Raw genomic sequence first — 55,320 nt, forward strand, 5'->3', positions numbered from 1 at the left:
TACCGATGAGTGCGAGCTTGGGAGACAGACGTCGGGTGCTAACGTCCGGCGTCAAGAGGGAAACAACCCAGACCGCCAGCTAAGGTCCCAAAGATTGGCTAAGTGGAAAACGAAGTGGGAAGGCTAAAACAGTCAGGATGTTGGCTTAGAAGCAGCCATCATTTAAAGAAAGCGTAATAGCTCACTGATCGAGTCGTCCTGCGCGGAAGATGTAACGGGGCTAAGCCAGTCACCGAAGCTGCGGATATATTTCTCGTGATTTATCACTTGATCTATATGGTAGGAGAGCGTTCCGTAAGCCTGCGAAGGTGTCTTGTAAAGGATGCTGGAGGTATCGGAAGTGCGAATGCTGACATGAGTAGCGATAATGGGGGTGAAAAGCCCCCACGCCGTAAGCCCAAGGTTTCCTGTTCAACGTTCATCGGAGCAGGGTGAGTCGGCCCCTAAGGCGAGGCAGAGATGCGTAGCTGATGGGAAGCAGGTTAATATTCCTGCACCGTCGTATGATGCGATGGGGGGACGGATCGCGGAAGGTTGTCTGACTGTTGGAATAGTCAGTTTCTGGTTCATAGAAGGCGCTTAGGCAAATCCGGGCGCGTAATTCAAGGGACTGGGACGAGCTGCCTTGTGCGGCGAAGCAATCGGAAGTGGTTCCAAGAAAAGCCTCTAAGCTTCAGTCATACGAGACCGTACCGCAAACCGACACAGGTGGGCGAGATGAGTATTCTAAGGCGCTTGAGAGAACTCGGGAGAAGGAACTCGGCAAATTGGTACCGTAACTTCGGGAAAAGGTACGCCCCTAGTAGCTTGGCTGATTTACTTCAGTAGGGCGAAAGGGTTGCAATAAACTGGTGGCTGCGACTGTTTAATAAAAACACAGCACTCTGCAAACACGAAAGTGGACGTATAGGGTGTGACGCCTGCCCGGTGCTGGAAGATTAAATGATGGGGTGCAAGCTCTTGATTGAAGTCCCAGTAAACGGCGGCCGTAACTATAACGGTCCTAAGGTAGCGAAATTCCTTGTCGGGTAAGTTCCGACCTGCACGAATGGCGTAACGATGGCCACACTGTCTCCTCCCGAGACTCAGCGAAGTTGAAGTGTTTGTGATGATGCAATCTACCCGCGGCTAGACGGAAAGACCCCATGAACCTTTACTGTAGCTTTGCATTGGACTTTGAACCAATCTGTGTAGGATAGGTGGGAGGCTTTGAAGCGGGGACGCCAGTTCTCGTGGAGCCATCCTTGAAATACCACCCTGGTTTGTTTGAGGTTCTAACCTTGGTCCGTTATCCGGATCGGGGACAGTGCATGGTAGGCAGTTTGACTGGGGCGGTCTCCTCCTAAAGTGTAACGGAGGAGTTCGAAGGTACGCTAGGTACGGTCGGACATCGTGCTAATAGTGCAATGGCATAAGCGTGCTTAACTGCGAGACTGACAAGTCGAGCAGGTACGAAAGTAGGACATAGTGATCCGGTGGTTCTGTATGGAAGGGCCATCGCTCAACGGATAAAAGGTACTCTGGGGATAACAGGCTGATTCCTCCCAAGAGTTCATATCGACGGGGGAGTTTGGCACCTCGATGTCGGCTCATCACATCCTGGGGCTGTAGCCGGTCCCAAGGGTATGGCTGTTCGCCATTTAAAGTGGTACGTGAGCTGGGTTTAAAACGTCGTGAGACAGTTTGGTCCCTATCTGCCGTGGGCGTTGGAAATTTGAAGGGGGCTGCTCCTAGTACGAGAGGACCGGAGTGGACGAACCTCTGGTGTACCGGTTGTCACGCCAGTGGCATTGCCGGGTAGCTAAGTTCGGAAGAGATAACCGCTGAAAGCATCTAAGCGGGAAACTTGCCTTGAGATGAGATTTCCCGGAGCTTTAAGCTCCTTGAAGGGTCGTTCGAGACCAGGACGTTGATAGGTCAGGTGTGGAAGTGCAGTAATGCATTAAGCTAACTGATACTAATTGCCCGTACGGCTTGTCCCTATAACCTTAGCAGGTATAGTCAGCAAGACTTCAACACTGATTTGATATAAAGCTTTCTTCTTCCAGATTCAGAGCGCTGTTGCCCCATTGGGAACAGAGCTCGTACAAGTTATGCCTGATGACCATAGCAAGTCGGTCCCACCCCTTCCCATCCCGAACAGGACCGTGAAACGACTTTGCGCCGATGATAGTGCTGCAACCAGTGTGAAAGTAGGTTATCGTCAGGCTAGTTATAAGAAAGAAACCCGTTGACTGATGTCAGCGGGTTTTTTTTCGTGTGCGCCCAGCATGGGCGCACTCTTGGAGGTGCAAGTCCTCCCGCGAGCTGGCCACAGCGAGCGAAGCGAAGCACAACTGCGGAAGGGCGACCGACTGTGGGGAGGAAGTGTGGAGCGAAACTGCGAGCCGATGAACAAGAATCGGATAGAAGGCGCTGCCGAGCGGGGCGAGCGGGCACGAAACCGCAAAGCTCTTGTGGCCAATGCGAAGTGGCGTAGATCCGGCGGTTGTGCAGGGAAGGAGTGCGTTCTTACCTGGGGAGATCTCGTCTTATGTCTGAAAGGGCGACGGTGAAAGCCGGAACGAGAAGTCAGCAGAGGTCGTAGTAGTCGGAGGCTGGGCCGGGAAGGCCGAATACCGCCGACGAAGGGCCGAAGGAGCGGGAGGGCGATTCTGCCTGACCATCTGAGATGGATATGCTTCAGATGCCCGGATACGGGGCTCGTCACGCAACGCGCATCAGGTGAAGCCTGGTGCACGGTGACAGCGAAGAACCAAATCGGCCGGGTCGGGGCCAGATGAACCTAGGCTGCATGTTCGGGTATAGGCATGCAGACCTCAACCGTTTCAACCGCCCGGTGCGGACCCGCATGCCGGGTGGTGTGGGAGGGGCGCGGTCATTGTGGCCGCCCCCTATCCCGATCTGTACCATTCCCACGAATCATTTTTCCGCCCCGCGCGTTCGGTGTTATTGTTCGCGTGACATGCGTCCAACCCGTTAAACGCCACGATGGAATACGAACAGCTCCTGCTTCAGCGACGAAATCATCCGGCCTGGCGCCTGCTTGCGGCCGACAATGCGCCGATGATCGCCAGCTTCCTGCACCGCAGCTTCATCGTATCGAACGTGCGAACGATCGCGCGCCAGCAGCTGTCGTCCCTGTTGGACGACCATCTCTACCATCTGCACGAAACCGCCGGCGAGATCATCTTTCCCAAGCCGGCCACCGCCTACCTCGACGACTGGGCTTCGGACGACAAGGGCTGGCTGCGCAAATATTACCCGCCCGGTCAGGACGAAGCGCACTTCGACCTGACTTCATCGACCGAAATGGCGATCGACTGGCTGAACGGCCTCGGCAAGCGGGCCTTCATCGGCACCGAATCGCGCCTGATGACGGTATTCGACCTGCTCCACCAGATCGTCGATGGCACTGAACTCAATCCGCGCGTGCGCATCGCTGAACTGCAGCGCCGCAAAGCCGACATCGACGCCGAAATCGCCCAGATCGCCGCCGGCCGGCTCGACCTGATGGAGCCCACCCAGGTCCGCGAACGTTTCCAGCAAATGTCCTCGACCGCGCGCGAGCTGCTTTCCGATTTCCGTGCCGTCGACCAGAACTTCCGCAGCCTCGACCGCTCGGTGCGCGAACAGATCGCCACCTGGGACGGCAGCAAGGGACAGCTGCTGGAAGAAATCTTCGGCCGCCGCGACCTGATCGCGGATACCGATGAAGGTAAAAGCTTCCGCGCCTTCTGGGACTTGCTGATGTCTCCCTCGCGCCAGGACGAATTGAGCGCCTTGCTGGCGAAAGTGCTCGCGCTCGAGCCGGTGCGGGCGATGGCGCCCGATGGCCGCATGCAGCGCATCCACTACGACTGGCTCGAAGCCGGTGAAGTAACGCAGCGCACCGTCGCGCGCCTGTCCGAGCAATTGCGGCGCTACCTCGACGACCAGGCCTGGCTGGAAAACCGCCGCATCATGGAGCTGATGCGCGGGATCGAGCAAAAGGCGCTGGCACTGCGCGGCGACATCGATGAACGCGCCTTCATGGAAATCGACGATCCGGCGCCGTCGGTCGCGCTGCCGATGGACCGTGTGCTGTACACGCCGCCGTTCAAGCCGAAGATCACGCAACAGGCAATCGAGGGTGAGAGCGCGCCGATTCCAGCCGATGCGTTGTTCGACCAGGTCTACGTCGACCAGCTCGAACTGATGTCCAACATCCGGCGGGTACTGCAGAACACCCGCCAGGCCTCGCTCGGAACAGTGGTCGCGGCACACCCGGTCAAGCAGGGACTGGCCGAACTCGCCACCTACCTGAAGCTTGCCACCCACGACATGCAGAGCGCCATCGACGACGAGCGCACCGAAACAATCGAATGGACCGACGATGCCGGCAAACTGCGCAAGGCAACGCTGCCCCTCATCATTTATACTTTGTAGATGAACGACTTACGCATGCACGACGATGACCGGCTCGGCCCGTTGCTGGTGGCACTGTTCCAGGGCGTGCTGTACCGCGACGACGGCCAGCTGTGGCAGCCGCTGCTCGACCTCCAGGCCCGCGTGCGCGACTACGGCGCCACGATCGGGCTCGAACTGATCCTCGACGAAGCCGAGGGTTACGCCTATCTGCGCCAGCGGCCGGCCACAGCCGGCGAGCCCGAGCTGCCGCGCCTGGTGCAGCGCCGCCAGCTCAGCTACCCCGTCAGCCTGATCCTCGTCCTGCTGCGCAAGAAGCTGGCCGAGTTCGACGCCACCGGCGGCGATACCCGGCTGGTCGTTGCGCGCGAGCAGATCGCGGACCAGGTCCGTCTGTTCCTGCCGGACACCGCCAATGAAGCGCGCCTGCTCGACCGCATCGACGCCCACATCAATAAAGTTGTCGAGCTCGGATTCCTGCACCGCTTGCGCGGGCAAGAGAACCAGTACGAGGTGCGGCGCATCCTGAAGGCGTTCGTCGACGCCCAGTGGCTCAGCGACTTCGACCAGCGCTTGGGCGACTACGCGCGGCACGGCGGATCGGAAGGCGAAGCGGCATGAGCGCACAGCCCTTGCACGACGCCGATACGCCGATGTTCGAGTTCGTCGATGCGGGCGAGCGCGCCGGCTTCCGGCTGCATCGCTTCGAAGTGTTCAACTGGGGCACTTTCCACGAACGCGTGTGGCGCCTGACTCCGGGCGGCGACAATATCCTGCTGACCGGCGACATTGGATCCGGCAAGTCGACGCTGGTCGATGCGGTGACCACCCTGCTGGTCCCCGCCAACAAGATTTCATACAACAAGGCAGCCGGCGCCGATGCGCGCGAACGCAGCCTGCGAACGTATGTCACCGGGCACTACAAATCCGAGCGCGGCGACAGCGGACTGGCGGCCAAGGCGGTTGCACTGCGCGACCACAACAGCTATTCGGTCATCCTGGGCGTCTTCCACAACGAAGGTTTCGACCAGACCATTACGCTCGCACAGGTATTCTGGCTGAAGGATGCGCGTGGCCAGCCGGAGCGCTTCTATGTCGTCGCTGACCGCGAGCTGTCGATCGCCGAACATTTCAGCGGTTTCGGCACCGACATCGCAACCTTGCGCAAGCGCCTGCGCGCCGTTCCCGGCGTCGCCCTGCACGATAGCTTCACTTCATACGGCGACGCGTTCCGGCGCCGGTTCGGGATCGCCAATGAACAGGCGATGGACTTGTTCCACCAGACCGTGTCGATGAAGTCGGTAGGCAACCTGACCGACTTCGTGCGCGACCACATGCTCGAAGCGTTTCCGGTGGAAGCGCGCATCAGCGCACTGATCGATCACTTCGACGACCTGAACCGCGCACATGAAGCGGTGCTCAAGGCCAAGGCGCAAATCAGCCAGCTGGAGCCGATGGTGGCGGACGGCGCGCGCTACCGCGACTTGCTGGGCCAGGCCGAGCAGTTGCGCGGCTGCCGCGAAGCGTTGCGCCCGTGGTTTGCCAAGCTTAAAGGCGAGCTGCTGGAAAAGCGCGGCGCGCTGCTGCAGGCCGACATCGACAAGCTGGATGGACGCCTGTTGCGGCTGCAATCCGACAAGCGTCGCGATGCATTGCGGCGCGACGAGATCACCCAGGCCATCGCCGCCAGCGGCGGGCACCGGATCGAGCAGATCAAGGCCGAGACCGCGCGCGTGCAGGAAGCGCGCGAGGCGCGCATGCGCCGCGCGGCGCAATACGACGCGCTGGCCGTGAAGGTCGGTTTGCACCGCGCGGCCGACAGCGAAACCTTCGAGGCCAACCGGCGCGGCATCGACAGCGGCCAGCAGGAGTGCCTGGCGCAGCGCGACGAGTTCCAGAACCGGCTGACCGAAGCAGGCGTGACGGTGCGCGAACTGGGGCGCCAGCACGGCGAGCTGACGGCCGAACTGGAATCGCTGCGCTCGCGCCGCTCGAACATCCCGATGCAGATGATGGCCTTGCGCGAGGCTTTATGCGAGGCCGTTGGCGCCGGCGCCGAAGCCTTGCCGTTTATCGGTGAGCTGATCCAGGTACGCGAGGAAGAACGCGATTGGGAGGGTGCGGCTGAACGCCTGCTGCACAACTTCGGCCTGTCCCTGCTGGTGCCGGAAGCCTACTATGCGAAGGTCGCCGCCTGGGCCGACCGCACCCACCTCGGCGCGCGCCTTGTGTATTACCGCGTGCGCAGCGGCGCCGCGGCCGTCCAGCAGTCCTTGCATCCGGATTCGCTGGTGCGCAAGTTGTCGATCAAGCCCGATTCGCCCTGCTACGCATGGCTCGAAGCCGAGTTGGCGCGGCGCTTCGACTACGCTTGCTGCGACACCATCGACCAGTTCCGCCGCGAGAAGCGCGCCATCAGCCGCAACGGCCAGGTCAAGGCCGGCGGCGAGCGGCACGAGAAGGATGACCGCCACCGCATCGACGACCGCTCGCGCTTCGTGCTCGGCTGGTCGAACGAAGCGAAGATCGCGGCGCTGGAAAAGCAGGAGCGCGACGTCACCACCCGCATCCTGGCGCAGAGCGCGCAGATCAAGCAGTTCAAGAAGAGCATGGATGCGCATGACGAGATCCTGGGGAACTGGCGGCAGCTGGCGACGTTCGACAGCTTCGACGACCTGAACTGGCAGCCGCTGGCCACCGCCATCGAGCAGCTGGATAAGGAACGCGCCGCGCTGGAATCGTCGTCCGATGTGCTGCGCACCCTGCAGCAGCAACTGGCGGAGCTGGCCGCGGCGCAGGACGCGAACGAGGCCGATCTGTACGAGGCCAACCGGCAGCACGCGACCGCGGCCGAGAAACTGGAGCAGGCGCGCCAGGCGCTGGCGGCGTGTACGGTTTTGTTGGACGCGACGCCGGAGTCCGCGAAGGACACGTATTTCCCGCTGCTGCAGCAAATGCGCGCCGAAGCGCTCGGCGAGCACACGCTGACGGTCGAATCGGCCGACAACCGCGAGAAGGACATGCGCGACTTCCTGCAGGCGCGCATCGATGCGGAACAGAAGAAGATTGACCGCCTGCGCGATGGACTGATCCGCGCCATGCAGAACTATGTCGAGGCCTGGCCGCTGGACACGCGCGAAGTGGACGTGAGCGTGGAATCCATCGGCGAATTCCATGGCATGCTGACGGCCTTGCAGGCCGACGACCTGCCGCGGTTTGCCGGGCGCTTCAAGGAGCTGCTCAACGAGAACACGATCCGGGAGATCGCCGGCTTCCAGTCCCAGCTCAAGCGCGAACGCGAAGACATTCGCGAGCGGATCGACGTCATCAACAAATCGCTGCAGGCCATCGACTACAACCCGAACCGTTACATCGCGCTGGAAGCCCAGCCAAGCATCGACGCCGAACTGCGCGACTTCCAGCAAGACCTGCGATCCTGCACCGAAGGCGCGTTGACCGGCTCTGCGGACGAAGAATACTCGGAAGCGAAATTCCTGCAGGTGAAGCGGATCATCGAACGCTTCCGCGGCCGCGAGGGCAGCGCCGAGATGGACAGGCGCTGGACCCGCAAGGTGACCGACGTACGCAACTGGTTTGTGTTTTCCGCATCCGAGCGGTGGCGCGAAGATGACCGCGAGCACGAGCATTACACCGATGCGGGTGGCAAGTCGGGCGGGCAGAAGGAAAAGCTGGCCTACACGGTGCTGGCCGCCAGCCTGGCGTATCAGTTCGGGCTGGAGTGGGGCGCGACGCGCTCGCGTTCTTTCCGCTTCGTGGTGATCGACGAGGCTTTCGGGCGCGGCTCCGACGAGTCGGCGCGCTATGGGCTGGAGCTGTTCAAGCGCATGAACCTGCAACTGCTGATCGTGACGCCGCTGCAGAAGATCCACATCATCGAGCCCTACGTCGCTGGCTTGGGCTTCGTGCACAGCGAGGAGGGACGCCAGTCCATGCTGCGTTACCTGAGCATCGAGGAATACCGCGCCGAGCGCAGCGCGCGTGCGGCATGAACCGCAAGGCGCCGGTCAAGGCGTGGAGCACGCCGGCCGATATCACGGCCCAGCTTTCCCGCATGTGGGACGATGGCAGGATGCTCGCTGCGCGTGTAAGCGGAGAAAGCCTGTTTCCGTTGCAGCTGCGCTTGCGCCAGCCCGGCATCGAGGATATCGGTGCGGACTTTGGCGAGGTTCAGCAGTGGATCCGCGCGCTTGAGGCATCCAGCAGCAGTTCAAAGGGCTGCGGTTATGAGCTTGTGTGGCGCGAGATTAATCACCGCCAGACTGGCCGCCAGCGCTTACCCGACGCCGCACTGGTGCCGACCGAGGCCGACGCGCTGCGCCTGATCGGGCGGCAGGGCGACATGCGGCGCTTCGAAGAACTGGCTGCACTGACCCTGGCGCAGTTTCCGCAACTGGCAGGCTGGCTTCGGCGCAGGGGACACGCGCTCCTCGAGCATGCGGCAGCATGGCCGCGGGTGCTGGCGATCCTTGCATGGTTTAGCACCCATCACCGCCCGCAGCTTTACCTTCGGCAGCTCGACATCCCCGGCGTGGACAGCAAGTTCATCGAATCGCGGAAGGCCTTGTTGATCGAGCTGCTCGATGAGGTGCTTCCTCCCGAAGCGTTCGATGCGACGGCGATCGGTGCGCGCCAGTTCGAAATGCGTTACGGCTTACTCGGGAAACCTGCGCTGGTCAGGTTCCGCATGCTCGACCCGCGGCATTATCTTGCAGGCCTGTCGGACGTGAGCGTCCCGGTGGCGCAGTTCGCCGGCGCGCAGTTCGACGTGAAGCGTGTCTTCGTCACCGAGAACGAAGTAAATGGCCTGGCATTCCCGGACAAGGAAAGCAGCATGGTGGTTTTCGGCGGCGGCTATGGGATCGACCGGCTCGCCGGTGTGCCGTGGCTGCGCGAGAAAGACGTGATCTACTGGGGCGACATCGATACCCACGGCTTCGCCATCCTGGATCGCTTCCGCGCCAGTGTCCCGCACGTGCGTTCCATCATGATGGACGTGGCCACGCTGGACTCGCACCGGCTGATGTGGGGGCAGGAGGGGGAGGCTACGCGATTCACCGGTGAATTAACCCGACTGAGCGAAGCGGAGCGCGAACTCTACGACGAGTTGCGGCATGATGTGCATGGTTCCCGGATCCGCCTGGAGCAGGAGCGGCTTGGGTTTGGCTGGGTAAGTGACGCTGTGGCAAAGGCCTGATTCAGTAATTTTAGCTGGTGAGAACGAAATACCCTTGCGGACGGCAAACCCTTTTGCTATAGTTCGCCTCCCCGCAGAAATGGTTAACGAAATCAAGTAGTTGCCGCAGCGTGGGAGCCGTCTGAAAAAGACGACGCAGTAAAAAAGAGTTTGACGAGCAACGCAAATTACCGCATAATCTCATCTCTCTGCTGCTGACAAACAAAACGATTTGTCGATGAGCAGCAAGCAGTACCGAACAAGTTCTTTAAAAATTAACAGTCGATAAGTGTGGGCGTTTGATGAAAGTGCCGGCCAAGCGTAAGCGAAGCTGATTACTTAAATTATCAAATGTTCACAAAAAAGAAATACGTTGCTCAGCAATGAGTAACGGTCAGTATTTTGAGTGAGCGACCCGTCGAAAGACGGTGACACGAAAGTGTCAACAAACAGAGATTAAACTGAAGAGTTTGATCCTGGCTCAGATTGAACGCTGGCGGCATGCTTTACACATGCAAGTCGAACGGCAGCGCGGGGCAACCTGGCGGCGAGTGGCGAACGGGTGAGTAATATATCGGAACGTACCCAAGAGTGGGGGATAACGTAGCGAAAGTTACGCTAATACCGCATACGATCCAAGGATGAAAGCAGGGGACCGCAAGGCCTTGTGCTCCTGGAGCGGCCGATATCTGATTAGCTAGTTGGTGAGGTAAAGGCTCACCAAGGCGACGATCAGTAGCTGGTCTGAGAGGACGACCAGCCACACTGGAACTGAGACACGGTCCAGACTCCTACGGGAGGCAGCAGTGGGGAATTTTGGACAATGGGCGCAAGCCTGATCCAGCAATGCCGCGTGAGTGAAGAAGGCCTTCGGGTTGTAAAGCTCTTTTGTCAGGGAAGAAACGGTGCGGGCTAATATCCCGCGCTAATGACGGTACCTGAAGAATAAGCACCGGCTAACTACGTGCCAGCAGCCGCGGTAATACGTAGGGTGCAAGCGTTAATCGGAATTACTGGGCGTAAAGCGTGCGCAGGCGGTTTTGTAAGTCTGTCGTGAAATCCCCGGGCTCAACCTGGGAATTGCGATGGAGACTGCAAGGCTAGAATCTGGCAGAGGGGGGTAGAATTCCACGTGTAGCAGTGAAATGCGTAGAGATGTGGAGGAACACCGATGGCGAAGGCAGCCCCCTGGGTCAAGATTGACGCTCATGCACGAAAGCGTGGGGAGCAAACAGGATTAGATACCCTGGTAGTCCACGCCCTAAACGATGTCTACTAGTTGTCGGGTTTTAATTAACTTGGTAACGCAGCTAACGCGTGAAGTAGACCGCCTGGGGAGTACGGTCGCAAGATTAAAACTCAAAGGAATTGACGGGGACCCGCACAAGCGGTGGATGATGTGGATTAATTCGATGCAACGCGAAAAACCTTACCTACCCTTGACATGGCAGGAATCCCGGAGAGATTTGGGAGTGCTCGAAAGAGAACCTGCACACAGGTGCTGCATGGCTGTCGTCAGCTCGTGTCGTGAGATGTTGGGTTAAGTCCCGCAACGAGCGCAACCCTTGTCATTAGTTGCTACGAAAGAGCACTCTAATGAGACTGCCGGTGACAAACCGGAGGAAGGTGGGGATGACGTCAAGTCCTCATGGCCCTTATGGGTAGGGCTTCACACGTCATACAATGGTACATACAGAGGGCCGCCAACCCGCGAGGGGGAGCTAATCCCAGAAAGTGTATCGTAGTCCGGATTGTAGTCTGCAACTCGACTACATGAAGTTGGAATCGCTAGTAATCGCGGATCAGCATGTCGCGGTGAATACGTTCCCGGGTCTTGTACACACCGCCCGTCACACCATGGGAGCGGGTTTTACCAGAAGTAGGTAGCTTAACCGCAAGGAGGGCGCTTACCACGGTAGGATTCGTGACTGGGGTGAAGTCGTAACAAGGTAGCCGTATCGGAAGGTGCGGCTGGATCACCTCCTTTCTAGAGTAGCACTGGGCAAATCGCCCGATTCATTGAGCGTCCACTCTTATCGACTGTTGAAATTGAAAGAAACAGTAGCAGTGTCCAAGTCTGGGGCTGTAGCTCAGCTGGTTAGAGCACCGTGTTGATAACGCGGGGGTCGTTGGTTCGAGTCCAACCAGCCCTACCAGTATCGAATTGGGGGATTAGCTCAGCTGGGAGAGCACCTGCTTTGCAAGCAGGGGGTCGTCGGTTCGATCCCGTCATCCTCCACCACTACCTACTAAGAGTGCAAATGTAAGCCCTGCGGTTTAGATTTGATCTTTTAGAGATCATTGCTGTTTCGTTCTTTAACAATCTGGAAGAAGTAAAGTTTTATTAAGCGTGTGCTGTAAAAGGCGCACACTTAGGGTAGTAGTAAAACTCATCAAACACAGTAATAAATGAAGTCTTGCTTGGAACTGTAACGATCCCTGGCAACCAGGGGCTAACGTTATAGGGACAAGTGAATAAGTGCACATGGCGGATGCCTTGGCGATTACAGGCGATGAAGGACGTAGTAGCTTGCGATAAGCTGCGGGGAGTGAGCAAACACACTTTGATCCGCAGATTTCCGAATGGGGAAACCCGGCCTTTTAGGTCATTGCATACTGAATACATAGGTATGCAAAGCGAACGCGGCGAACTGAAACATCTAAGTAGCTGCAGGAAAATAAATCAACCGAGATTCCCAAAGTAGTGGCGAGCGAAATGGGATGAGCCTGCATGATTTAGCATGACGCATAGTGGAAGCCTCTGGAAATAGGCGCCATAGCGGGTGATAGCCCCGTACACGAAATGCGACGTGTGGAACTAAGTATGCGACAAGTAGGGCGGGACACGAGAAATCCTGTCTGAACATGGGGGGACCATCCTCCAAGGCTAAATACTCGTAATCGACCGATAGTGAACCAGTACCGTGAGGGAAAGGCGAAAAGAACCCCGGGAGGGGAGTGAAATAGATCCTGAAACCGTGTGCATACAAACAGTAGGAGCGGACTTGTTCCGTGACTGCGTACCTTTTGTATAATGGGTCAGCGACTTACATTCAGTGGCAAGGTTAACCGGATAGGGAAGCCGTAGAGAAATCGAGTCCGAATAGGGCGACAGTCGCTGGGTGTAGACCCGAAACCAAGTGATCTACTCATGGCCAGGATGAAGGTGCGGTAACACGCCCTGGAGGTCCGAACCCACTAATGTTGAAAAATTAGGGGATGAGCTGTGGGTAGGGGTGAAAGGCTAAACAAACTTGGAAATAGCTGGTTCTCTCCGAAAACTATTTAGGTAGTGCCTCAAGTATCACCATCGGGGGTAGAGCACTGTTATGGCTAGGGGTCATTGCGACTTACCAAACCATTGCAAACTCCGAATACCGATGAGTGCGAGCTTGGGAGACAGACGTCGGGTGCTAACGTCCGGCGTCAAGAGGGAAACAACCCAGACCGCCAGCTAAGGTCCCAAAGATTGGCTAAGTGGAAAACGAAGTGGGAAGGCTAAAACAGTCAGGATGTTGGCTTAGAAGCAGCCATCATTTAAAGAAAGCGTAATAGCTCACTGATCGAGTCGTCCTGCGCGGAAGATGTAACGGGGCTAAGCCAGTCACCGAAGCTGCGGATATATTTCTCGTGATTTATCACTTGATCTATATGGTAGGAGAGCGTTCCGTAAGCCTGCGAAGGTGTCTTGTAAAGGATGCTGGAGGTATCGGAAGTGCGAATGCTGACATGAGTAGCGATAATGGGGGTGAAAAGCCCCCACGCCGTAAGCCCAAGGTTTCCTGTTCAACGTTCATCGGAGCAGGGTGAGTCGGCCCTAAGGCGAGGCAGAGATGCGTAGCTGATGGGAAGCAGGTTAATATTCCTGCACCGTCGTATGATGCGATGGGGGGACGGATCGCGGAAGGTTGTCTGACTGTTGGAATAGTCAGTTTCTGGTTCATAGAAGGCGCTTAGGCAAATCCGGGCGCGTAATTCAAGGGACTGGGACGAGCTGCCTTGTGCGGCGAAGCAATCGGAAGTGGTTCCAAGAAAAGCCTCTAAGCTTCAGTCATACGAGACCGTACCGCAAACCGACACAGGTGGGCGAGATGAGTATTCTAAGGCGCTTGAGAGAACTCGGGAGAAGGAACTCGGCAAATTGGTACCGTAACTTCGGGAAAAGGTACGCCCTAGTAGCTTGGCTGATTTACTTCAGTAGGGCGAAAGGGTTGCAATAAACTGGTGGCTGCGACTGTTTAATAAAAACACAGCACTCTGCAAACACGAAAGTGGACGTATAGGGTGTGACGCCTGCCCGGTGCTGGAAGATTAAATGATGGGGTGCAAGCTCTTGATTGAAGTCCCAGTAAACGGCGGCCGTAACTATAACGGTCCTAAGGTAGCGAAATTCCTTGTCGGGTAAGTTCCGACCTGCACGAATGGCGTAACGATGGCCACACTGTCTCCTCCCGAGACTCAGCGAAGTTGAAGTGTTTGTGATGATGCAATCTACCCGCGGCTAGACGGAAAGACCCCATGAACCTTTACTGTAGCTTTGCATTGGACTTTGAACCAATCTGTGTAGGATAGGTGGGAGGCTTTGAAGCGGGGACGCCAGTTCTCGTGGAGCCATCCTTGAAATACCACCCTGGTTTGTTTGAGGTTCTAACCTTGGTCCGTTATCCGGATCGGGGACAGTGCATGGTAGGCAGTTTGACTGGGGCGGTCTCCTCCTAAAGTGTAACGGAGGAGTTCGAAGGTACGCTAGGTACGGTCGGACATCGTGCTAATAGTGCAATGGCATAAGCGTGCTTAACTGCGAGACTGACAAGTCGAGCAGGTACGAAAGTAGGACATAGTGATCCGGTGGTTCTGTATGGAAGGGCCATCGCTCAACGGATAAAAGGTACTCTGGGGATAACAGGCTGATTCCTCCCAAGAGTTCATATCGACGGGGGAGTTTGGCACCTCGATGTCGGCTCATCACATCCTGGGGCTGTAGCCGGTCCCAAGGGTATGGCTGTTCGCCATTTAAAGTGGTACGTGAGCTGGGTTTAAAACGTCGTGAGACAGTTTGGTCCCTATCTGCCGTGGGCGTTGGAAATTTGAAGGGGGCTGCTCCTAGTACGAGAGGACCGGAGTGGACGAACCTCTGGTGTACCGGTTGTCACGCCAGTGGCATTGCCGGGTAGCTAAGTTCGGAAGAGATAACCGCTGAAAGCATCTAAGCGGGAAACTTGCCTTGAGATGAGATTTCCCGGAGCTTTAAGCTCCTTGAAGGGTCGTTCGAGACCAGGACGTTGATAGGTCAGGTGTGGAAGTGCAGTAATGCATTAAGCTAACTGATACTAATTGCCCGTACGGCTTGTCCCTATAACCTTAGCAGGTATAGTCAGCAAGACTTCAACACTGATTTGATATAAAGCTTTCTTCTTCCAGATTCAGAGCGCTGTTGCCCCATTGGGAACAGAGCTCGTACAAGTTATGCCTGATGACCATAGCAAGTCGGTCCCACCCCTTCCCATCCCGAACAGGACCGTGAAACGACTTTGCGCCGATGATAGTGCTGCAACCAGTGTGAAAGTAGGTTATCGTCAGGCTAGTTATAAGAAAGAAACCCGTTGACTGATGTCAGCGGGTTTTTTTTCGTGTGCGCCCAGCATGGGCGCACTCTTGGAGGTGCAAGTCCTCCCGCGAGCTGGCCACAGCGAGCGAAGCGAAGCACAACTGCGGAAGGGCGACCGACTGTGGGGAGGAAGTGTGGAGCGAAACTGCGAGCCGATGAACAAGAATCGGATAGAAGGCGCTGCCGAGCGGGGCGAGCGGGCACGAAACCGCAAAGCTCTTGTGGCCAATGCGAAGTGGCGTAGATCCGGCGGTTGTGCAGGGAAGGAGTGCGTTCTTACCTGGGGAGATCTCGTCTTATGTCTGAAAGGGCGACGGTGAAAGCCGGAACGAGAAGTCAGCAGAGGTCGTAGTAGTCGGAGGCTGGGCCGGGAAGGCCGAATACCGCCGACGAAGGGCCGAAGGAGCGGGAGGGCGATTCTGCCTGACCATCTGAGATGGATATGCTTCAGATGCCCGGATACGGGGCTCGTCACGCAACGCGCATCAGGTGAAGCCTGGTGCACGGTGACAGCGAAGAACCAAATCGGCCGGGTCGGGGCCAGATGAACCTAGGCTGCATGTTCGGGTATAGGCATGCAGACCTCAACCGTTTCAACCGCCCGGTGCGGACCCGCATGCCGGGTGGTGTGGGAGGGGCGCGGTCATTGTGGCCGCCCCCTATCCCGATCTGTACGATTTGAACTTGTCGGGCATGTTTCATGCGGGTCGCATAGGCGCCCCTAAAGGGCTGTCAAAACACCACGATCTTCACTACAATCCGTGCACTTGATCAATTTTTAAGGGCCCTGCCATGCTCATGATCAATATCGAAACCGTTCCGGGCAAGACCATCTCAGTTTGCCATGGTGTGGTTTCGGGCAGCACCGTATGCGCCAAGCACGTCGGCCGCGACATCATGGCGGGGCTGAAGAACATTGTCGGTGGCGAACTGACGGGATACACCGAGCTGCTGAACGAATCGCGCGACCACGCGATCGAACGCATGAAGTCGCAGGCCGCCCAGTTGGGCGCTAACGCCATCGTCAATGTGCGTTTCGCTACGTCGTCGATGCAGGACAGGATCGACGCTTTGACGCGGATGATCGGCGAGCGCGGGATGAAAGTCAGCCCGGTGGTGCCGCTGTTCTAGCCAGTCCGCCGAGCTCATCTGGAAGGTGGGCCGCTTCCTACAAATCCGCGCTCCCCACTCCGATACAAGCATGCGCCTCGCGGGCGCATCATCGCATGGAGGCGCACGAGTGGCGCATTCTTGGGAGGAGCGAAACATGGGCTCGAAGAAAAGCCAGGGTGGCAAGGGGCAAAGCGTCGCGCGGGAAAAGGCGATCCGGGTGGCGCCCGACAGCATGCAGACGCGTGCGCCAGGCGCGGGGCCACCACGTGCCGGTAACCAGGAGTCCGGTTCGGAGCAGTCCGGATTCGGCGGCTCCCAAGCCGGCGAGCGGGGTGGGGCGGGTGCGCAGCAAGCCGGCTGGAGTTCGCGCCAGCAGGCGCAACGCATCGAGGCTCGCGCCGAAGAGGATCGCCTTGGCCTGCCGAGGAAATCCGGCTATGGCGGCATGGAGCAGAGTCAGCATGCCGGGTCGCAGCAGTCGTCGACCGGCCCTGGCGCTGCGCAGCAGGCGGGCGAACGGGAAAAGCGGCTTGGCAAGAAAACCGGTAAATAGCTGGACGCTGGCGCGCTGATTGCGAACCAGGCGAAACGGCCCGCGCAAGGCGGGCCGTTTTCACTGTTACTTAGCGATCAGTACCAGCGTTCCCCGCCCGCACACGCCGTAGCTGGTGAATTCGCCGCCGACCGCATCTTCCGCGCCCGGTGCGCGCACCTGCGACGCGCCTTCCGCCCACGTGCATGTATCGGTCACGCGATACCAGCTCTTGCCCGCTCCCGGCCATGGCAGGGTGAAGTTCACCTGTCCGCTCCATGCATTGTGGGCGACATAGATCGCCGATGCCGTGTCGCCGAATTCCGTACCGTCGATGCGCCATGCGATGGCATGATTGGCGGCGTCATTGAAATACGCGGCATCGGCCACCGCGCCGTCGGGTTTGAACCAGCGCAGCTGCTCCATCACGTTGCCATTGTTGTCTACGCCCGAATAGAAATTCGCCGGGCGCAGCGCAGGGTGCGCCTTGCGGAATGCAATCATCCTTTGCTGAATGCCTCGAAGTTGGCCTGGTCGGTGGTGCGCGTCCATCCCAGCCAGTTCGCGCTCGAGTCGAGGTTGTAGGGATTGTTGTTGCAGTTGATCGTGCGCAGCGCCTCGTCGCCGCCGACGATCATCGGCACGCCCGCCGACAGCATCATCAGCGCCATTCCGTTGCGCGCCGCCTTGCGCTGGTCGCTCGCAATGCCGCCCTGGTCCCAGCTGTTATTGTTGTCCTCGCCGCCGTCGCTCGGGCCAAATGGCCAGGCCTGCAGGTTGTTCTTGGTGTTGCAGCTGTACAGGTCTTTCAGTGTGAAGCCGTCGTGGGCGGTGACGAAGTTCACCGAATGCCACGGCTTGCGGCCGTCATCGCCGTACAGGTCGCTCGAACCGGCGAAGCGCGTCGCCATTGTCCCGGTTGTCACCGTGGCGGAGCCAAGCTTGTTCTGCGACTGGCGAACCATGTCGCGGTAGATGCCGTTCCACTCCGCCCAGCCCGACGGGAATCCGCCCACCTGGTAGGAGTTGCCGCCGATCGCCCACGGTTCGGCGATCAGGTCGACGCCGCTGCCGCCGCCGGCAGGGCGGGGCGGCAGTTCGGCGACGATGCGGTTCAGCGCATTGCCGGAGTCCATTTTGTCGAAGTTGAAGCAACCGTGTTCGCAGGTGTTGCCGAGGACTGAAGCAAGGTCGAAGCGGTAGCCGTCCACGCCGAGCGTATCGCGCCAGTACGCCAGCGAATCGACGATCAGGTTTTGCGCGGCTAGGTTGCGTGTGTTGTAGTTGCCGCCGACACCGGTGTTGTCCCACGAGTTCTGCTTGTCCGAGGTCAGGCTGTAGTAGGTCGGGTTGTCCAGCCCGCGCATGCCGTAGAGGTTGTAGGTCGTCTTGTCGGATTGCGACCAGGCGCCGCCTTCGCCGGTGTGGTTGTACACCACGTCGACCAGCACCTTGATGCCCTGGTCGTGGAAGGCCTTCACCATTTCCTTGAACTCGCGCGTCGGCCCGCCCGGCGTCGTGTCGTACGCGTAACGGCGGTCGGGCGCGAAATAGTTCAGGGTCATGTAGCCCCAGTAGTTGTCGCCAGCATTGCTGTTTGGGTCCGCGTCGTTGGTGTCGTTCTGCGTTTCCTGCACCGGAAGGAACTCGATCGCCGTCACGCCCAGGCTGGCAAGGCTGGCCGCCTTCAGGCCCGCGCCCTTGTAGGTGCCGCGGTAGGCCGCCGGGATGGTGGTGTCGTTCTTCGTCAGGCCGCGCACGTGGACTTCGTAGACCACGTCGTCCTTCAGCGCGCGCGTCGGCTTGGCGCCGATGGACTGGGTATCGCCCGCAAGCACGATGCCTTTCGGCGCACTCGACCCGCTGTCGATGTTGCGGTAGGTGGCGCCGCTGGCATAAATGGTGCCATTGCTCATCGCCGGTGTGGTCGGGTCGTGGCTCAATTCGAGCGCGTACGGATCGGTGAGCAGCTTGTTCGGGTTGAATCGGTTGCCATTTGCGTCGACATCGGTGATGAAGCCGGTGCCCGAGCCTTTCACCCAGCTCGCGCTGTACGGCCAGTTCGGCCCCCACGCGCGGTAGCCGTAATACAGGGTGCCGGACAGCCCCTGGCCGTTCAGTGTGGCAACGGGGATCGTTGTGGTCCACACGCTGCCCGCCTCGGGCGTCATCACGACCTTCGATTTCTCGACAGTGCCGGTGGCGGTGCTGTAGAGATACAGTTCGATCCGCGAGGCGCGGCTCGAATACACCTTGAACGTCACGTTGGACTTGGTGGCGTCGTAGCTGGCGCCAAGTTTGGTGGGGTTGATGGCCGCCCATGCTGGGCTTGCGAGCAGGGCACAGCCCAGCAACGCGGAAAGTGCTGTCCGGCGAAATTGCATTGTCGTCTCCGTTGTCTCGCCTCTTGTCGAGGTCGTTTATTGATGTATTTTGACTACCATTTCTAACCACAGGCACGCTAGTCCTTGGCAAAATCTACTCCGCAACTATTTGGAAGTCAATGCGCGCAAGTAGTTTTACTACTCGCGCACGCTAAAAAACGACGACGCGGTGCGTACCGTGGCTACCTGCTGCTACGCGCTGATGCCCGGCCCGGTCCGGCTTGCCGTCAAGGAGCCGGCTTTCATCGCCTTCGTCCTCGCCAACCGCGAAAAAGTCCTCGGGCGGCTGGACAACCGTGCGGCGTAAAAGTGCGGCACAATTGGCAAGTTAATATTGCCAATTAATACAAGCCAAAGATGAACGAACAGGTCGCAAGGGACGTGGTGCTGGTGCGCGCCATCGAAACGATGGACATCAAGAGCGAAATCCTGAGCCCGGACGACCGCATGTATGCGAGCCGCAGCGCCAAGGAGCTGGCGCAGTGGCAGGCGTCCGACAGCCGCACCGCTGTCACCAGCGAGCACTTCCTGCAGCAGCGCTCCGAACTGATCCTCAAGCGCCTGTCCGAGCGCATTCCCGCGTTTGCCGCGTTCGCGCAGCGCCGCCCCGGCCTGAAGGGTTTTTCGATCGCGCTGCCGGTCGCCGGGCTGATTCTCGGCGCCGGGCTTGACCGCATCAGCGACCCGCACCGGGTCGACCTGCTGTCCGCGCCGCTGCTGGCGATCATCGGCTGGAACCTGCTGGTGTACGTGATCCTGCTGGCCTGGTTGTTTGTCCCGTCGCGCGATACGGGGTGGGCCAGCAAGAAGCTGCTGCGCCGCGCCAGTGCGGGCAAGAGCGCGATCAAGCGCAAGCTGCCGCAGGTGCTGTCGGTGGCGCTGCTGTCGTTCATGTCCGAGTGGGCGTCGCTGCGCGACCGCCTCACGCGCGCGCGGCTGGCCCGCACCTTCCACTTGGCCGCAGCCATGTTCGGCGTCGGCGCCATGCTGTCGCTGTATGCGCGCGGTTTCCTGTCGCAATACATCGCCGGTTGGGAAAGCACCTTCCTCAATGGCGCCCAGGTGCACGCGATCCTGTCGGTGCTGTTCGCGCCCGCCGCCGCGCTATTCAGTATCCAGCCGTTTTCGCTTGCCGAGATCGAGGCGCTGCGCTTCACGCAGCCGCAGGCGCCGGCCGCCGGCGCGCGCTGGGTCCACCTGTACGCCGCCACGCTGTTCCTGGCAGTCGTGCTGCCCCGCCTTGCGATGGCTTTGTATGCGCACTGGCGCGCGCGCGGCCTGTCGCGCAACTTCCCGATCGACCTCGACCAGCCTTACTTCCGCAAGCTGGGCGGGCAGGCCGGCACCACCGCGCCCGGCGTGCTGCGCGTGCTGCCCTACAGCTTCACCCTGGACGAAGCGCGCGACCGCGGGCTGGCCACGCTGGCGCACATGCTGCTCGGCGAGCAGGCGCGCGTGATGCTGCGCCCATCGAGCGCCTACGGCGAGGACGCCGCCCAGCTACCGCAGGGCGCCGGCGAGGACGAGGCCACATTGACGGCAGTGCTGTTCAACCTCGCCGCCACGCCCGAAAAGGAAAACCACGGCGCCTTCCTCGAGCAAGTGAAGCGTGCCTCTCCGCGCGGCGTCGCCGTGCTGGTGGACGAGTCGGCCTTCCTCGAGCGCATGGGGGGCGCCGAAGCGCGCCTGGCCGAACGCATCGCGCTGTGGCAGCAGTTCTGCAACTACCACCACGCGCCAGCCACCATCGTCAACCTGCTGCATCCCGAACGCCGCCCTGTAGACGGCGGTGCCGGCCCCGCTGTTTCGAAAGCACCATGAACCAGGCTCCTGTCCAGATCCAGTTTGCGCTGATCTCGCACACCAACAACGGCAAGACCACGCTGGCGCGCACGCTGGTCGGCGTCGATGTGGGCGAAGTGCGCGACGCCGCCCACGTCACCACGCTGGCCGAATCGCATCCGCTGCTGACGTCCGACGCGGGCGACACCTTGCACCTGTGGGACACGCCCGGCTTCGGCGATTCGGTGCGGCTGCTAAAGCGCCTTGCGATGTCGGGCAATCCGATCGGCTGGTTCCTGCGCGAAGTGATCGACCGCTACGGCGACAAGCCGTTCTGGCTCAGCCAGCAGGCGCTGCGCACGGCGAAGGAGGCCGCCGACGTGGTGCTCTACCTGGTCAACTCGTCGGAGAATCCCGATGATGCCGGCTACCTGCCGGCCGAAATGAAGATCCTCGAGTGGCTGGGCAAGCCGGTCGTGGTGCTGCTCAACCAGCTTGGCCCGCCCCAGCCGGCCGCCGCCGAACAGGCCGAGCAGGCGCGCTGGAAGCGGCATCTGGACCGCTACCCGGTGGTGCGCGAGGTGCTCGCGCTGGACGCGTTCGCGCGCTGCTGGGTGCATGAGCGCGTGTTCTACGAAGCGGTCGGGAAACTGGTGGACGAATCCAAGCGCGCGGGCTACGCGCGCCTGTTCGCAACGTGGGAAGCCAACAACCTCGCGCGCTTCCACGCGGCGATGCGCCTGGTCTCGTCGCAGCTGGCCGCCGCGGCGCAGGACAGGCAAGCGATCGAAGAGGAGGAAAAGAGCCTGGCCAGGTCGGCGATGAAGGCGGTCGGTCTCGCCAAAAGCGACCGCCAGCGCCAGGAAAAGGCGATGGCGCAGCTGGTCGAGCGCCTCAATATCAGCATCAACGCGGCCACCGCGCAGCTCCTTAAGCTGCATCAGCTAGACCCGGCGGCCGCGGCTAAAATCAACGCGCGCGTACGCGAGAACTTCGCGGTCCGCGCGCCGGTCGACAAGGCGCAGGCGGGCCTGCTCGGCGCCGTGGTCTCTGGCGCCGCCACCGGCCTGTCGGCCGACCTGATGGCGGGCGGCCTCACTTTCGGCGCGGGTGCGATCCTGGGTGGCATCGTCGGCGCGCTCACCATGGCCGGCGTGGCTTGGGGCTTCAACACCACCACCGACCGCAGCCAGACCACGATGCAGTTCGCCGACGAGTTCCTCCAGTCCCTGCTGGTGACCAGCGTGCTGCGCTACTTGGCGGTGGCACACTTCGGGCGAGGGCGCGGCAATTTCGTCGAGAGCGAAGCTCCGCCGTTCTGGCAGGCCGAGGTCGAGCGCGCGGCGGCAAAGCTCATGGCTGGCGGAGCGCCGTGGCAAGCCTTGCGCGACGAGGCGCCGGGCGCCGCCAGCGCGCGCCTGGACAGCGCCATCACCGCCATCGCCAGCGACACGCTCGCCGCGCTGTACCCAGGCAGCCTCCCGCTGTCACACCAGCCGATGTAACACCTGTTCCGTTTTGGGACAACGCGCCGCCGCAGCCCTGCGTGCGCGGCGTGGCACAGCAATTGCTCCTACCTGGTATATCCAAAACTTAAAACCAGTAGGAGACAACAGCATGAACCACCCAATCCGCAAACTCGCCGCCGCCGCCATCGCAACGGCGGCCTTCCTTGCCTCGCTTGCCGCCCATGGGCATGGCCCCGTTACCCCGCAGGGCGTCGACACCACCGGCCTGCCGGCCCTGGGCGACAAGTGGCGCGACCAGAACCCGTTCAGTACCAACAAACAGGCGCTGAAGGTCGGCACTTCCGCCTACAACCAGAACTGCGCGCGCTGCCACGGCATCGACGCGGTCAGCGGCGGCATCGCCCCCGACCTGCGCCATCTCGACCGCGACTGCGTCGGCATGAAGGTCGAAGCGAAGAAGCAAGCCTGCTTCAAGGAGATGGACAACTACTACCTGGCCTCGGTACGTACCGGCAAAGTCAGGAATGGGGCGGTGTACATGCCGCCGTTCGAGGGGGTGTTCAACCAGGAAGCGATGTGGGCCATCAAGACCTACCTCGAAACACGCCGCGAAACCAAATAAGGAGGCTGCGATGCTGAGCTATCGTGCAGGCGCCATGCGCGCGCTGCTGGCGGCGGCCTGCCTGCTGGGCGCAAGCCTTCCAGTGCGCGCCGACTGGGACAAGATCAGGCAGTCGGGCAGCCTGAAGGTGGCGGTGTACAAGGAGCTCGCGCCGTTCTCGAACAACGGCGAGGGCATCGACGTCGACCTCGCCCAGGCGCTGTCCAAAAAGCTGGGGCTGCGCATGGTGCTGCTGCCGTTTCCCGCCGACGAGGAGGTCGCCGACGACCTGCGCCACATGGTCTGGAAAGGACACTACCTTGGCTACGGACCTGCCGACGTGATGCTGCACGTACCAGTGGACAAGCACCTCATGTCGCGCAACGAGCAGGTGCGGATCTTCGCGCCCTACCACGTCGAAACGGTGCGCCTGGTGCGCAACGCCGGCAGGATTCCCGCGTTCGACAGCATCGACGCCCTGGCCGGCAGGAAGGTCGGCGTCGAGAAGGTGTCGATCTCCGGCATGTTGCTGCTGGGTGAGGGCAACGGCCGCTTCCGCGACACCGTGCGCATCTACCCGAGCGCGATCGAGGCGCTGCACAAGCTCAAGGAAGGCGAACTCGATGCGGTGCTGGCCAAGCGTTCGGAGATCGAATCCGTGTTCAGGGGCGACTCGGCCTTCCCGCTGCACGACGTGGCGTTCCCGCGGATGCCGCGTTCGGGCTGGGCGGTCGGGATGGCGGTCAAGAAGGACGACACCGATACCGCGCGGCTGCTGCAGAAGGCCATGAATGAGCTGTCCGAGAGCGGTGAGCTGGCCCGGATATTCGCGCGCCACGGCGTGCAGGTGGTCAAGCCATGAACCGGCCTCTCCGCATGCGGCGCATGGCGCGCATGCTGGCACTGGCGCTGCTGGCGCCATCCGCCATGGCCCAGGAGCGCACTGCGGCCGCGATGCTCAGTATCGAGATCATCGGCATCGCCCCGCTGCAGGGGCTCGGGATCGACCGCAGGCTGTTGCCGTATCCAGTGCAAAGTGCAAGCGAGCGCCAGCTGCGCAAGGCAGGCGGCGACAACCTGGCCGAATTCATGGCGCGCAACCTGAATGGCGTTAACGTCAACGAAGTGTCGGGAAGCCCGTTCCAGAACGACCTTACCTTCCGCGGCTTCCGGGCCTCGCCGGTGCTCGGCACTTCGCAGGGCATCTCGGTGTACCTCGACGGCGTGCGCGTCAACGAGCCGTTCGGCGACGTGGTCAACTGGGATATGCTGCCCGAGGCAGCAATCTCGAACCTGCTGCTGGTGCCGGGATCGAATCCGCTGTACGGACTCAATACGCTTGGCGGCGCGCTGGCGCTGCAAACCAGGTCCGGGCTGACCAGCCCGGGCGCCGACGTCGAAATGTCGTTGGGAGCCAATGGCAGGAAGCGCGCCGACCTCGCGTTCGGCACGCGCGGCGAGAACGGCTGGCACAGCTTCATAGGCGCAACCTTGTTCGATGAAGAGGGATGGCGCGACCATTCCGACGGCCGCCTGGCGAACGCGCTGGTCAAGGTGGGCAGGTCTGCCGGGGCCGACGCCTGGAGCGCGACCCTGCTTGCGGGGCGCAGCCGCCTGCTGGGCAACGGGCTGCTGCCCGACCCGCTGTATGAGGACGACCGCCGCGCGGTTTACACGCATCCGGACACGACCCGCAACCGGTTGGCGCAGGGGACGCTGAACTACACGCGCAAGCTGCCCGAAGGCGGCGAGCTGGCGCTGACCGCCTATGCGCGCGACAGCCGCCGCGATACCGTCAACGGCGACATCGGCGAGGACTACGACGACTATGTCGAGGACTGCGAGGACGGTTTCAGCGCCGATGGCGAAGCCGACGATCCCGACGCGTGCGGCGTCACGCGCGGGGAGGGCGCCGCGATCCATCCCGGCGTGCTGAATACGACTTCGACCCGCCAGCGCGGCCAGGGTTTCAGCGCCGCCTTCAGCGCCCTTCGCGGCGCTCACCGCATTGACGCCGGCGCCACTTTCGACCGCGCCAGCGTCGGCTACGCGCAGTTCGAGCAGGAAGCCTTCATCGACGGCAGCCGCGAGGTGATCGCGGATGATGACGAACAGCCGGAACCCTCGGCCTCGGTGACCGGCCGCTCGCGCGCCTTCGGCTTGTACATCGCCGACAGCTGGGCGCTGGGGCCGGCCACCCAGCTCACCGTTTCGGCACGCTTCAACCATGCGCGGGTAGGCAACACGCTCACCAATGAGCGCGGCGTCCAGCCCGCCGAGGCGTTCACGTACAAGAAGCTCAATCCTTCGCTTGGCATTGCGCATGCGCTGGGCCCGGGTACGTCCCTGTTCGCCAACATCGCGCAGGGGAACCGGGTTCCGACGGTGATCGAGCTTGGCTGCGCCGATCCCGAGCATCCCTGCCGGCTGCCGGTCGGCCTGCAGGCCGATCCCTACCTGAAGCAGGTGGTGGCGCGCTCAATGGAGTTCGGCGTGCGCGGCAACGTGAGCGGCGGGAGTTACGCTGTATCGCTGCACCGCACCGCCAACCGCGACGACATCCTGTTCCTCAGTTCGGGTCCTTCGCGGCAAGGCTACTTCTCGAACTTCGCGCGCACACGGCACCAGGGCATCGACGCGTCCTTCGCCCGCCAGTACGGCAAGGTCGACGTGCGCGCCTCGTACAGCTACCTCGAAGCGGTGTACGACGCCGATGGCGAACTGTTTACCGGCGCGCGCAACGTGCAGGTAGAGCGCGGCACCCGAATCGCAGGCATGCCGCGCCACACAGGCAAGCTGGGCGTGGACTGGAAGGTGGGGCATGGCCTGGTGCTGGGCGCCGACCTGCATGGCGTGTCGAGCATCGTCTCCCAGGGTAACGAAGATGGACTGGTGGAGGATGCCGAGGAAGGGGAGCCTCAGGAGCGCGCGGACTGGCGCGTGCGCGGCTACGGCTTGCTCGGACTGCGCGCGCGCTTCGTGCTCAATGGAAGGTGGGAGCTGTTTGCACGCGTTAGCAATGTGCTGGATCGCCGCTACGAGACCTACGGCGCGGTCGCGCCCGACCTGTTCCCATCCGGCCGCCTGCTGGCCCCTCATGATGGACCGGTGGATGCCGAACATGCGCGTTTCGTGGCGCCCGGCGCGCCGCGTTCCTTCGTCGTGGGCGTCCGCTACGCCTTCTGATCCCACGGACCGGCTGCGCCCGCGGGCGCAGCCGAAACCTCCATTAGAACGTGTATTCGGCGCTGGCGCCCGCCATCCAGTTGCGTCCGGGAGCCGCTTCATAATAGCGCTTGTTGGTGTCACCGACGATCAGCGAGCCGACGTAGCTGCGGTCGAACAGGTTATTCACCCGCACGAACTCCTTGAGCTTCCAGCCGCCGGCAGACTGTTTCGCCTGCAGCCGCAGGTTGGCCACGGCGTAGCCAGGCGCCGGCGTTTCCGCGTTGGCGTCTTCCGCGTACACCTTGCCGCTGGCGACTGCTTCAAGCGCTGCGCCGAAGCGGTCGGCGCGGTCGGCCCATGCCAGTTCAGCGAACATGTTCTTGCCAGGCACTCCGGGCAGGCGCGCGCCTGCGCGCACGGCGCCGAACGGGGTTTCGTAAGTTGCGCGCAGCGCGGTCAGCGCGACCCTGGCGCTCCAGCCGATGCCGAAGCTGGTGTCGAGCGAGATCTCGGCGCCGCGGCGCTGCGTTTTGCTGGCGTTGCGGTAGCTGGTGCGTCCGCCGGCCGAGGTGTCGACCACCAGTTCGTCGTCGGTGCGTACGTCGAACAGCGCCGCATTGATGCGCGTGTGGGCGCCGACCATCGCCTTGACGCCCGCTTCCGCATGGCGGCTGCTGGCCGGCTTGAGGCCTAAGTTAAAGCCCGCGCCGCCGCTGGAGTAGAACAGCTCATTGAGCGTCGGCGCCTCGAAGCCGCGCGCCGCGCTGGCGTAAACGTTCAGTACCGGCGACACCTTGTACAGCATGCCGAGCACTGGGGTGGTCTTGTTGTAGTCGACGCTGCCGCTGTCGTTGCCGTTCAAGAGGAAATGGTCTTCCACCTCGACCTCCAGGCTGCTGCGGCGCACGCCCCCGGTCAGCACCCACGGGCCGCCTTCCCATTCGACCTGCGCGTAGGGATCGGCGTTGGTCAGCACATTGGTTTCGTCGCGGCGCGGTGCGCCGCGCACGCCGAACACGGCGCCCACGAAGTTTTCAAAGCCCTTGCGTTCGTCGGTGGAGCGGCCGTAGTCGACGCCGATGGTGGTGCTCAGCTTGCCCCCGCCCAGCTGGCGCACCGCCAGCCAATTGATGTCCGCGCCATGGAAGTCGCGGTCGAAGTCGACCACCCCGCCCGAATGGCTGGCCGGCGCCTGGAAGCCGCGCGAGAACGATTGGTACTGGATGACCTGGCGGTTGCCGCCGTAGGCCATCACGCGCAAGCGGTCGTCGCCGAAGCGTTGCTCGAACGAGATGCCGGCCTGGTGGTGTTCGATGCTCTTACGTGTGTTGTAGCGCTCGGCCAGCGTGCGCTTCGGCACCTGTGTGTCGGTCGCGTCGATTTCGCCGGCGCGCGGGTCGCGCTGGAAAGTGGCCCAGGTGACGCCGAGCGGATCCTGTGTATCGTCCTGGCGCAGCGTACTGGCGGTAACCGTGATGCGGGTGCCTGTGCCAAGCGTTGTGGTCAGCTTCGCGAAGGCCTGGTCGCGTTGCGCGGCGCTGTGGTCGCGGTAGCCGTCGGTCTCGAAGCGCGATGCGTCGACGACGTAGCCGAGCGTGCCCGCCTGGCCCTGCGCGTTGACGTCGACCTTGCGCTGGCCGTAGCTGCCGGCGGCGAGGCTGGTCTCAATGCTCGGCCGTCCGGCGCCCTCGCGCGTGAACAACTGGATCACGCCGCCCGAGTGGTTGCCGTAGATGGCGGAGAAAGGACCGCGCAGCACTTCGATGCGTTCGGCCATGTCGAGGTTGAAGGTGGCGGCCTGGCCCTGGCCGTCGGGCATCGATGCGGGAATGCCGTCCGCGATCAGGCGTACGCCGCGCACGCCGAAGGCGGAGCGGGCGCCGAAGCCGCGCGACGAGATCTGCAGGTCCTGCGCGTAGTTCTGGCGGTTATTGGCCACCAGTCCGGGTACCGCGACCAGCGACTCGGAGGCGTTGACCCGCAGCTGGCTGTCGCGGATGCGGCTGGCGTCGATTACGTCGATCGCGGCCGGCAGGTCGAAGCTGTTGTGCTCGACGCGGCTGCCGCTGACTACGACGACAGGCATGTTGGGAGGCGCGTCGCCGGCGAATGCCGGCACGCCGAGCGAGGCGCTGCCGGCCGCGAACAGCGCGGCGACGGCATTGAGCCTGGTAGTGAATGTGTGCTGCATGTGGTCTCCATTATTTGATTGCCGGGCGCTTCGGCCTGATTGCAGGTAGCCCGTCTATCCGTCGGTAAGCAATATACCTGCCAGCCTGCCTTTTTGCTTGAATGGCATGGCGCTTGCATTCGATGCGCTTACGCGCGCGTCCCGCGCGCTCACTGGAGACGAACACAATGAACAATTCGAGCAAGAGAATGCTGGCGGCCTTCGCCGTCGCCGGCCTGGCCCAAGCCGCCATGGCGGCTCCCTTCGCCTACGTCCCGAACGAAAAGTCCGGCACGGTCAGCGTGATCGACGTGGCCGGCGGCGCTGTCGTGCGCGACATCGCGGCGGGCAAGCGGCCGCGCGGCATCGCCATGGACGCCGATGGCCGCCGCCTGTACGTCACCGACGCCGCCAGCAGCGCGCTGCTGGTGATCGATACCGGCGGCACGGCATCGGCGCGCCAGGTGCCGCTGGGTCGTTCGCCCGAAGGCGTGAGTGCGTCGGCCGACGGCCGCTACCTGGCCGTCGCGGTCGAAGAGGGCAATACGGTGACCCTGATCGACGCGCACACCCTGCAGCAGGTGGCCGACATCAAGGTGCGCGGCAAGAACCCGGAGCATGCGGTGTTCAGCCCGGACGGACGCTGGCTTCTGGTCAGCGCGGAGGACGCGGAGCAGGTCGACGTGATCGACGTGGCGCAGCGGCGCCAGGCCGGCTCGATTGCGGTCGGCCTGCGCCCGCGCGGTATCGGCTTCTCGCCCGATGGGGCTACCGCCTATGTGGCCTGCGAGCTGGTCAACACTGTGTACGTGATCGACCTGGCGACGCAAAAGGCGATTGCCCGGGTCCCTGCGGGCAAAAACGCCAACGGCATCGCCGTGCATCCGAATGGCCGACAGGTATTCGTGTCGAACGGCACCGACGGCACGGTGATGGCGATCGATACAGCCACCAATACCGTCAGCGCCACGATCGGCGTCGGCAAGCGGCCGTGGAACATGGCGCTGACACCGGACGGCGGCAAGCTGTACGTGGCCAACGGACGCTCCAACAGCGTCTCGGTGATCGACACCGCCAGCGCCACCCGCGTGGCCGACATCACGGTCGGTGAATTGCCGTGGGGCGTGGCGATACGTTGAGCGATGTGACACCTGTTCCAGTTTGGGACAGGTGGTGCGCCGCGCGGCACGCGCCGCTTACGCGCCGCATCCTGCGGCGGTCATGCCGGAAGGGGCTGGCACGGTGCTTGCGAATGTCAGGAGTGTGCTTGACACACGCCGTTGCTCAAACGGTCCAACAACTACTTCTGACAGAAAGAGGATGACATGAATCTCGCGGACATCAGCAAACTGGGCGTCGCCAACCCGTTCAAACAACGCTACGACAACTACATCGGCGGAAAATTCGTCGCCCCGGTCAAGGGCGAATACTTCGTCAACCTCACGCCGATCACCGGCCAGCCATTCTGCGAAATCGCTCGCTCCACCGCCGAGGACATCGAGATCGCGCTGGACGCCGCCCATGCCGCCAGGGATGCATGGGGCAAGACCTCGCAGGCCGAGCGCGCCAATATCCTGAACAAGATCGCCGACCGCATGGAGCAGAACCTGAAGCTGATCGCGACCGCCGAGACCATCGACAACGGCAAGCCGATCCGCGAGACGATGGCGGCCGACATCCCGCTGGCGATCGACCACTTCCGCTACTTCGCAGGATGCATCCGCGCCCAGGAAGGCTCGGTGGCGCAGATCGACAACGAAACCTATGCCTACCACTTGCACGAGCCGCTCGGCGTGGTCGGCCAGATCATTCCATGGAACTTCCCGATCCTGATGGCGGTATGGAAGCTGGCGCCCGCGCTGGCAGCCGGTAACTGCGTAGTGCTCAAGCCTGCGGAGCAGACCCCGGCCTCGATCATGGTGCTGTTCGAGCTGATCGGCGACCTGCTGCCGCCGGGCGTGGTCAACATCGTCAATGGCTTCGGCCTGGAGGCGGGCAAGCCGCTGGCGTCAAACAAGCGCATCGCCAAGATTGCGTTCACCGGCGAGACCGGCACCGGCCGGCTGATCATGCAGTACGCCGCGCAGAACCTGATCCCTGTCACGCTGGAACTGGGCGGCAAATCGCCCAACATCTTCTTCGAAGACGTGATGGACGCGAACGACGACTACTTCGACAAGTGCCTGGAAGGCTTTGCGATGTTCGCGCTGAACCAGGGCGAGGTATGCACCTGCCCGTCGCGGGTGCTGATCCAGGAATCGATCTACGAGCGCTTCATCGAGCGCGCGCTGGCGCGCGTGGCAGCCATCAAACAGGGCAACCCGCTGGACGAATCGACCATGATCGGCGCCCAGGCTTCGCAGGAGCAGCTGGAAAAAATCCTGTCGTACATGGACATCGGCCGCCAGGAGGGCGCCGAGCTGCTGGCCGGCGGCGAGCGCAACGTGCAGGCCGGCGAGCTGGAAGGCGGCTACTACATGCGTCCTACAGTCTTCAAGGGTAACAACAGGATGCGCATCTTCCAGGAAGAGATCTTCGGGCCCGTCGTGTCGGTGACCACCTTCAAGGATGAAGCGGAAGCGCTGGCGATCGCCAACGACACCCTGTACGGCCTCGGCGCCGGCTTGTGGACGCGCGACGGGGCGCGCGCCTTCCGGGTCGGCCGCGCGATCCAGGCCGGCCGCGTGTGGACCAACTGCTATCACCTGTATCCGGCGCATGCCGCGTTCGGCGGCTACAAGCAGTCCGGCATCGGCCGCGAAAACCACAAGATGATGCTCGACCACTACCAGCAGACCAAGAACCTCCTGGTCAGCTACAGCCCGAAAGCGCTGGGCTTCTTCTGACGCGCGGATAAGGAGATCCCCATGAACGACGCGCTTGAACGGGTGACCGCGACCGAGGCCGCCCTGTCGCTGATCGGCCAGCTGCGCAAGCGGCACGGCCCGGTGATGTTCTTCCAGTCCGGTGGTTGCTGCGACGGCAGCGCGCCGATGTGCTATCCGGCCGGGGAGTTCAACATCAGCGACACCGATGTCTACCTCGGCAACCTGGGCGGGGCGCCGTTCTACATGGGGCTCGAGCAGTTCGCCTACTGGGAGCATACGCAGCTCGTCATCGACGTCGTCGATGGCAACGGCGGCATGTTCTCGCTCGATAACGGAACCGGGCGGCGCTTCCTCACGCGTTCGCGCCTGTTCACCGACGAGGAGTGTCGCCGCCTGCATGCAGAGCAGGTGACGCGCCGCGTCAACCCACTCTAATTAAAACAAAAGGAGATGATCGTGCATACCAAGATGATAGGGGCCCTGCTGGGCCTCGCCGCCGCGGCGTTCGTACAGGCAGGCGATGTAACCGACGCGATGCTGGCAAATACCGAGAAGGATCCGAAAGGCGTCCTGTCGTTCGGCATGGGCAGCGAGGGCCAGCGCTATTCGCCGCTTTCGCAGATCAATACCCGCAACGTGGCGAAACTGACGCCGGCCTGGTCGTTCTCGTTCGGCGGCGAAAAGCAGCGCGGCCAGGAATCGCAGCCGGTGATCCACGACGGCCGCATGTTCGTCACCGCTTCGTACTCGCGCATCTTCGCGATCGACATGCGCACCGGCGCCAAGTTGTGGAAATACGAGCACCGCCTGCCGGAAGGGATCATGCCCTGCTGCGACGTGGTCAACCGCGGCGCCGCCCTGTACGGCAACCTGGTCATCTTCGGCACGCTCGACGCCCAGCTGGTCGCACTCGACCAGGCGACCGGCAAGGTGGTATGGAAGGAAAAGGTCGACGACTATGCGGCCGGCTATTCGATGACGGCCGCCCCGCTGATCGCCAGGGGCCTGCTGCTGACCGGCGTGTCGGGCGGCGAGTTCGGCGTGGTCGGCCGGGTCGAGGCGCGCGACCCGATGACCGGCCAGCTGGTGTGGAGCCGCCCGACCGTCGAGGGACACATGGGCTACACGTACGACAAGGAAGGCAAGGCAATCGAGAACGGCATCTCGGGCACCACCAACAAGAGCTGGCCCGGCGACCTGTGGAAGACCGGAGGCGCGTCCACCTGGATGGGCGGCACCTACGACGACAGCACCGGCCTCGCGTACTTCGGTACCGGCAATCCGGCGCCGTGGAACAGCCACCTGCGCCCCGGCGACAACCTGTATTCCTCGTCGACGGTGGCGCTGGACGTGAACACGGGCCGCATCAAGTGGGCCTACCAGAACACGCCCAACGACGCGTGGGACTTCGACGGCTCCAACGAGTTCGTCACCTTCGACATGGATGGCAAGCGCTACGGCGGCAAGGCTGACCGCAACGGCTTCTTCTACGTGATCGACGCCAAGGATGGCAAGCTGCAGAACGCCTTCCCGTTCGTGCACAAGATCACCTGGGCCAGCAGCATCGACCTGAAGACCGGGCGCCCCAACTTCATCGCGGCCAACCGCCCGGGCGACCCGACCAAGGGAGACGGTACGAAGGGTTCTACCGTGTTCTCGGCCCCGGCCTTCCTCGGCGCGAAGAACCAGATGCCGATGGCGTACAGCCCGCAGACAAAGCTGTTCTACGTTCCTGCGAACGAGTGGGGCATGGACATCTGGAATGAGCCGATCAGCTACAAGAAGGGTGGCGCCTTCCTCGGTGCGGGCTTCACCATCAAGCCCCTGTTCGACGATTACATCGGCGCGATGCGCGCGGTCGATCCGAAGACCGGCAAGATCGTCTGGGAGGTCAAGAACAATGCGCCGCTATGGGGCGGCGTGATGAGCACCGCCGGCGGACTGGTGTTCTACGGTACGCCGGAAGGTTACCTGAAGGCGGTCGACGCGCGCACCGGCAAGGAGCTGTGGAAGTTCCAGACCGGCTCCGGCGTGGTCGCGCCGCCGGTCACCTGGCAGGACGGCGATACCCAGTATGTGGCGGTGGTGTCGGGCTGGGGCGGCGCGGTGCCGCTGTGGGGCGGGGAAGTGGCCAAGAAGGTCAACTTCCTGGAACAGGGTGGCTCGGTATGGGTGTTCAAGCTGCCGAAAGCGTGACGCTTCTTTTTTGATCGTGTCTCCACCCGTAGTTAAACGGGTGACTTCGCTGACGGCTCCGGTCGTCAGCTTTTTTTTTGCCTGCGCCGCGCACGCATGCGCTCAGAAACAGAACAGCGCACCGCCATCGCATGGTCCGATCCGGCACAGTTGCGCGTGGCGCGCATGCGCTTCTCCCTGTGGCGCGGGCTCGGCACGCATATTGCCATTCGTAGTGCACATCATCCGATGTGTCCACCAACTACAAGAAAGAGGAGAACCCAATGAAGAACCTGATCGCATTGAGCGTCGTCGCCGCGGCAAGCATGCAGGCCGCGCACGCGGTCGACATCAAGGCAGGCGACTGGAACGTCAACGTCGGCGGCATCGTCAACGCCTACTACACGGCCGTGTCGTGTTCGGGCGCGGCTGTCGGCGGGCTGGCGCTGGGAGGCGAAGGCATCGGCTGCGGCGGGCAGGACGACCGCACTACCATCGGCAACGGCCTGCTGCCGAACGGGCTGGTAACGTCCGCTACCTCTACCACCGGCGGCTACGACGTCAAGGCGCTGATCGGCATCTATCATTCCACCGCCACCGACAGCGCGATCGCGCAGAACAGCGTGGTCGACGTGCGCCAGGCCTTCTTCAGCTTCGGCAACGCCAGCATGGGCACGGTGAAGCTGGGCCGCGACTACGGCATCTTCGGCGCCAACGCCATCCTCGGCGACATGACGTTGCTGGGCGCGGGCGCGCCGGTCCAGGCCACGCAGCGCGGGCGCGTCGCGCTGGGCCACATCGGCGCCGGCTACACCTACCTTGGCAACTACGGGCAGATGGTCTACAGCTCGCCCAAGTCCGCCTCCGGTATCAGCTTCGACATCGGCCTGATGGACCCGGTGTCGGATACGCCGGTAGTGGCCGGCCCGGCGTTCACCGGCAAGACCAGCCCGCAGGTCCAGGCACAGCTGGCATATGCGCGCGACGGCTTCAGGGCCTGGCTTGGCGCCAAGTCGCAGAAATTCGAGTCGCTCGCGGTGGGCGCCGGCGACATGACGATGACCGGCGTCGAGATCGGCGGCTCGTACACGGCCGGCAGCCTTGGCCTGCTGGCCAACGTGCAGCGTGGCAGCGGCCTGGGCATCCTGTCCGACGCGGACCAGGGCGACACCGATTCGATGAACTGGCTCGGCCAGGCCACCTGGAAGATGGAAAAGCTCAAGCTGGGCCTGAGCTATGGCATCAGCGAAAACGACGACGACACGCCCGGCACGCGCGGACTGAAATCGAACGCCAACCTGACCGCCGGCGCCTACTACTCGCTGAACAGCATGATCACCCTCGTGGCCGAAGCGGGGCAGACGCGTTCGAAATCGTTTGCCGGCCAGACTGCGCGCATGAACGGCGTGGCGGTCGGCGGCATCATTTTCTTCTGACGTCACGGGAGGCAGCGATGAGAAGGCGAACCTTCATTGCCGCGTCGCTCGGCACCATCGCGGGCGGGGTGGGCGCGGTCATGCCGGGACAAGTGCTCCGGAATGGCGACCTGCATACCGGCGCCGCGCTGGCGTTCGGCACGACGGTCACGGTCAGTGTGGTCCATCAGGATACGCAGCAGGCGGAACTGGCGATCGAGGACGCGCTGGCCGAGGCGAGCAAGGTCGATGCGCTGATGAGCATCTACAGCGAGTCGAGCCAGGTGTTCAAGCTCAATCGCGACGGCCTGCTTGAGAAACCCGATCCGCACCTGCTGGCGGTGTTGGCGCACGCGCGCGGCTTGTCGCGGCTGACCAAGGGCGCGTTCGACATCACCGTGCAGCCGCTGTGGCTGACCTTCCGCGAGGCCGCGCTGGGCGGCTTCCTGCCGCCGGCCATGCTTAAACAGGAGGCCCTGGACAGCGTGGGGTGGGAGTATGTGGACGCCGGCCCGGACCTTGTCAAGCTCAGGCAGCCCGGCATGGCGGTCACGCTGAACGGACTGGCGCAGGGCTACGCGGCGGACCTGGCGCTGGCGGCGGTACGTGCGCGCGGCGTGCGCCACGCACTGATCGACACCGGCGAATTCCTGTCGGACGGCGCCCTGTCGGCAAGCGGGCGCCCGTGGACGCTGGGCGTGGCCGATCCGCGCGAGCAGGGCAGGCTGGCCTCGGCGGTGCGGCTGGTGGGACGCGGCGCGGCGACGTCGGGCGACTACGAAAGCAGCTTCACGCCCGACTTCGTCCACCACCACATCTTCGATCCGGTCACCGGCGACTCGCCGCAGGAACTGGCCAGCGTGACGGTGCTGGCGCCGACCGGCATCGAGGCCGACGGCCTGTCGACGGCGTTCATGGTGATGGGGGCGCGCAAGGCGCACGCACTGGCGGCGCGGCTTCCCGGAGTCGACCTGATGACGATCAACAAGCGCGGCATCGTATGGAAGTCGCCAAGCTTCCCGGCGGCGTAAGCGATGGCGCTACTTCAAGCCAGGCAACTTGCGGTAGATGGTGTTGCGCGACACGCCGAGCGCGCGCGCCGTTGCCGACACGTTGCCGCCGTGCGCCTCCAGCGACTTCACGATGACGGTGTGCTCCATCTCCTCGAGGTTGGCGCCGGCCGCGATCATGCGTTCCGTGCTGACCACGGCGTGGCGCTCCTGGACTGTCCCGATATCGTCGAGGAAGTCGTCGGGCATGTGGCGCATGCCGATTTCGTCTTCGCCGGCGGCCATGATGGCGGCGGTTCGCAGCAGGTTGGTCAGCTGGCGGAAGTTGCCCGGCCACTTATGCTGGCGGAACAATTGCAGCACTTCGGCCGACACGGTGAAGCGCGCGCCTCCGGATTCGGCGGCGAGGATCTTGTTGACGACGGTTTCGAGGTCGGTGCGCTCGCGCAGCGGCGGCAGTTTCACGACCAGGCCGTTCAGCCGGTAGTACAAGTCTTCGCGGAACAAGCCTTTGGCGATGCGTTCACGCAGGTTATGGTTGGTGGCGCAGATAAGCTCCACGTTCACCGTGATCGACTTGCCGCTGCCGAGCGGCGTTACCATCCGCTCCTGCAGCACGCGCAGCAAGCGTGCCTGCAGGCCGTAGGGCATGTCGCCGATTTCGTCGAGGAATAGGGTGCCGCCGTTCGCCTGCAGGATCTTGCCGACAGCTCCTTTCTTGCGCGCGCCGGTGAAGGCGCCGTCCTCGTAGCCGAACAGCTCGGATTCGATCAAGGTCTCGGGAATCGAGGCGCAGTTCACGGCGACGAAAGGCCCCATCGCGCGCGGCGAGTCGTTGTGGATCGCCTGCGCCAGCAGCTCCTTGCCGGTGCCGGTTTCACCCATGATCAGGATCGGTATGTCGCGCCCGAGGACCTTGTTCACTTTGTCGATCACCAGTTCGAGCTGCGGATCGCCGGTATTCAGGTAGCGCAGGCCGGACAAGCGCTGCGGCGCCTTCGGAACTGGTGGCGCGACCGGCGGCATGCTGGTGATCTCGTTGTTCCCGGTCAGCGCCTGGGCGCCGTTGGCCAGCCGCAGCTCGGCGCGGCCATACACGCGCACCCCGTTGTGCATGCACAGGTTGAGCAGGCCGGGCACCGCCGTGCGGTAGTGGTCGTACAGGGCGGAGACCGGGATGCCGAACAGAGAGCTGAAGGTATGGGAGTGCAGGGCGGCGAACGACAGGCCAAGCTGGAACAGGCCGTTGCGGTTGGCCGCGATGAAGCGTCCGCCCGGCGTGAACGACGCGATGCCTTCCATCAGGGTGCCGATGAATTCCGGGCGCGCGTGGAAGTGGAGGGTGATCGCGTTTTCGAACGTGGCGGAGAACAGCTGGTTCTCGATCATCAGCGCGGACATCCGCACCAGCGCCATAGTGTGCTTGTGGAAGCTGCGCTGGTCGCCCGAGACATCGAGCACACCGATGACATTGCCCTGGTAGTCGCTGATCGGCGCGGCGGAGCAGGTAAGGAAGTGGTTCGCCGCCAGGTAATGCTGGTCGGCGTGGACCAGGGTGGCGGTCTTTTCGGCGATGGCGGTGCCGATCGCATTGGTGCCCTTGCTCTCCTCGGACCATGTGACGCCGGCGCGCAGCGCCACCTGGTTGGCTTTCTCCAGGAAGTCGTCGTCGCCCAGCGAGTGCACGATCACACCCTTGGCGTCGGTCAGGATCACCATATTGTGGGTGTTGACGATCTGCTGGTACAGGGTTTCCATGGCCGGTACCGCATGGGCATGGAGCAGCCGGTTCTGTTCGATGAGCAGCGACAGGTCGGGACGGTTGAGGGGACTGAAGTCGGGGCGTGCGCCAGGGCACAGTCCATAGGAAGCCGACCGCAGGTGCGAGGTCTCTATTATTGCGGGCATGCCGTCGTCCCACTGGGTGTTCGGCGATTGCACGCCGCCGGGTGCGGTACCCGTAGCAGGCGGTTGAAACATGACGTTGTCTCCAGTAGGTCCTTAAGAGGACTCTTTCGGCGGAACTTGGCTGTTCCATAATGTAGCACCTGTTCCAAACGTGAGCAGAAGAACTGTGAAAATTCACACTTGGGTACCGGTACGGACATGCATAAGCAAGTGCAGTGCCAACGAATCCCCGAGCACGATTCAAAAAAGCCCTTGCGGGGCAGCATGGGCTTTGCTATAGTTCGCCTCCCCGATGAAAACGTTAACGAAATCAAGTAGTTGACGGCCTACCGGGGACGCCAAAATGGCGATGCAGTAAAAAAAGAGGGGTTGACGTAGTTGAGCGAAAGCTTCATAATCTCATCTCTCTGTTGCTGACAAACAAAACGATTTGTCGATGAGCAGCAAACAGTACCGAACAAGTTCTTTAAAAATTAACAGTCGATAAGTGTGGGCGTTTGATGAAAGTGCCGGCCGAGCGTAAGCGAAGCTGATTACTTAAATTATCAAATGTTCACAAAAAAGAAATACGTTGTCTCAGCAATGAGGCGACGGTCAGTATTTGAGTGAGCGACCCCTTAGAAATAAGGGTGGCAGAAATGCCAACAAACAGAGATTAAACTGAAGAGTTTGATCCTGGCTCAGATTGAACGCTGGCGGCATGCTTTACACATGCAAGTCGAACGGCAGCGCGGGGCAACCTGGCGGCGAGTGGCGAACGGGTGAGTAATATATCGGAACGTACCCAAGAGTGGGGGATAACGTAGCGAAAGTTACGCTAATACCGCATACGATCCAAGGATGAAAGCAGGGGACCGCAAGGCCTTGTGCTCCTGGAGCGGCCGATATCTGATTAGCTAGTTGGTGAGGTAAAGGCTCACCAAGGCGACGATCAGTAGCTGGTCTGAGAGGACGACCAGCCACACTGGAACTGAGACACGGTCCAGACTCCTACGGGAGGCAGCAGTGGGGAATTTTGGACAATGGGCGCAAGCCTGATCCAGCAATGCCGCGTGAGTGAAGAAGGCCTTCGGGTTGTAAAGCTCTTTTGTCAGGGAAGAAACGGTGCGGGCTAACATCCCGCGCTAATGACGGTACCTGAAGAATAAGCACCGGCTAACTACGTGCCAGCAGCCGCGGTAATACGTAGGGTGCAAGCGTTAATCGGAATTACTGGGCGTAAAGCGTGCGCAGGCGGTTTTGTAAGTCTGTCGTGAAATCCCCGGGCTCAACCTGGGAATTGCGATGGAGACTGCAAGGCTAGAATCTGGCAGAGGGGGGTAGAATTCCACGTGTAGCAGTGAAATGCGTAGAGATGTGGAGGAACACCGATGGCGAAGGCAGCCCCCTGGGTCAAGATTGACGCTCATGCACGAAAGCGTGGGGAGCAAACAGGATTAGATACCCTGGTAGTCCACGCCCTAAACGATGTCTACTAGTTGTCGGGTTTTAATTAACTTGGTAACGCAGCTAACGCGTGAAGTAGACCGCCTGGGGAGTACGGTCGCAAGATTAAAACTCAAAGGAATTGACGGGGACCCGCACAAGCGGTGGATGATGTGGATTAATTCGATGCAACGCGAAAAACCTTACCTACCCTTGACATGGCAGGAATCCCGGAGAGATCTGGGAGTGCTCGAAAGAGAACCTGCACACAGGTGCTGCATGGCTGTCGTCAGCTCGTGTCGTGAGATGTTGGGTTAAGTCCCGCAACGAGCGCAACCCTTGTCATTAGTTGCTACGAAAGAGCACTCTAATGAGACTGCCGGTGACAAACCGGAGGAAGGTGGGGATGACGTCAAGTCCTCATGGCCCTTATGGGTAGGGCTTCACACGTCATACAATGGTACATACAGAGGGCCGCCAACCCGCGAGGGGGAGCTAATCCCAGAAAGTGTATCGTAGTCCGGATTGTAGTCTGCAACTCGACTACATGAAGTTGGAATCGCTAGTAATCGCGGATCAGCATGTCGCGGTGAATACGTTCCCGGGTCTTGTACACACCGCCCGTCACACCATGGGAGCGGGTTTTACCAGAAGTAGGTAGCTTAACCGCAAGGAGGGCGCTTACCACGGTAGGATTCGTGACTGGGGTGAAGTCGTAACAAGGTAGCCGTATCGGAAGGTGCGGCTGGATCACCTCCTTTCTAGAGTAGCACTGGGCATGATCGCCCGATTCATTGAGCGTCCACTCTTATCGACTGTTGAACAAGAAGAACAGCATTTGGGGCTGTAGCTCAGCTGGTTAGAGCACCGTGTTGATAACGCGGGGGTCGTTGGTTCGAGTCCAACCAGCCCTACCACGTTTGGCACGATAGTCGTACCAATAAGGGGGATTAGCTCAGCTGGGAGAGCACCTGCTTTGCAAGCAGGGGGTCGTCGGTTCGATCCCGTCATCCTCCACCAAAAGTTCAAATATAAGCCGTCACGCTGGTGATGAGGTTTAGGTTTGGTCTTTTAGAGATCATTGCTGTTTCGTTCTTTAACAATCTGGAAGAAGTAAAGTTTTATTAAGCGTGTGCTGTAAAAGGTACACACTTAGGGTAGTAGTAAAACTCATCAAACACAGTAATAAATGAAGTCTTGCTTGGAACTGTAACGATCCCTGGCAACAGGGGCTAACGTTATAGGGACAAGTGAATAAGTGCACATGGCGGATGCCTTGGCGATTACAGGCGATGAAGGACGTAGTAGCTTGCGATAAGCTGCGGGGAGTGAGCAAACACACCTTGATCCGCAGATTTCCGAATGGGGAAACCCGGCCTTTTAGGTCATTGCATACTGAATACATAGGTATGCAAAGCGAACGCGGCGAACTGAAACATCTAAGTAGCTGCAGGAAAATAAATCAACCGAGATTCCCAAAGTAGTGGCGAGCGAAATGGGATGAGCCTGCATGATTTAGCATGACGCATAGTGGAAGCCTCTGGAAATAGGCGCCATAGCGGGTGATAGCCCCGTACACGAAATGCGACGTGTGGAACTAAGTATGCGACAAGTAGGGCGGGACACGAGAAATCCTGTCTGAACATGGGGGGACCATCCTCCAAGGCTAAATACTCGTAATCGACCGATAGTGAACCAGTACCGTGAGGGAAAGGCGAAAAGAACCCCGGGAGGGGAGTGAAATAGATCCTGAAACCGTGTGCATACAAACAGTAGGAGCGGACTTGTTCCGTGACTGCGTACCTTTTGTATAATGGGTCAGCGACTTACATTCAGTGGCAAGGTTAACCGGATAGGGAAGCCGTAGAGAAATCGAGTCCGAATAGGGCGACAGTCGCTGGGTGTAGACCCGAAACCAAGTGATCTACTCATGGCCAGGATGAAGGTGCGGTAACACGCCCTGGAGGTCCGAACCCACTAATGTTGAAAAATTAGGGGATGAGCTGTGGGTAGGGGTGAAAGGCTAAACAAACTTGGAAATAGCTGGTTCTCTCCGAAAACTATTTAGGTAGTGCCTCAAGTATCACCATCGGGGGTAGAGCACTGTTATGGCTAGGGGGTCATTGCGACTTACCAAACCATTGCAAACTCCGAATACCGATGAGTGCGAGCTTGGGAGACAGACGTCGGGTGCTAACGTCCGGCGTCAAGAGGGAAACAACCCAGACCGCCAGCTAAGGTCCCAAAGATTGGCTAAGTGGAAAACGAAGTGGGAAGGCTAAAACAGTCAGGATGTTGGCTTAGAAGCAGCCATCATTTAAAGAAAGCGTAATAGCTCACTGATCGAGTCGTCCTGCGCGGAAGATGTAACGGGGCTAAGCCAGTCACCGAAGCTGCGGATATCCGCAAGGATATGGTAGGAGAGCGTTCCGTAAGCCTGCGAAGGTGTCTTGTAAAGGATGCTGGAGGTATCGGAAGTGCGAATGCTGACATGAGTAGCGATAATGGGGGTGAAAAGCCCCCACGCCGTAAGCCCAAGGTTTCCTGTTCAACGTTCATCGGAGCAGGGTGAGTCGGCCCCTAAGGCGAGGCAGAGATGCGTAGCTGATGGGAAGCAGGTTAATATTCCTGCACCGTCGTATGATGCGATGGGGGACGGATCGCGGAAGGTTGTCTGACTGTTGGAATAGTCAGTTTCTGGTTCATAGAAGGCGCTTAGGCAAATCCGGGCGCGTAATTCAAGGGACTGGGACGAGCTGCGTTGTGCGGCGAAGCAATCGGAAGTGGTTCCAAGAAAAGCCTCTAAGCTTCAGTCATACGAGACCGTACCGCAAACCGACACAGGTGGGCGAGATGAGTATTCTAAGGCGCTTGAGAGAACTCGGGAGAAGGAACTCGGCAAATTGGTACCGTAACTTCGGGAAAAGGTACGCCCTAGTAGCTTGGCTGATTTACTTCAGTAGGGCGAAAGGGTTGCAATAAACTGGTGGCTGCGACTGTTTAATAAAAACACAGCACTCTGCAAACACGAAAGTGGACGTATAGGGTGTGACGCCTGCCCGGTGCTGGAAGATTAAATGATGGGGTGCAAGCTCTTGATTGAAGTCCCAGTAAACGGCGGCCGTAACTATAACGGTCCTAAGGTAGCGAAATTCCTTGTCGGGTAAGTTCCGACCTGCACGAATGGCGTAACGATGGCCACACTGTCTCCTCCCGAGACTCAGCGAAGTTGAAGTGTTTGTGATGATGCAATCTACCCGCGGCTAGACGGAAAGACCCCATGAACCTTTACTGTAGCTTTGCATTGGACTTTGAACCAATCTGTGTAGGATAGGTGGGAGGCTTTGAAGCGGGGACGCCAGTTCTCGTGGAGCCATCCTTGAAATACCACCCTGGTTTGTTTGAGGTTCTAACCTTGGTCCGTTATCCGGATCGGGGACAGTGCATGGTAGGCAGTTTGACTGGGGCGGTCTCCTCCTAAAGTGTAACGGAGGAGTTCGAAGGTACGCTAGGTACGGTCGGACATCGTGCTAATAGTGCAATGGCATAAGCGTGCTTAACTGCGAGACTGACAAGTCGAGCAGGTACGAAAGTAGGACATAGTGATCCGGTGGTTCTGTATGGAAGGGCCATCGCTCAACGGATAAAAGGTACTCTGGGGATAACAGGCTGATTCCTCCCAAGAGTTCATATCGACGGGGGAGTTTGGCACCTCGATGTCGGCTCATCACATCCTGGGGCTGTAGCCGGTCCCAAGGGTATGGCTGTTCGCCATTTAAAGTGGTACGTGAGCTGGGTTTAAAACGTCGTGAGACAGTTTGGTCCCTATCTGCCGTGGGCGTTGGAAATTTGAAGGGGGCTGCTCCTAGTACGAGAGGACCGGAGTGGACGAACCTCTGGTGTACCGGTTGTCACGCCAGTGGCATTGCCGGGTAGCTAAGTTCGGAAGAGATAACCGCTGAAAGCATCTAAGCGGGAAACTTGCCTTGAGATGAGATTTCCCGGAGCTTTAAGCTCCTTGAAGGGTCGTTCGAGACCAGGACGTTGATAGGTCAGGTGTGGAAGTGCAGTAATGCATTAAGCTAACTGATACTAATTGCCCGTACGGCTTGTCCCTATAACCTTAGCAGTTATAGTCAGCAAGACTTCAACACTGATTTGATATAAAACTACTTCTTCCAGATTCAGAGCGCTGTTGCCCCATTGGGAACAGAGCTCGTACAAGTTATGCCTGATGACCATAGCAAGTCGGTCCCACCCCTTCCCATCCCGAACAGGACCGTGAAACGACTTTGCGCCGATGATAGTGCTGCAACCAGTGTGAAAGTAGGTTATCGTCAGGCTAGTTATAAGAGAAAAACCCCCATTAGCCTAAGCGCGCTCAAGATCGCGCTTAGTGCGAATGGGGGATTTTTTTCGTCTGTACGTTCCACAGGACCGCTTTCGACACCGCTCACTGCCCAATTCGACGGCATATGCGGCCGCCAACCTGGCAAACTTCAATGCGTGACTGGCCTGCCCACGGCTGTTGGCATATGTGTCGTTCGCCGTGTGGATGTGCGGATTGTCCTTCTTGATCTCGGCCTCGAACGGCATCGACGCCGCATACCCCTGTGCGCTCCATGATGCGTGATCCGAACACGCGTAGCCGCATTTGTCGTAGCCGACCGTCACCGACGGCAGGTATGCCGCCACCAGGTTCGAAAGAAAACCGTTCTGCCGCTCATCCGTGTAATCGGTGAAGATGTAGATGTCCTTCTCCGAACCCTTAAAGTTGGTCATGTCCAGCTGTAGCATGCCGACGACATTGACGCCGTTCTTCTTGTATTCCCGCGCTATCTCCTGCGATCCTCGTAAAACCGACTTCCTCTGCCGCATACGCGATGAGCTTGATCGTCCGGCGCGGTTTGTAGTCGCCTGCGGCTAATACGCGTAGCACCTCGGTCAGGCCGGCGATGCCGGAAGCGTCGTCGTCGGCGCCAGGCGCCTTTGGTCGTGTCGCGTGTGCCGTAGCAGGGTTAATGGTAGTCCAGGTGCGCAAGCCCAGCACACCACCGTTCAGCCGGCCTTGTCGCTGCCGGCAATGGTGGCAATCACGGAGCGCTGGTCGTAGCGGGCGTGGGCATACTGCTCGATCGAAATATGGTCGCGGCCGGTGCCAAGTGCGGTCCACTTTGCCTTCAGCCAGTTCGACGAGTCGATGCCGGGCGCCGACGTGTAGTAGCGGTTGGCGAACGCGGTCAGGCCGGCGATGATCTCCGAGATATTCTTCTCCTGCATCCGAGACAGCAGCGGGGCCACCGTCGCCTGGTTCATGATCGCATAAGCAGGCCGTACGGAATGCGGTCTTGCGCTGGATGCTGCTTCCAGCATCAGCCGCCCGGCCGCTTCGCTGCTGTGATACATGAACCCGCCACAATGCCGCAGCTCGCGGTGCAAGGTGCGCGCGATCTTGTCCAGTTCCTGGCTGCTCACTTCCAGTAGGTGAATTTTTTCGGCGCCAGCCATCGCGGTGCGGCTTTCGCGCGGCTTGATCCTGGGATAGGCCTTGCGGATCACCTTGTACGCGGCGTCGCCGGCAGAGATCCACGTGGCTTCGGCGGATGCATGGCCGGCGGCCACGGCCAGCGCAAGCAGTACTGGAATGATATGCACATCGTTCTCCCGCGTTGTACGCCAAACTCCTGCAATCAGGAAATGTTACCAACGGGGAATTTGAATGCGCCTTGATTCGTCAGTGTAACGATTGACGAGAATCAGGCGCTGGACGGGTGTGCTGCGCAGGTCAGAACGAGCGGGCGGCCTTGAGGACGAAGAAATTGGCACCGCTGTTAGGTTTCTTGTAGCCGCCGTTCGAGAAATGCTGGAGCTTGAGTCCGATGTCCCATTTGCCCGCGACGTAGCCGGCGCCGAGGTGGTCGCCGAACTGAAAGTGGGTCGACAGGCGGTTGTCGTCATTGTCATAGCGCTTGGACAGCAGGTGCAGGCCGATGCCCCCTTCGGCATACCAGCCCTGTTTGCTGTCGGCCTGGTAGCGGAAGACTGGTGTGAATCCGATATCGGCAATATCCTGATGGTCGCCCTTCACGTTGCGGTAGGCCGTGCCGCGCCAGTACGCGACCGACAGGTCCCAGTAGCCCGACAGGTGGCTGCCATTCGACTTGAACCACTGCTTCTCCCACTGCGACTGCCCGGCGAGGCGGACCATGTGGACTTCGCTCCCGGCACCGGCTTCGAGCGAGACGGAATTGAAGAAGCCGTCGGCGGCGGAGGCCGGTGTAACAATTGCGGCAAGAAAAACCGCCAGTGAATTCCTGATGATATTGTTTGTACTAAGCATTTTTGTTCCACTTGATAGCCGTGCTGTACTGCGACAGCACCTGATGAGATATTTTACCGACGATCCAAAAATCGCGTTGCCAGCTTGGTAATTGTTAAACTTACTACATCTGTTAATGAAACGAAGCGCCATGACAACACTGAAACTCGCCTTCCTCGGCACCGGACTGATGGGCCTTCCGATGGCGTCCCGCCTGCTTGCCGCTGGCTTTTCGCTGCGCGCCTGGAACCGCACCGCCGCCAAGGCCGAACCACTGCGCGCCCACGGCGCTGAAACCGCAGCTGATCCCGCCGCCGCCGTCGATGGCGCCGACATCGTCATCTCGATGCTCGAATCCGGCGCGGTGGTCGGCCAGGCGATCGATGCAGCCCTGCCGGGCCTCAAGCCCGGCGCCCTGTGGATCGACATGAGCTCCACGCGCCACGCCGAGGCGCTGGACTTCCACACCAGGCTGGCCGGCGCCGGCTGCCACTTCCTCGACGCCCCGGTGTCCGGCGGCGTCGGTGGTGCCGAGGCCGGCACGCTGGCCATCATGGCGGGCGGCAGCATCCATGATTTCGCGCTGGCCGAGCCCGTGCTGAAGGCGATGGGCCGCCCGACGCTGGTCGGCCCGGCCGGCAGCGGCCAGGTCGCCAAGTTGTGCAACCAGCTGATCGTCGGGGGAACCCTGAATATCGTGGCGGAAGCATTGCTGCTGGCGCAGGCGGCCGGCGCCGATCCGGCAGCGGTGCGGGATGCCATCCGTGGCGGCTTCGCCGAAAGCCGTATCCTCGAAGTGCACGGCCAGCGCATGCTGGACCGCGATTTCCTGCCGGGAGGGCAGGTGAAAAGCCAGCTCAAGGACCTGGAAAACGTGCTGGTGGCGGCGACCGACGCCGGCGTCGTCCTGCCGGTTACAGCGCTGGTCACGGAACGCTACGCCAGCATCGCCGGCGAGCTGCCGCGAGCGGATCAGTCCGCCGCCTTGCTCGCCCTGGAGAAATTGAACCCCGGCCAGCGCCTCGGCGCCGGCCCCGACAAGCTGCCTTAGAGCTCAGGTAAGCTCATCTCAGCCAGCCGCACCCAGTAGCTGGCGCCGATTGGCAACAGGTTGTCGTTGAAGTCATAGCTGGCGTTGTGCAGCTGGCATGGGCCGAGGCCGTGGCCGCCTGCGCGGTGGTCGCCCTCGCCATTGCCGATAAACACATAGCACCCTGGCTTTTCCTGCAGCATGAAGGCGAAGTCCTCCGCGCCCATGGTCGGCTCGACATTGTCGTTGACGTTGGCGGCTCCCGCGACAGCCTTCATCGCCTCGATCGCGAACGCGGTTTCGCGCGCGTGGTTCACCAGTGGCGGGTAGTTGCGCTTGAAGGTGAAGTCGACCTCCGCATTGAATGCCGACACGGTTCCCTTGGCAATCTGCTCCATGCGCTTCTCGATCAGGTCGAGCACCGGCGTGGTGAAGGTGCGCACGGTGCCGATCAGCACCGCTTCATCGGGAATGACATTGGTTGCGCTGCCCGAATGGATTTGCGTAATCGACAGCACCGCCGTATCCAGCGGATTCTTCTCGCGCGAGATGATCGTCTGCCATGCCTGCGCTATCTGGACTGCGATCATGACCGGATCGATGCCGCGGTGCGGCTGGGCCGCGTGCGCGCCCTTGCCTTTGACCACGACGCGGAACTCGTTACTCGACGCCATCATCGGCCCGGCGACCACGCCGAAGCTGCCGGTCTTGATGCCCGGCCAGTTGTGCATCCCGTACACAGCCTGCATCGGGAACTGCCTGAACAGGCCGTCGTCCATCATGCGGCGCGCACCGCCGCCGCCTTCCTCTGCCGGCTGGAAGATCAGGTAAACGGTGCCGTCGAAATTGCGGTTCGTCGCAAGGTAATGCGCCGCGCCCAGCAGCATGGCGGTGTGGCCGTCGTGGCCGCAGGCGTGCATCTTGCCGGCATGGCGCGAGGCGTGTGGAAAACTGTTCACTTCCTGCATCGGCAGCGCGTCCATGTCGGCGCGCAGGCCGATGGCGCGTTCCGAGGTGCCGTTCTTGATGATCCCGACAACACCTGTCACGCCCAGCCCGCGCACGATCGGGATGCCCCACTCGGTCAGCCGCGCGGCGACGATGTCGGCGGTGCGCTGCTCTTCATAGCAAAGTTCGGGATGCGCGTGCAGGTCCCGGCGAATCTCTTGCAGCTCGGACTGAAATGCGATGATCGGTTCCACGAGTTTCATCTTTGTTCTCCGTTTGATGCTCGAATGCCAAGGGTCCATTGTAGCCTTCTCATCCGCTGTAGGCCAGAGCGCCACGCCGGTCGTATATACCGGCCCGGAATCGTTTACAGTATTGGTTTGACGCTCGATTTATTCCGGAATTCCACTTCATGACAAGCACCCAAGTCCGGGCCACCTGCCCCCACGACTGCCCCGACACCTGCGCGCTCCTGGTCACCGTCAAGGACGGCGTGGCGACTGAAGTGAAGGGCGACCCGGACCACCCGACCACCGCCGGCGTGCTGTGCACCAAGGTCGCGCGCTACACGGAGCGCACCTACCACGAGGAACGCCTGCTGCACCCGATGAAGCGGGTCGGCAAAAAAGGCGAGGGCAAGTTCGAACGCATCAGCTGGGACGAGGCGCTGGACACCATCGCGTCGCGCCTGAAAGGCATCGCCGCGCGTGACCCGCAGGCGATCCTGCCGTACAGCTACTGCGGCACGATGGGGCTGGTGCAGGGCGAATCGATGTCGCTGCGCTTCTTCCACCAGCTGGGCGCGTCGCATCTCGACCGCACCATCTGCGCCAGCGCCGGCGCCACCGGCTACAAGTACACGGTGGGCGCGTCGATCGGCACCGACATGGAGCAGTTCCAGAATGCCAAACTGATCATCATCTGGGGCGGCAACCCGATCGCCTCCAACCTGCACTTCTGGATGCGGGCGCAGGAAGCCAAGCGCCGCGGCGCGAAGCTGATCGCGATCGACCCCTACCGTTCGCTGACGGCGGAAAAATGCCATCAGCATATCGCCGTCCTGCCCGGCACCGACTCCGCGTTCGCGCTGGGCCTGATGCACGTGCTGATCCGCGAGAACCTGCTCGACCACGACTACATCGAGCACTACACCCTCGGCTTCGACGAGCTGAAGGAGCGCGCCGCGGAATGGACGCCCGAGCGCACCGCCGAAACCTGCGGCATCACCGCCGATGAAGTGGTCAAGCTCGCGCGCGAATACGGCCAGGCGGCCGTCAAAGGCGAAGCGGCAGCCATCCGCGTCAACTACGGCGTGCAGCGGGTGCGCGGCGGCGGCATGGCGGTGCGCGCGATCGCCTGCCTGCCGGCCCTGGTCGGCGCCTGGCGCAACCCGGCCGGCGGCGTTCAGCTCTCGTCGTCGGGCAGCTTCCCGACCAATAAACCGAAACTGCAGCGTCCCGACCTGCTGGCCGGCCGCCACGCGCGCACCATCAACATGACCACCATCGGCGACGACCTGCTGAAGGAAAGCTCGCCGGAGTTCGGCCCGAAGGTTGGGAAGCGGTCATCGGTCTACAAACGCCCAACCGGTCGCCATCGCGCCCGATTCCGGCAAGGTGATGCGCGGCTTCGAGCGCGAGGATTTGTTACACCGTGGTGCTCGAAGCCTTTTCGACCGACCACCGCACGACCTATGCCGACATCTGCTGCCGGCCACCACCACCCAGCTCGAACACGTCGACACGCACACCTCCTACGGCCACCTGTACATGATGGCCAATAACGCCGCCATCGCGCCGATGGGCGAAGCAAAGGCCAACACCGAAATCTTCCGCCTGCTGGCCCAGCGCATGGGCTTCGACGATCCCTGCTTCAGCGAGACCGACGACGAACTGGCGGCCCAGGCTTTCGACGCCGGCAATCCGCGCGCCGTGCACTTCGATTGGGAGTCGCTCAAGCAAAAGGGCTGGCAGCGCCTGAACATGCCCGATGCCCCGTTCGCGCATGGCGGCTTCCTGACGCCATCCGGCAAATGCGAGTTCTATTCCGCCAGCATGCTGGCCGACGGACTCGACCCGCTGCCGGCCTACATCGCGCCGCACGAATCCGTGGCGTCGAACCCCGAATTGGCCGCGAAGTACCCGCTGGCGATGATCTCTCCGCCGGCGCGCAACTTCCTCAACTCCAGCTTCGTCAACGTCAAGAGCCTGCGTTCGGCCGAAGGCGAACCCCACCTCGACATCCACCCGCACGACGCCTTTACGCGCGGCATCGCGGACGGCGAGATGGTCCGCATCTTCAACGACCGCGGCACCTTCGTCGCACGCGCCCGCGTCACGGACAAGGCCCGCGAGGGCTTGGTGGTGGGCCTGTCGGTCTGGTGGAAGAAGCTCGCCAGCGACGGCAAGAATGCCAACGAGGTCACCAGCCAGCTGCTGACCGACATGGGCCGCGCGCCCGTTTTCTACGACACCCTGGTCGAGGTTGAAAAACTCGCCGCATAGGTAAAGCGAAACGCCATATGATAGACAAGACCCTCAGGCTCGCGCTTGCGGGCGCCGTGGCAGCGATGTTAGCCAGCTGCACCGGTATCAACTACTACGCACAAGCCGCGAAGGGCCAGTTTTCGCTGCTGACGGAGGCGCGCCCGATCGAGGACTGGCTGGCCGATAACGGCACCGACTCGAAGCTGCGCCTGCGACTTGCCACCGCGCGCCAGATCCGCAGCTTCGCCGTCAAGGAGCTTGGCTTGCCGGACAACGCCAGCTACACCAACTATACGGCGCTGTCGCGGCCTTACGTCGTGTGGAACATCGTGGCCACCCCCGAGCTGTCGCTCAAGCCCTTGCAGTGGTGCTTCCCGGTGGCGGGCTGCGTCAACTACCGCGGCTACTACAGCAAGGAGGCAGCGCAGGAATACGCCAGCGAGCTGCGCGCCCAGGGCAACGACGTGCAGGTCGGCGGCGTGCCGGCCTACTCCACGCTGGGCTGGTTCAACGACCCGCTGATCTCGACCTTCATCCACTATCCCGACGCCGAACTGGCGCGCCTGATCTTCCACGAACTGTCGCACCAGGTGGTCTATGTGCAGGGCGACTCGCAGTTCAACGAGTCCTTCGCCAGTGCGGTCGAGGAGGCCGGCGTCGAGCGCTGGCTCAGTGGCTACGGCAACGACGCCATGCGCCAGAACTATGCGAAGTTCGTATCGCGCAAGCAGGATTTCATCAAGCTGCTGCTGTCGTACCGGCGCACGCTGGAAGACAACTACGCATCGAAGGCGCCTCCCGCCGAAAAGCGCACCACCAAGGTGCGCCTGTTCAGCCAGCTGAAGGACGACTACCTGGTGCTGAAGGCATCGTGGGGCGGCTTCGCCGGCTACGACCGATTCTTCGCCGAGCCGCTGTCGAACGCCCATCTCGCCGCCATCGCCACCTACACCGACCTGGTGCCGGCCTTCCGCGCCCTGCTGGCGCGCGAGCAGAGCTTCACCAGGTTCTATGCGACGGCGCGCAAGCTCGCCGCACTGGAAAAAGCCGAACGCCACCGCCGCCTCAAGGCGCTCGACGTCAAGGCCTGACAGGCAGGCGAACGGGCAATGTTTTATGTTGCAGTGCATCAAGCACTGCGGATAGAGGTCTTGCTCGAATAGCAGCAAAAGCGCTTGCATCGCAAGCCTCCGCCCGATAGCATCACATGGAAGTTGTCAATAAGCGCCTGCTTTTCAAAGCCGGAAAATGCGCGGCCCTGCAGGTACGCCAGTTCCCATAACGATAATTAACGAGACAGAGGCAGACATGGACAAAATTTGGTTGAAATCATACCCACCCGGCGTACCCGCGGAAATCGACCCGGACCAGTACACCTCGCTTGTCCAGCTGCTTGAAGAGTCCTTCAGCAAGTACGCGATGCGCAACGCCTACGTCTGCATGGACAAGTACCTCACCTACGGGGAACTGGACGAGTACTCGAAGAAGCTGGCGGCCTGGCTGCAAAGCCGCGGCATGAAAAAGGGCGCGCGCGTGGCGATCATGATGCCTAACGTGCTGCAATACCCGATCGCGATTGCCGCCATCCTGCGCGCCGGCTACACCGTCGTCAACGTCAACCCGCTGTACACCCCGCGCGAACTGGAACACCAGCTCACCGACTCCGGCAGCGAAGCCATCATCGTGCTTGAGAACTTCGCCAACGTCCTGCAGCAGGTGCTGTCCAAAACCTCGGTGCGCCACATCATCGTGGCCGACATGGGTGAGATGCTCGGCTTCGCCAAGGGCATGCTGGTCAACTTCGTGGTCCGCAACGTCAAGAAGCTGGTGCCACCCTATGCGCTGCCGAACGCGGTACGCTTCAGCGACGCCCTGTCGCAAGGCAGCAGGATGCAGTTCACGCCGGTCGCCGCGACCAGTGCCGACATCGCCTTCCTGCAGTACACAGGCGGCACCACCGGCTTGTCGAAGGGCGCGACCCTCACCCACCGCAACGTCATCGCCAACGTGCTCCAGACCGAGGCATGGTCCAAGCCTGCGCTGGATAAGGCGCCGGTGGTCGAGCAGCTTTCCATCGTCTGCGCATTGCCGCTGTACCACATCTTCGCACTGACGGCGTGCGCGATGTGGGGCACCCGCGTCGGCGCGCTGAACATCCTGATCCCGAATCCGCGCGACATCGGCGGCTTCATCAAGGAGCTCGCCAAGTACAAGTTCAACATGCTGCCGGCGGTGAACACGCTGTACAACGCGCTGCTGAACCACCCGGACTTCAAGAGCCTCGACTTCAGCGGCCTGAAGATCTCGAACGGCGGCGGCATGGCGGTACAGCAGGCCGTCAACGACAAATGGAAGGCCGCCACCGGCACCTCCATCATCGAAGGCTACGGCTTGTCCGAGACTTCGCCCGTGGCCACCTGCAACCGCGCCGACATGACCGAATTCTCGGGCACCATCGGCCTGCCGGTGCCGTCGACCGACATCGCCATCCTGGATGACGACAACAAGCCGGTACCACTCGGCGAGCGCGGCGAAATCGCGATCCGCGGCCCGCAGGTCATGGCAGGCTACTGGAACCACCCCGACGAAACCGCCAAGGTCATGACGCCGGACGGGTTCTTCAAGTCGGGCGACATCGGCGTGATGGATGCCGACGGCTACGTCAAGATCGTCGACCGCAAGAAGGACATGATCCTGGTGTCCGGCTTCAACGTGTACCCGACCGAACTGGAATCGGTGATCTCGATGCACCCCGGCGTGCTCGAATGCGCCGTCGTCGGCGTGCCGGACGAGTACTCGGGCGAAGCGGTCAAGGTTTTCGTCGTGCGCAAGGACCCGAATCTCACGCAAGAGCAGCTGATGGACTACTTCAAGGAGCAGCTCACCGGCTACAAGAAGCCGAAGTATGTCGAGTTCCGCAGCGAACTGCCGAAGTCCAACGTCGGCAAGATCCTGCGCCGCATGCTCAGGGAAGAAAAGAAAGAGAAGCAGGCCGCGTAAGGGCGCGGTTAAAAGGCCGCCCGCCGTGCGGGCGGTTTTTTTTCGTGTGCGCCCAGCATGGGCGCACTCTTGGAGGTGCAAGTCCTCCCGCGAGCTGGCCACAGCGAGCGAAGCGAAGCACAACTGCGGAAGGGCGACCGACTGTGGGGAGGAAGTGTGGAGCGAAACTGCGAGCCGATGAACAAGAATCGGATAGAAGGCGCTGCCGAGCGGGGCGAGCGGGCACGAAACCGCAAAGCTCTTGTGGCCAATGCGAAGTGGCGTAGATCCGGCGGTTGTGCAGGGAAGGAGTGCGTTCTTACCTGGGGAGATCTCGTCTTATGTCTGAAAGGGCGACGGTGAAAGCCGGAACGAGAAGTCAGCAGAGGTCGTAGTAGTCGGAGGCTGGGCCGGGAAGGCCGAATACCGCCGACGAAGGGCCGAAGGAGCGGGAGGGCGATTCTGCCTGACCATCTGAGATGGATATGCTTCAGATGCCCGGATACGGGGCTCGTCACGCAACGCGCATCAGGTGAAGCCTGGTGCACGGTGACAGCGAAGAACCAAATCGGCCGGGTCGGGGCCAGATGAACCTAGGCTGCATGTTCGGGTATAGGCATGCAGACCTCAACCGTTTCAACCGCCCGGTGCGGACCCGCATGCCGGGTGGTGTGGGAGGGGCGCGGTCATTGTGGCCGCCCCCTATCCCGATTTAGTTAAACCACAAATGACAGAGGCAGAGATGGACAAGTTTTGGCTGAAGGAGTACCAACCGGGCGTGCCGGCGGAGATCGACTACACGCAATACCGCTCGCTGACACACCTGCTGGAGGAGTCGTTCCGCAAGTATGCCGACCGCAAGGCCTACGTCTGCATGGACAAGGCGATCACCTTCCGCGAGCTTGACCAGATGTCGCAGCAGATGGGCGCCTGGCTGCAGGCGCGCGGCCTGAAGCGGGGCGCGCGCGTCGCCATCATGCTGCCGAACGTGCTGCAGTACCCGGTTGCCATGGCCGCCGCGCTGCGCGCCGGCTACACCATCGTCAACGTCAATCCCCTGTACACCGCGCGCGAGTTGCAGCACCAGTTGATCGACTCCGGCGCCGAAGCCATCATCGTGCTCGAGAACTTCGCCGGCACGCTGGAGCAGGTCATCGCAAAGACCAGCGTCAAGCACGTGGTGGTAGCAACGATGGGTGACCTGCTGGGCGGCCTGAAAGGCACCATCGTCAACTTCGTGGTCCGCAAGGTCAAGAAGATGGTGCCGGCGTTTTCGCTGCCGTCGGCGGTCGGCTTCAACAAGGTGCTGGCCGACGGCTCGCGCCTGGCGCTGAACCCGGTCAAGCTTGGTCACGACGACATCGCCTTCCTGCAGTACACCGGCGGCACGACGGGCGTATCGAAGGGCGCTGTGCTCCTGCACCGCAATGTCATCGCCAACGTGCTGCAGAACGAAGCTTGGCTGCAGCCGACGCTCGACACGCTGCCTGAAGGTACGCAGACGCAGTTCGTCTGCGCGCTGCCGCTGTATCACATCTACTCGCTGACCGTGTGCGCGCTGATGGGCATGCGCCTGGGCGGAATGAACGTGCTGGTTCCGAACCCGCGCGACATCCCCGGCTTCGTCAAGGAACTGGCCAAGTACAAGATCAACATCTTCCCGGCCGTGAACACGCTGTACAACGCGCTGCTGAACAACCCTGACTTCTCGAAGCTGGACTTCTCGAGCTACAAGGTCTGCAACGGCGGTGGCATGGCAGTGCAGAAGGCCGTGGCCGAGAAGTGGCTGAAGGTGACCGGCACAGCCATCGTCGAAGGCTACGGCCTGTCCGAGACCTCGCCGGTGGCCACCGCCAACCGCTGCGACATCAAGGAGTTCACCGGCACCATCGGCCTGCCGTATCCATCGACCGAAATCGCCATCCTCGACGACGACGGCAACCGCGTGTCGCTCGGCACCGCGGGCGAAATCGCCATCCGCGGCCCGCAGGTGATGGCCGGCTACTGGCAGCGCGACGACGAGACGGCCAAGTCGATGACGCCGGATGGCTTCTTCAAGACTGGCGACGTCGGCATCATGGACGAACGCGGCTACACCCGTATCGTCGACCGCAAGAAGGACATGATCCTGGTGTCGGGCTTTAATGTGTACCCGAACGAGGTGGAGGGCGTGGTGGCCAGCCATCCGGGCGTGCTGGAAGTGGCGTGTATCGGCGTGCCCGATTCGGCATCCGGCGAGGCGGTCAAGCTGTTCATCGTGAAGAAGGATCCTGCGCTTACCGAAGACCAGGTCAAGGATTACTGCAAGGACCAGCTGACCGGCTACAAGAAGCCGAAGTACGTCGAGTTCCGCAGCGAGCTGCCCAAGA

The 55,320-nt window shown here is 61.4% G+C and carries 31 protein-coding genes, 4 tRNA genes, 8 rRNA genes and 1 pseudogene; 35 read left to right on the forward strand and 9 right to left on the reverse strand.

Going from position 1 to position 55,320, the window contains the following annotated elements; all coding sequences use genetic code 11:
* The 13 genes from D3872_RS20920 to D3872_RS21000 all read left to right on the forward strand — a co-directional run.
* Window positions 1-1,982: ribosomal RNA gene (locus D3872_RS20920) — 23S ribosomal RNA — on the forward strand; the annotation flags it as partial.
* 114 nt (window positions 1,983-2,096) lie between these two features.
* A 5S ribosomal RNA gene (rrf, locus tag D3872_RS20925) occupies window positions 2,097-2,209 on the forward strand.
* A gap of 782 nt (window positions 2,210-2,991) precedes the next feature.
* Window positions 2,992-4,428, forward strand: coding sequence for a DUF3375 domain-containing protein (locus tag D3872_RS20940; protein WP_119812627.1), 1,437 nt, complete (start codon window positions 2,992-2,994; stop codon window positions 4,426-4,428).
* Between the two features lie 15 nt (window positions 4,429-4,443).
* Entirely contained in the window at window positions 4,444-5,028 is a 585-nt protein-coding gene (locus D3872_RS20945; protein ID WP_119812649.1) for a DUF4194 domain-containing protein, read from the forward strand.
* Window positions 5,025-8,417, forward strand: a complete 3,393-nt coding sequence (locus tag D3872_RS20950; protein WP_119812628.1) for an ATP-binding protein — start codon at window positions 5,025-5,027, stop codon at window positions 8,415-8,417. The genes D3872_RS20945 and D3872_RS20950 overlap by 4 nt, the downstream gene beginning before the upstream one ends.
* The gene (locus D3872_RS20955; protein WP_119812629.1) at window positions 8,414-9,622 is read left to right on the forward strand and encodes a DUF3322 domain-containing protein; all 1,209 of its coding nucleotides are present in this window, start codon (window positions 8,414-8,416) and stop codon (window positions 9,620-9,622) included. Before D3872_RS20950 ends, D3872_RS20955 begins: the two co-directional genes overlap by 4 nt.
* Before the next feature lie 437 nt (window positions 9,623-10,059).
* Window positions 10,060-11,588 (forward strand): 16S ribosomal RNA (locus tag D3872_RS20960).
* Window positions 11,589-11,680: 92 nt separating this feature from the next.
* Window positions 11,681-11,757, forward strand: a tRNA-Ile gene (locus D3872_RS20965).
* A 10-nt stretch (window positions 11,758-11,767) separates the two neighbouring features.
* Window positions 11,768-11,843: transfer RNA gene (locus D3872_RS20970), tRNA-Ala, on the forward strand.
* A 223-nt stretch (window positions 11,844-12,066) separates the two neighbouring features.
* Window positions 12,067-14,956, forward strand: a 23S ribosomal RNA gene (locus D3872_RS20975).
* A gap of 114 nt (window positions 14,957-15,070) precedes the next feature.
* Window positions 15,071-15,183, forward strand: a 5S ribosomal RNA gene (gene rrf / locus D3872_RS20980).
* An 818-nt stretch (window positions 15,184-16,001) separates the two neighbouring features.
* Window positions 16,002-16,340 (forward strand): YbjQ family protein, encoded by a 339-nt coding sequence (locus D3872_RS20995; RefSeq protein WP_119812631.1) that lies wholly within the window; start codon window positions 16,002-16,004, stop codon window positions 16,338-16,340.
* A 136-nt stretch (window positions 16,341-16,476) separates the two neighbouring features.
* Window positions 16,477-16,875 carry a hypothetical protein gene (locus tag D3872_RS21000; RefSeq protein WP_119812632.1) on the forward strand — a complete coding sequence of 133 codons (399 nt, stop codon included), beginning with the start codon at window positions 16,477-16,479 and terminating at the stop codon, window positions 16,873-16,875.
* Between the two features lie 66 nt (window positions 16,876-16,941).
* Here D3872_RS21000 and D3872_RS26100 read toward each other — a convergent pair whose 3' ends face one another.
* Together D3872_RS26100 and D3872_RS21005 are read right to left on the reverse strand one after the other, a co-directional pair.
* On the reverse strand, window positions 16,942-17,358 hold the full coding sequence (locus D3872_RS26100; protein WP_220476975.1) for a hypothetical protein: 417 nt from the start codon (window positions 17,356-17,358) through the stop codon (window positions 16,942-16,944).
* Window positions 17,355-19,238 (reverse strand): isoamylase, encoded by a 1,884-nt coding sequence (locus tag D3872_RS21005; protein WP_220476976.1) that lies wholly within the window; start codon window positions 19,236-19,238, stop codon window positions 17,355-17,357. Before D3872_RS21005 ends, D3872_RS26100 begins: the two co-directional genes overlap by 4 nt.
* Window positions 19,239-19,407: 169 nt before the next feature.
* Between D3872_RS21005 and D3872_RS25835 the strand changes: the two genes are divergently transcribed.
* From D3872_RS25835 to D3872_RS21030, 6 genes are all read left to right on the forward strand, one after another.
* On the forward strand, window positions 19,408-19,545 hold the full coding sequence (locus D3872_RS25835; RefSeq protein WP_182915883.1) for a hypothetical protein: 138 nt from the start codon (window positions 19,408-19,410) through the stop codon (window positions 19,543-19,545).
* Between the two features lie 50 nt (window positions 19,546-19,595).
* The gene (locus tag D3872_RS21010) at window positions 19,596-21,059 is read left to right on the forward strand and encodes a DUF2868 domain-containing protein (RefSeq protein ID WP_119812633.1); all 1,464 of its coding nucleotides are present in this window, start codon (window positions 19,596-19,598) and stop codon (window positions 21,057-21,059) included.
* A complete protein-coding gene (locus D3872_RS21015; protein WP_119812634.1) occupies window positions 21,056-22,525 on the forward strand; it encodes a DUF3482 domain-containing protein in 1,470 nt (489 codons plus the stop codon). The genes D3872_RS21010 and D3872_RS21015 overlap by 4 nt, the downstream gene beginning before the upstream one ends.
* Before the next feature lie 112 nt (window positions 22,526-22,637).
* A complete protein-coding gene (gene pedF, locus D3872_RS21020; RefSeq protein ID WP_119812635.1) occupies window positions 22,638-23,111 on the forward strand; it encodes a cytochrome c-550 PedF in 474 nt (157 codons plus the stop codon).
* A 10-nt stretch (window positions 23,112-23,121) separates the two neighbouring features.
* Window positions 23,122-23,952: a substrate-binding periplasmic protein gene (locus D3872_RS21025; RefSeq protein WP_119812636.1), complete on the forward strand. Its 831-nt coding sequence runs from the start codon at window positions 23,122-23,124 to the stop codon at window positions 23,950-23,952.
* Entirely contained in the window at window positions 23,949-26,276 is a 2,328-nt protein-coding gene (locus D3872_RS21030; RefSeq protein WP_229459451.1) for a TonB-dependent receptor, read from the forward strand. The genes D3872_RS21025 and D3872_RS21030 overlap by 4 nt, the downstream gene beginning before the upstream one ends.
* Before the next feature lie 43 nt (window positions 26,277-26,319).
* Here D3872_RS21030 and D3872_RS21035 read toward each other — a convergent pair whose 3' ends face one another.
* Window positions 26,320-28,449: a TonB-dependent receptor family protein gene (locus D3872_RS21035; RefSeq protein WP_119812637.1), complete on the reverse strand. Its 2,130-nt coding sequence runs from the start codon at window positions 28,447-28,449 to the stop codon at window positions 26,320-26,322.
* Between the two features lie 167 nt (window positions 28,450-28,616).
* Between D3872_RS21035 and D3872_RS21045 the strand changes: the two genes are divergently transcribed.
* From D3872_RS21045 to D3872_RS21070, 6 genes are all read left to right on the forward strand, one after another.
* The gene (locus D3872_RS21045) at window positions 28,617-29,567 is read left to right on the forward strand and encodes a beta-propeller fold lactonase family protein (protein ID WP_182915884.1); all 951 of its coding nucleotides are present in this window, start codon (window positions 28,617-28,619) and stop codon (window positions 29,565-29,567) included.
* A gap of 186 nt (window positions 29,568-29,753) precedes the next feature.
* Window positions 29,754-31,274 (forward strand): aldehyde dehydrogenase, encoded by a 1,521-nt coding sequence (adh, locus tag D3872_RS21050; protein ID WP_119812640.1) that lies wholly within the window; start codon window positions 29,754-29,756, stop codon window positions 31,272-31,274.
* A gap of 21 nt (window positions 31,275-31,295) precedes the next feature.
* Window positions 31,296-31,691, forward strand: a complete 396-nt coding sequence (locus tag D3872_RS21055) for a DUF779 domain-containing protein (protein WP_119812641.1) — start codon at window positions 31,296-31,298, stop codon at window positions 31,689-31,691.
* A gap of 33 nt (window positions 31,692-31,724) precedes the next feature.
* The gene (locus D3872_RS21060; protein ID WP_119812651.1) at window positions 31,725-33,452 is read left to right on the forward strand and encodes a methanol/ethanol family PQQ-dependent dehydrogenase; all 1,728 of its coding nucleotides are present in this window, start codon (window positions 31,725-31,727) and stop codon (window positions 33,450-33,452) included.
* Window positions 33,453-33,715: 263 nt separating this feature from the next.
* Window positions 33,716-34,867, forward strand: coding sequence for a porin family protein (locus tag D3872_RS21065; RefSeq protein ID WP_119812642.1), 1,152 nt, complete (start codon window positions 33,716-33,718; stop codon window positions 34,865-34,867).
* A 17-nt stretch (window positions 34,868-34,884) separates the two neighbouring features.
* Window positions 34,885-35,877, forward strand: coding sequence for an FAD:protein FMN transferase (locus D3872_RS21070; protein WP_119812643.1), 993 nt, complete (start codon window positions 34,885-34,887; stop codon window positions 35,875-35,877).
* A 9-nt stretch (window positions 35,878-35,886) separates the two neighbouring features.
* Here D3872_RS21070 and D3872_RS21075 read toward each other — a convergent pair whose 3' ends face one another.
* A complete protein-coding gene (locus tag D3872_RS21075) occupies window positions 35,887-37,836 on the reverse strand; it encodes a sigma-54-dependent Fis family transcriptional regulator (protein ID WP_441295147.1) in 1,950 nt (649 codons plus the stop codon).
* A 585-nt stretch (window positions 37,837-38,421) separates the two neighbouring features.
* Between D3872_RS21075 and D3872_RS21080 the strand changes: the two genes are divergently transcribed.
* The 5 genes from D3872_RS21080 (at window position 38,422) to rrf (D3872_RS21100) (ending at window position 43,532) form a co-directional block, all read left to right on the forward strand.
* A 16S ribosomal RNA gene (locus D3872_RS21080) occupies window positions 38,422-39,950 on the forward strand.
* Between the two features lie 79 nt (window positions 39,951-40,029).
* Window positions 40,030-40,106: transfer RNA gene (locus D3872_RS21085), tRNA-Ile, on the forward strand.
* Window positions 40,107-40,133: 27 nt separating this feature from the next.
* Window positions 40,134-40,209: transfer RNA gene (locus tag D3872_RS21090), tRNA-Ala, on the forward strand.
* 224 nt (window positions 40,210-40,433) lie between these two features.
* Window positions 40,434-43,306: ribosomal RNA gene (locus tag D3872_RS21095) — 23S ribosomal RNA — on the forward strand.
* Window positions 43,307-43,419: 113 nt separating this feature from the next.
* Window positions 43,420-43,532: ribosomal RNA gene (rrf, locus tag D3872_RS21100) — 5S ribosomal RNA — on the forward strand.
* A gap of 28 nt (window positions 43,533-43,560) precedes the next feature.
* Here the strand turns inward: rrf (D3872_RS21100) and D3872_RS26105 are convergent.
* The 4 genes from D3872_RS26105 to D3872_RS21110 all read right to left on the reverse strand — a co-directional run bounded on the left by D3872_RS26105 (window position 43,561) and on the right by D3872_RS21110 (window position 45,529).
* Entirely contained in the window at window positions 43,561-44,067 is a 507-nt protein-coding gene (locus D3872_RS26105) for a M28 family peptidase (protein WP_220476978.1), read from the reverse strand.
* Window positions 43,958-44,362 (reverse strand): M20/M25/M40 family metallo-hydrolase, encoded by a 405-nt coding sequence (locus tag D3872_RS27555; RefSeq protein WP_370660982.1) that lies wholly within the window; start codon window positions 44,360-44,362, stop codon window positions 43,958-43,960. Before D3872_RS27555 ends, D3872_RS26105 begins: the two co-directional genes overlap by 110 nt.
* Window positions 44,248-44,844 (reverse strand): zinc-binding metallopeptidase family protein, encoded by a 597-nt coding sequence (locus tag D3872_RS26115; protein WP_220476980.1) that lies wholly within the window; start codon window positions 44,842-44,844, stop codon window positions 44,248-44,250. Before D3872_RS26115 ends, D3872_RS27555 begins: the two co-directional genes overlap by 115 nt.
* Window positions 44,845-44,974: 130 nt before the next feature.
* Window positions 44,975-45,529 (reverse strand): acyloxyacyl hydrolase, encoded by a 555-nt coding sequence (locus D3872_RS21110; protein WP_119812644.1) that lies wholly within the window; start codon window positions 45,527-45,529, stop codon window positions 44,975-44,977.
* 130 nt (window positions 45,530-45,659) lie between these two features.
* On the opposite strand from D3872_RS21110, the gene D3872_RS21115 reads away from it, so the two are divergent.
* Window positions 45,660-46,559, forward strand: a complete 900-nt coding sequence (locus D3872_RS21115) for an NAD(P)-dependent oxidoreductase (protein ID WP_119812645.1) — start codon at window positions 45,660-45,662, stop codon at window positions 46,557-46,559.
* Here the strand turns inward: D3872_RS21115 and D3872_RS21120 are convergent.
* Window positions 46,556-47,749 (reverse strand): M20 aminoacylase family protein, encoded by a 1,194-nt coding sequence (locus tag D3872_RS21120; RefSeq protein WP_119812646.1) that lies wholly within the window; start codon window positions 47,747-47,749, stop codon window positions 46,556-46,558. The genes D3872_RS21115 and D3872_RS21120 overlap by 4 nt on opposite strands.
* Before the next feature lie 149 nt (window positions 47,750-47,898).
* Between D3872_RS21120 and D3872_RS21125 the strand changes: the two are divergent.
* The 4 genes and pseudogenes from D3872_RS21125 to D3872_RS21145 all read left to right on the forward strand — a co-directional run.
* Window positions 47,899-49,990, forward strand: a pseudogene (locus D3872_RS21125) (molybdopterin-containing oxidoreductase family protein).
* A 17-nt stretch (window positions 49,991-50,007) separates the two neighbouring features.
* Window positions 50,008-51,063, forward strand: coding sequence for an aminopeptidase (locus D3872_RS21130; protein WP_229459452.1), 1,056 nt, complete (start codon window positions 50,008-50,010; stop codon window positions 51,061-51,063).
* A gap of 217 nt (window positions 51,064-51,280) precedes the next feature.
* Window positions 51,281-52,972, forward strand: a complete 1,692-nt coding sequence (locus D3872_RS21135; protein ID WP_119812647.1) for a long-chain-fatty-acid--CoA ligase — start codon at window positions 51,281-51,283, stop codon at window positions 52,970-52,972.
* 721 nt (window positions 52,973-53,693) lie between these two features.
* The coding region (locus D3872_RS21145; RefSeq protein ID WP_119812648.1) for a long-chain-fatty-acid--CoA ligase at window positions 53,694-55,320 on the forward strand (1,627 nt) is incomplete at its 3' end.

It is taken from the genome of Massilia cavernae (genome assembly GCF_003590855.1).
Classification (GTDB): domain Bacteria; phylum Pseudomonadota; class Gammaproteobacteria; order Burkholderiales; family Burkholderiaceae_D; genus Telluria_A; species Telluria_A cavernae.

Excerpts from the sequence above, each read along its gene's own strand:
- D3872_RS21005 (WP_220476976.1), bottom strand. The coding sequence starts at position 19,238 with ATGCAATTTCGCCGGACAGCACTTTCCGCGTTGCTGGGCTGTGCCCTG.
- D3872_RS26100 (WP_220476975.1), bottom strand. The coding sequence starts at position 17,358 with ATGATTGCATTCCGCAAGGCGCACCCTGCGCTGCGCCCGGCGAATTTC.
- D3872_RS21135 (WP_119812647.1), top strand. The coding sequence starts at position 51,281 with ATGGACAAAATTTGGTTGAAATCATACCCACCCGGCGTACCCGCGGAA.
- D3872_RS21075 (WP_441295147.1), bottom strand. The coding sequence starts at position 37,836 with ATGTTTCAACCGCCTGCTACGGGTACCGCACCCGGCGGCGTGCAATCG.
- D3872_RS20955 (WP_119812629.1), top strand. The coding sequence starts at position 8,414 with ATGAACCGCAAGGCGCCGGTCAAGGCGTGGAGCACGCCGGCCGATATC.
- D3872_RS21060 (WP_119812651.1), top strand. The coding sequence starts at position 31,725 with ATGATAGGGGCCCTGCTGGGCCTCGCCGCCGCGGCGTTCGTACAGGCA.
- pedF (WP_119812635.1), top strand. The coding sequence starts at position 22,638 with ATGAACCACCCAATCCGCAAACTCGCCGCCGCCGCCATCGCAACGGCG.
- D3872_RS21065 (WP_119812642.1), top strand. The coding sequence starts at position 33,716 with ATGAAGAACCTGATCGCATTGAGCGTCGTCGCCGCGGCAAGCATGCAG.
- D3872_RS21115 (WP_119812645.1), top strand. The coding sequence starts at position 45,660 with ATGACAACACTGAAACTCGCCTTCCTCGGCACCGGACTGATGGGCCTT.
- D3872_RS21030 (WP_229459451.1), top strand. The coding sequence starts at position 23,949 with ATGAACCGGCCTCTCCGCATGCGGCGCATGGCGCGCATGCTGGCACTG.
- D3872_RS21110 (WP_119812644.1), bottom strand. The coding sequence starts at position 45,529 with ATGCTTAGTACAAACAATATCATCAGGAATTCACTGGCGGTTTTTCTT.
- D3872_RS21035 (WP_119812637.1), bottom strand. The coding sequence starts at position 28,449 with ATGCAGCACACATTCACTACCAGGCTCAATGCCGTCGCCGCGCTGTTC.
- D3872_RS21025 (WP_119812636.1), top strand. The coding sequence starts at position 23,122 with ATGCTGAGCTATCGTGCAGGCGCCATGCGCGCGCTGCTGGCGGCGGCC.
- D3872_RS21130 (WP_229459452.1), top strand. The coding sequence starts at position 50,008 with ATGATAGACAAGACCCTCAGGCTCGCGCTTGCGGGCGCCGTGGCAGCG.
- D3872_RS21000 (WP_119812632.1), top strand. The coding sequence starts at position 16,477 with ATGGGCTCGAAGAAAAGCCAGGGTGGCAAGGGGCAAAGCGTCGCGCGG.
- D3872_RS21070 (WP_119812643.1), top strand. The coding sequence starts at position 34,885 with ATGAGAAGGCGAACCTTCATTGCCGCGTCGCTCGGCACCATCGCGGGC.
- D3872_RS21055 (WP_119812641.1), top strand. The coding sequence starts at position 31,296 with ATGAACGACGCGCTTGAACGGGTGACCGCGACCGAGGCCGCCCTGTCG.
- D3872_RS26105 (WP_220476978.1), bottom strand. The coding sequence starts at position 44,067 with ATGCGGCAGAGGAAGTCGGTTTTACGAGGATCGCAGGAGATAGCGCGG.
- D3872_RS20995 (WP_119812631.1), top strand. The coding sequence starts at position 16,002 with ATGCTCATGATCAATATCGAAACCGTTCCGGGCAAGACCATCTCAGTT.
- D3872_RS21015 (WP_119812634.1), top strand. The coding sequence starts at position 21,056 with ATGAACCAGGCTCCTGTCCAGATCCAGTTTGCGCTGATCTCGCACACC.
- D3872_RS21120 (WP_119812646.1), bottom strand. The coding sequence starts at position 47,749 with ATGAAACTCGTGGAACCGATCATCGCATTTCAGTCCGAGCTGCAAGAG.
- D3872_RS20945 (WP_119812649.1), top strand. The coding sequence starts at position 4,444 with ATGCACGACGATGACCGGCTCGGCCCGTTGCTGGTGGCACTGTTCCAG.
- D3872_RS21010 (WP_119812633.1), top strand. The coding sequence starts at position 19,596 with ATGAACGAACAGGTCGCAAGGGACGTGGTGCTGGTGCGCGCCATCGAA.
- D3872_RS20950 (WP_119812628.1), top strand. The coding sequence starts at position 5,025 with ATGAGCGCACAGCCCTTGCACGACGCCGATACGCCGATGTTCGAGTTC.
- D3872_RS20940 (WP_119812627.1), top strand. The coding sequence starts at position 2,992 with ATGGAATACGAACAGCTCCTGCTTCAGCGACGAAATCATCCGGCCTGG.
- adh (WP_119812640.1), top strand. The coding sequence starts at position 29,754 with ATGAATCTCGCGGACATCAGCAAACTGGGCGTCGCCAACCCGTTCAAA.
- D3872_RS21045 (WP_182915884.1), top strand. The coding sequence starts at position 28,617 with ATGAACAATTCGAGCAAGAGAATGCTGGCGGCCTTCGCCGTCGCCGGC.